Genomic DNA, 43,270 nt, shown 5'->3' on the forward strand with positions numbered 1-43,270 from the left:
AGTATGGTTACCTACTTTATACTCAAAAACTTTTTGATCAAATCTAAATGTAGTGTTATTTTTAAGTTGTCTCATTGGATTAGAGACTAAAGAATGGGGTTCGAGTTCTGCATTTTTGTTAAGATTAAAAAAGAAATCGCTCTCTGGAAAAGTAAATTTCATCTCTGAAAAATCTTTATCAAAAATTGCTTCTTGAATATTATTTGTAACTACAATGAATATAGGATAAGTGCTTTTTTCTGCTTTATAATTTTTAAACAATACTGTTCTTATGGCTCGATCCAAGTAAAAACCTCCTTCAAATTCTTGCTTCATATAGGTCTTTTTCCAGTCATCTTGCAACGAAACTGTTTTAACATAAGTGTTCACAAAGGATACTTGTGAACTTTTAGCTAACATTGGATTACTTTTCAATAATTTATTTATTCTATCCTTAAATTGATTTGAAAACTTTTTTTTATTTAGAGAAACATCTACCAAAAAATGAAAGTAAGGTTTACGTTTAATTTGTTTTAAAGATTTCTTTTGATTTGCTGATAAATAAATCACAGGGTCATTTGCTTTGAATACTAAATCATTAGCTATTTCATTATTACCGAGTTGTACAGTTTTACTATCAATTGTAAAAGGGAAGGGTTCTTTATGTAAAATTTCAATTCCCATTTTTCTAACTTCATTTTTAGCGAAAGGAAAAACCTTAACTGCCACTTTATTTCCATTGAGATAATACAGAATACCTGGATCTTTGTTTTCATTTTTGATATTTGAAAAAACCCACAAAGCAGATTTTTTCTCAGCCAAAATTCCCATTTCTTTTTTATTTCCTACATACAAATAATAGTCGGATATCCAAGAACCTTCTGGTAAATCAATAGTTGTTGCAAATTCTGAGAACCAATTACTATCACTATAATTGGTAATTTCTAAATCAATCCAGCTTTTCCAAGCATTCTGTTTTTTATCAAAAGTGCTTTTGGATATAATATTGGTAATCTTTACGTTTTCATCCTTACTATTATCAACTCTCCCTTGAGTTGAAACTGTTCCAAAAAACACATTTTCAATAGCATTAATTTTCGAATCAGATATGGTTAGATTATCTAAAACCAACCAATTAAAATATGTTGACAAATAGGGTGTTTGCGTCCCAAAAATAAAATTATCGTTTCTGTCTTTTTGTTGCTTAATAGTACGAAGTGTTTGTTTTAATGCAACTTTATCAATTGAATAGGATTGTGAATAATTGGGACTATACAGATAATTAAGTGTTTCGTTTATAACTCTTTTATCCTTAAGGTATGAGATACTTATTAAAAAAGGTAGCACTAAACAACTCAAAAAGAATATTGTTAAAATTTTACGTTTAGAAAAGTAGCTCTTTAAATAAATAAAATCTTTAAATAGTTCCTTACTATGTAATACAAAAAGTAACAATGGTGTTAACATTAAAAAACCTGCTCCAAACGCTATTACTGCTACCACTGAAATAGGCAAAAAAGGAAGAAAAACAAGAAAAAAGTAGAACGTATATACAAAAGTTAGGCTTCTTGCAATGAAAAGAAATACTCTATATTTTTTACTTTCTAAATTGGGCAAACAAATAAAGACACCATTCAATATCGCTATTATATAAAACCAATAATTAGAAAAGTCTCCAAAAATTCCCAATTTGTCTGATTCCAACTTACAAAATAGACATCCGTTATTCACTACTAAGCCTATAAAGGGTAGTAAAATCGAAATTGGTATTTTCCATATTAATTGATATTTCTGCCAACTACTTCCTCTTTTGGTTACAAGAACATACACAGCTCGTGTAATAAAAAAAAGAAAAACTAATGTGCAAACAATAATTAAAATTAGCAAAGCGTGTAATTCAAAATTATCGTCTATTGGTTTCCAAAAGGGTAAAACAATTTGAGAAAATAAATAACCCGTTATTGGGACAATCAAGGCTATTACAAAATTCACTAAAGGACTGTGTTCTTTAGCATCAGACGTAAAATGATATACTAAAATGAATAAAGAATAAGCTAGTGTAGGCATCAAAAAAGTACCAACATATACCATAATACTATTTCCTGGAAACATCCATTGTGGAATACTAAGAGGAAAAATTTTATCAATATGATAACTATATAGGTAAAGAAAAGGGATATAAAGTAACAAAGCAATTAATCCATACCATAATGACACGCTTTGTTTGCTTATTGTTAGATACAAAGCGTATCCAAAATTAAGCAACCCTAAAATACCCAAAGTAGAACCAAACACTGTCCATAGATAGAGGCTTTCGTCATTTAATAAACTTTTAAAAATAGTAAATTCTCCTGCAAAAAAAACAAATAACACAACGATGGGCAGTGTGTTAATAACAAAAATCAATTTGGGATTAAGCAAGTTTTTCATAGATAATTTTGTTTTTTAAGTAATCGTTCCAAAAGGATATAAATCACAATCAAAAACGATAAATTGGTAACTATTCCGATAGTTTCATGCACTATTACAATACTTTTTTGTGGTAAAAAATGTTTAGCTTGATTTTGCAATATAATAGAAACAAATATTCTAGAAGCATTAACAAAAATTGTTATAACATAGGCCAACATTAATGCAGCTGGAATGATTACTATTATTTGCTTGATCAAGTTTATATTATTAAAAGCAACGATAGAAAACATTGAAAAACACAAAAGCAAAAAATTAAAACCAGAACATGATTTATTGATAACAATATTTAAATCATTATAATAAAACCCTTTATTAGCGAAATAAACTGATTTTGAACTTATTAATAATCCAACCAATCTATCGGTTGGTTGAAGCAAAAAAATCAAATCATTAGTGTCAGCAATTGTATAACCGAATTTTAATACTAGAAAAAGACCTATAGCAGTCAAATAGTAAAAGATATTTTTGGGGACTATCATGTCATTATGATTAGGTTTTAAATTAAGCCAACTAAGTTTAGTCGGTTTGAAACAAAAAATAGCTACTTTCAAAAGATAGATTTTACTTCTGTTCTGCCAGTAACTCATAATACAAAACCTTAGATAAAAAGGATTCCTTTTTTTGTTGATAAATAAAACCTTGTCTATAGGAATATTGCTCAGGAGCACTGATTTTGTTGGCTAAAAAATAGTTTTCCCTCGCTTCATCATTAAAATTCAAGCTACATAAAAAAGCAGGCTCCACTCCTTTCCCTACCGAAATATTGTAGACTGTAATTACATTTCCCCAATTGACACAAGCACACACTAGAATGGTTCCATAAAAATACCATGCCATTTGATTAAAAATATAAGCATTGGTCTTTTGACGAATAATCTTTATGAAAGTATACCCCAAGCCTATAAAAGCCAAAATCAAGAAGGCATAAACGCCCAATCGTTTGTATGTCAAACCAAAAAAGGCAACATATTCAGAATTCTTGATAAACGTACTTATGATTAACACACTATTTAAAACAATCCAAATTTTAGCCAAACGCTTCAGATTAATAGCTTTTCTATCAAAATTAAAACCTCCTTTGAAGTAAAAAAGTAAAACACCAACCGCCATAATCGTTGAAAAAATAACGGCATTCACTCTTTCGTGCGTCGCTTTACTCAATGAGCTACTTGCTGTTACTTCAAAAAATTGCTCGTAGTTGTAGGTAACTATAAAAACCAAAAGCATAACGTTAAGCAACCACAAAGTAATTTCACCACTTTTTCTTTCAAAATCTAAATCCAAAAAAGAAAAGGTGGGTTGATTGATCTTGTCGGCTATAACGAAGTCATTAGCTAACTTCTCATTAAGTTCAATAGACATTTCAGGAACCCAATAGTTCCAGAAAGTAAAGGAAACATAAAACCCAATCAAGACCATTAAAAGCAATTCAAAAATATCCAAATCTAAAGTGTAGTCTGTAAAAAGTGCCGAAAAATGGTCACTACCAAAAGAATATACGACAAAAAACAGCAACAAAAACACTAGTGGAATCACTACATAGGCAATCATTTTTTTGACAAAATCATTTTTTAATTCTCGTTTTGGCAGCCATTGTCCAAACAAAAAAGGGCGACCTAAAGAAGTAAATCCATTAATAATAATCAATGGAACTAATTGAATCAATTTCAACTCGACCAATTGTGTCCTAAATTGTAAAATAGCAATGGATAAAAAAAGTGCTAAAAAAGAAGCAAAATCACCATACCTAGCAAACGACAAACAAGATAAGACTGAAGTAAACACTAGCAACCAATGTGATTTGTTTACGAACTGATTTTTAAAGAAATAAACAATCATTACCGTCAGAAACAAACCAAAAATAGCAAGGTTTAAACCAACAGACTGATTGTAAAAAAGCAAGGTAAAAACGAAGCTTGAGGCGAAAATGAAATGGTGTTTTTTCATAATTTAAAATTTAAAAGTACTTTGTATTTCAAAGTAATTAGACAAAAAAAATAGTTATTTAGTTTTCAATAATTTTTCAAGACTTTTGAGGTGTTGTTCAAAGGTAACACGTCCTTTATTCGTTACTCGATACGAAGTTTTGGGTTTCTTACCAACAAATTCTTTTTTAACTTCTATGTATTCTCCCTTTTCTAAAGCACTAGAATGACTGGCTAAATTTCCATCGGTTATATCCAATAGTGATTTCATTTCAGTAAAATCTACCCAATCGTTAACCATCAAAATAGACATAATGCCCAATCTGACGCGACTCTCGAAATCTTTATTTAGTTTATCTATAATTCCCATTGATGGTTATTTATATTTTTTGAATAATAATAAACCATAGAAAATGTGCAATATACCGAAACCGAGAATCCAAAACACTAAACCGTAACCTACAAAAAACAAAGCAATACTTCCTAAAACCACCTCTGAAAATCCGAGGTATTTAATATCTGAGTAAGTATATTTCTCAGCATTTATCAAGGCTAAACCATAAAAAATCAAGGTGCTAGGCGCTACCAAAATAAACATCTGATGATAAACAAGTGCGAAACAAAAGATAGCACCAGCAATTAGAGGAATTGCTAAATTGAAAAGCATATTTTTGGTAACTGAAGTCCAGATTGGCAACTTTAACCTTTTACTTTTTCTAACTGTAAAAAAAATACCAAAAGCTAATGCAAAGAACAAGATAACAAAAGCCGTAAGAATTAATTCGGTTATTAAACTAGTAGAATACAATTGATGATTATCTTCAAAATACTCGATACCATTGGCTTTAAACAATTGATAAACATATAAACCTCCCAATAAGGCAGACAAACCAGCAAAAACGCCAGACAAACCGCTTAAAGAAATGAAACGTGAAGAACGCTCCATCATGGAACGGATATGCAATAAATCTTCTTGATGCTTTTCATTCATAACAAAAGTACTTTGAAGTACAAAGTTATCTAAATAAATGAAATATAAAAGAAAAAGTTGACTTTTTTAAAACCATCTTTTTTTCTTGAATAAAAACACACCAAACATGGATAAAATGATAGAAACAAGAATAACTATTGGCAAACCATAAGCATTACCTTCAAGATTATTAGGTACATTCATTCCATACAAACTAGCAATCACCGTAGGAATCATTAATATAATAGAAATAGACGTCATTTGTTTCATGATCGCATTCAAATTATTCGAAATCACTGAAGCATAAGCATCCATCATTCCGGTCAAGATATCGCTATAAATGTTTGTAGTTTCTTGTGCTTGACGCAACTCAATCTCAACATCCTCTAACAATTCAGGGTCATAAAAATCTCTTTGGGATTTTAAATTTTTTATTCTGTGTAGTAAAATATCATTGCCTTTTAAAGAAGTCATAAAGAATACCAAACATTTTTCAATTTGAAGTAGCGCTTGCAATTCCTCGTTTTTGATAGATTCTTCCAAATTGTCTTCGGCTAGCTTGATTTTTTGATTGACTTGTTTTAAATACTTTAAGTACCAAACACTAGAGGACAATAGTAATTTCAAAACTAAGTCAAAGTTATCTTTAATGTTTTGGCCTTTACGCTGAGTATAAACCACAAAATCCGTCAACATTTCTGTTTTATGAAAACTGATCGTCACACAAATGTCACCTTTAAAAACGATTCCAACAGGAATTGTATTGAAAGGTAATTTTACATTATTGGTATTTACTGGAATTCTGATGATAATCAATGTCCAACCGTTTTCTATCTCGATACGTGGTCTTTCGTCAATATCTTCGATATCATTATAGAATTCTTCGGGAACTTTTAGGTCTTCTAGGAGGTAATTCTTTTCTTCTTTTGTTGGACATTCAATATTAATCCAACAATTAGGAGTCCATTCTTTTGACTCAAACAATCCGTTATTGTTTTTGTAAAACGCTTTCATTTCAAAAATCTACAGGTTAAGTTATAGCTTCTTGAAATGATTTTCAAGAGCTTTATTTTTTCAATTTTTCCGAATAATAATCGTCCATTGGGGCTGCTTATTTTAAGTGTTGCAAAAGTATTGTTTAAATTCCGAATAACCCTTTGATGCCTACTATTTATGCAAATCTTAAGACAAAAAAAAGCCCAAACTTATGTTTGAGCTTTATCACTTCTATAAAGAATATTACTTCATTCTCATTTTTCTCGCTAATAATGTATTTTGTAACAGCATCGCTATGGTCATTGGCCCAACACCACCAGGTACTGGAGTGATGAATGAGGATTTTTTACTTACCCCATCAAAATCAACATCTCCGGTAATTACATATCCTTTTGGGTGAGAAGCGTCTTCGACTCTAGTGATTCCAACGTCGATAACAACAACGCCGTCTTTTACCATATCGGCTTTCAAATAATTTGGAACACCCAAAGCGGTGATGATTATATCAGCATTTTTAGTAAATTCTTCAATGTTTTTGGTTCTACTATGGGTTAAGGTAACGGTTGAATCACCTGGATTCCCTTTACGACTCATCAAGATACTCATCGGACGGCCAACAATATGACTTCTTCCAATTACAACCGTATGTTTTCCTACTGTATCAACTTTATAACGTTCTAACAATTGCATAATTCCAAATGGAGTCGCTGGAATAAAAGTATCCATATCTAATGCCATTTTTCCGAAATTAGCTGGATGGAAACCATCTACATCTTTGTCAGGGTCAATTGCCATTAATATTTTTTGTTCATCAATATGTTTTGGCAATGGCAATTGCACGATGTAACCGTCTAAGTCATCATCTTCATTCAATTCTTTTATTTTCAACAACAACTCAGTTTCTGTAATACTTTCTGGCAAACTCACCAAAGTAGATTCAAAACCAATTTGTTGACAAGAACGCACTTTACTACCAACGTAAGTTAAACTAGCACCATCTGTACCCACAATTACTGCAGCCAAATGAGGCACTTTCTCCCCATTGTCTTTCATTTGTTGCACTTCAATGGCAATTTCTTTCTTAATATCTTCTGATGTTTTTTTTCCGTCTAGTAGTTGCATTTCTAAAAAAGGTTTCAGGTTTATTGTTTAAAATTTCAAGTAATTGAGACTTCTATTTTATTAAAGTAAAAAAGTTTCAAGTTTAAGTATCAATTACTTGAAACCTGAAACTTGAAACTATTAGTATTATCTAGGCATTCCTCCAGGCATTCCTTTCATTCCGCCCATCATTTTCATCAAATTCTTTCCGCCTGGCCCTTGCATCATTTTCATCATTTTGCTCATTTGGTCGAATTGCTTCATCAATTGATTGACTTGCTCCACTTTTGTACCAGAACCTTTTGCGATTCTAATCTTACGTTTGGCGTCGATTAGTGCTGGTTTGCTTCTTTCGCCAGGTGTCATAGAATGGATAATGGCTTCAATATGTTTGAACGCATCGTCTTCAATTTCGATATCTTTCATTGCTTTGGAAGCACCTGGTATCATTCCAACCAAATCCTTCATATTACCCATTTTCTTTACTTGCTGAATTTGAGTCAAGAAATCATCAAAACCAAATTCATTTTTAGCAATTTTCTTTTGTAATTTTCTAGCTTCTTCTTCGTTGAACTGCTCTTGAGCACGCTCTACCAAAGAAACAACGTCTCCCATACCAAGGATACGTTCAGCCATACGAATAGGATAGAATACATCAATGGCATCCATTTTTTCTCCTGTTCCTACAAACTTAATTGGTTTATTAACAACAGTCTTGATAGACAATGCAGCTCCACCACGAGTATCACCATCTAATTTAGTCAAGATAACTCCATCAAAGTTTAGACGGTCGTTGAAGGTTTTTGCAGTATTTACTGCGTCTTGTCCTGTCATTGAATCTACGACAAACAAGGTTTCTTGTGGCTGGATTGCTTTGTGAACGCGTTCGATTTCGTTCATCATTTCTTCATCCACAGCCAAACGACCTGCGGTATCGACGATTACCACATTGAATCCGTTGGATTTGGCGTGTTTAATCGCATTTTGTGCAATCTCAACAGGATTTTTGTTTTCTGGTTCAGAATACACCTCAACGGCTATAGAATCTCCAACAACATATAATTGTTGAATCGCTGCTGGACGATAAATATCACAAGCAACTAAAAGGACTTTTTTATTTTTTTTGGTTTGAAGATAATTGGCTAATTTACCAGAGAAGGTAGTTTTACCAGAACCTTGCAAACCTGACATCAAAATTACGGATGGATTACCAGACAAATTAATTCCAGCAACATCGCCTCCCATTAATTCTGTCAATTCATCTTTGACTAGTTTTACCAAAAGTTGTCCTGGTTGCAACGTAGTCAATACGTCTTGACCAATGGCTTTTTCTTTAACTTTGGCTGTAAAATCTTTAGCAATCTTAAAGTTAACATCGGCATCTAACAAAGCACGACGAACTTCTTTTAAAGTATCGGCTACATTGACTTCGGTGATTTTTCCATGACCTTTAAGAATATGGAACGCTTTATCTAACTTATCGCTTAAATTATCGAACATAATTTTCTATTTTTTTGAAATGCAAATATAGTATAAAGGTTTAGAGGCACAAAGATTTGAACTTTAAACTTTGGAGAATTTAGGCGTTTTTGAAAACTAAAAAAAGGTAATTGCAAGTTCTTCTATTTTGTTTTTTGGTATGAATCCAAAAAAGCTTTATGCTTACTTTCTAGCCCCGATGGGAACGGCATCCTCCTGACTTGTGACCAAACAAGGCAGGAGATATAGTGGACAGCGGGAAACTTGTGTACAAAAGGACCTTTTGCCTCCGCTCCTAAAAAATTGTGTGTTCTAAAACTGGAAATAAATAAAAGGCACCCATTCGCTTGAAGCCATTGCAACAAACAACCAGAAAGTAAGCGCAAGAATTAAGGCTTTGAAAAATAAGTAATCTTAAATAGAAACCTAATCAAAAACAAGAAGTTAAAAACAAATCTTATGAATTTACTAAAAAATACCTAAGATATTCTTAAATAGCAAACCACATTATGGAATTCGTATATATTTGTAGTTCAAAATGGAAAAAAGATCTCTTCATATGCGCTCAGTATTGATATGGCTTATTACGCTATTACTCTTTGTTGACACTACTGCACTTGCTAGTAGAGGAGCATATTCCTCTTTTTCATTAAACTATAAAAAGAGTAAGCAATCTGTTTTGTTTTATTTATCGGCTTCAACTAAAGATACGAACTCAGACTCACCATTTGAAACAACAGATGATAGCGAACAAAACTCTGTAAACGAAATTGAGGATAGTTTCGAGACTTCCTTATTTCCCATTACCTTTCATTATCAGTTACCGTTGGCTTTCAATTATAGAAAAATATCTGATAATTATATCCATATAGAGCCACGTCAGTGTCACCAAGATATTGTTCCTCCTCCTCCAAAAAATTAAATAATTATTACACTAAGTTGCTGTTTTGTTGTGCATCCTAAGCAAAAGGATTGTCGATAAAGCAGAAAAACACTGTACTTACTATTATTTAATTTTCATAAAAATGAACAAAATTATTTTGATTTTTGTCCTAGTTCTTGCTATTGGGACTACTTTCTCTTGCAACTCAAACAAAAGCGAAAAAATCGCTTTAGAAAAATACCCTACCACTAATCCTATTTTGGTAGATACTACTTTTACGATAGACCATGTAGCAGAAATACAATCCCTGCAAAATGTTGAGATTAGAACAAAAATTAATGGCTACATCGAAAAAATATATGTTGATGAAGGTAAACCTGTAAAAGCAGGCCAATTACTTTTCACCATAAGTAGCCAAACTTTACAAAAAGATGTTCTTAAAGCAAAAGCAATGGTCAAAAATGCTTTAGCTGAGGCAAAAACTGCAGAACTTGATTTGCAAAACATTAAAACACTAGCCAACAAAAACATTGTATCCAAAACTGAATTAGAGAAAGCACAAGCGGCTTATACTGCCTCTTTAGCTCGCATTGATGAATATCGAGCGAATCAATCTAGTGCAGAAATTCAAGTTTCATTGACAAAAATAAAAGCTCCTTTTGACGGCGTCATCAATCGAATTCCTTTCAAAATTGGAAGTTTAATCAATGAGGGAACACTCCTTACCACAATATCAAACAACAGCTCTGTCTATGCTTATTTTAATGTATCCGAAAAGGAATACCTGCAATTTAAAGAGCAAAAAAAAGAGAATAACGCTGCAGATATTACTTTACTCTTAGCCAATAACAAAGCACATGCTTACAAAGGAAGCATTGAAACAATTGAAGGAGAATTTGACAAAACAACTGGAAACATAGCTTTTAGAGCCAAATTTCCAAATCCAGATTTACTATTAAAACATGGGTCAAGCGGGAAAATTCAGTTAACCAATACTATAAAAAAGGCTTTACTTATTCCTCAAAAAGCATCCTTTGAAATACAAGATAAAGTATACGTTTATGTAGTAGATGACAACAACATTGTACGCGCAAGAAATATTGAAATCAAACAACGCATTCAACACTTGTATATAATTGAATCGGGATTAAAAACATCCGACAGAATTATATATGAAGGCATTCAGAACTTGAAAGAAGGAGATAAAATATTCCCTGAAACCAAACGAATGCAAGAATTAATTTCAAAACTATAAAGTCTGTAGACTTTAAAAAAACAAAACAATGTACTCAAAATTTATACATAGACCTGTACTATCAATAGTTATCTCATTAATTATTGTTCTTTTAGGGGTATTGTCATTGACGCAATTACCCATGACCCAATTCCCAGATATTGCTCCACCAGAAGTGACGGTTACCACTAAATATACAGGAGCAAATGCTGAAGCCTGCGTAAAAGCAGTGGTAACAACTTTGGAACGTGCTGTGAATGGCGTACCCGGAATGGCTTATATGTCGTCTGTATCAGGAAACGACGGAACCAGTGTCATCAACATCATCTTTAAAGCGGGGACAGATCCAGAAATTGCCGCTGTCAACGTGCAAAATAGAGTTTCTTCTGTTCTTGATGAATTACCAGAAGAAGTAATTAAATCCGGAGTAATTGTTGAAAAGGTACAAAACAGTATGCTATTGTATCTTAACATATTAAGTTCAGACACCAATCTTGATGAAAAATTCTTGTTCAATTTTGCTGATATCAATATTATACCTGAACTAAAACGAATTGAAGGAGTGGGTTATGCCGATATAATGGGGCAACGAGAATATGCAATGCGTGTTTGGCTCAACCCAGTAAAAATGGCTGCTTACAATATTTCGACCGAAGAAGTAATTCAGAATCTTAAACAGCAAAATATAGAAGCAGCCCCTGGAAAAGTAGGCGAAAGCTCCGGAAAAATAGAACAATCCCTACAATATGTAGTAAAATATACAGGAAAATACAATACCAAAGAACAATATGAAAATGTAATCATAAAACGTGATTTTCAAGGAGAACTTTTGCGATTGAAAGACATTGCCGATGTAGAATTTGGATCACTAGATTATGATGTTTTGTCGAAAGAAAACGGAAAACCATCTGCTGCAATTGTTTTAAAACAACGTCCAGGAAGTAATGCAAGTGATGTAATTGAAAACATCAAAAATAAAATGGACGAGCTAAAGTCCTCTTTTCCCGCAGGAATATCATACACCTATAGTTATGATGTTTCCAATTTTTTGAATGCGTCTGTTGAGGGTGTCCTATATACACTGATAGAAGCTTTTCTATTGGTTGCTTTAGTCGTTTTTATCTTCTTGGGAGACTTTAGGTCTACTTTGATTCCTGCTATTGCAGTTCCTGTATCACTAATCGGTACATTTTTCTTTATGCAACTCTTTGGATTTAGTATCAATCTAATCACGCTTTTTGCATTGGTTTTAGCCATTGGAATTGTGGTTGACAATGCCATTGTTGTTGTGGAAGCCGTACACGCCAAAATGGAAGAAGAACATCTCAATCCAAAAGAAGCAACGGAAAGTACTATGAAAGAGATTGGTGGAGCCATTATAGCGATTACTTTAGTGATGTCTGCTGTGTTTATTCCAGTAGCCTTTTTACCGGGACCCTCGGGAGTTTTTTTTAGACAGTTTTCTGTCACAATGGCTATCGCAATTGTACTTTCAGGTGTTATCGCATTAACATTGACACCCGCTTTGTGTGCTCTTATGCTAAAGAATACTCACAATCAAGAACGCAAAAATACCATTATCAATCGCTTTATTGATGCTTTCAACGCTCGCTATAATACCATAGCAGCAAAGTATCGAAAAATACTAGAATACATTGTAAACAGACGTGTGGTAACGGCTCTAACGCTTGTCCTGTTTTGTGTTGGAACTTTTGGAATTGGACAATTCTTACCAACTGGTTTTATTCCAAATGAAGACCAAGGAACCATTTATGCAAGTATCACAACTCCTTCAGGCGCCACATTAGAACGGTCTGAAAAAGTAGTAGATGAGATACAACAAGCTGCTTTAAAAATAGAAGGTGTTGCCTCTGTTTCTACCTTAGCAGGCTATAACTTCCTTACCGATGGAACTGGTGCTTCATTCGGGATGAACTTAATTAGCTTAAAAAGCTGGAAGGAAAGAAAAGGAACGACAGACCAGGAAATAATCCAGAAGCTAAAAGAAGACACTAAAAACATCAAAGATGGTAAAATTGAATTTTTTACCCCTCCCCCTGTTCCTGGGTATGGAAACTCAAGTGGATTTGAATTGCGAATTCTAGATAAAACAGGCAAAAGTGATTTGAAAAAACTAGAAGAAGTAGCACGAAATTTCGCCTTAGAATTGAACAAAAATGAAGCAATAAAAAACACCTTTTCATCTTTTGATGCAAGCTTTCCTCAATTTCTTGTAAACATTGACAATACCAAAGCTGCGCAAAAAGGGGTGGTAATAAGCGAAATTCTGAATACGCTACAAACCTATTTAGGAAGTGAATATGCCACTAATTTTATCAGATTTAATCAGATGTATAAAGTTATGGTGCAGTCTTCTCCTGAGTTCAGAACAAAGCCAGAAGATATTTTAAAGCTTTACACCAAGAACTCTCAAGGTGAAATGGTTGCTATGTCCTCCTTTTTATCTATAGAAAAAGTATATGGCCCTGAACAAATTACTCGCTACAATATGTATCCCGCAGCGATGTTAAATGGTGAACCAAAAGAAGGATTCAGTAGTGGGCAAGCCATTGCTGCTGTCAAAGCTGTTGCTAGCGAAAAACTTCCAAAAGGATACGGCTTTGACTGGGGAGGCTCTTCGCGAGAACAAGCGAATGCTGGGAATGAAGCAATTTACATTTTCCTTATTTGTTTACTTTTTATTTACTTCTTGTTAGCGGCTCAATACGAAAGCTTTCTTTTACCATTGCCTGTGATTTTATCTTTGCCAACTGGAGTATTTGGAGCATTTTTCCTCTTGGTCGCATTGGGTTTAGAAAACAATATTTATGCTCAGGTCGCTATGGTAATGCTTATTGGACTACTAGGAAAGAATGCGGTATTAATTATTGAGTTTGCCATTCTCAAACAAAAAGAAGGATTAACTCCATTTCAGGCTGCCATCGAAGGAGCTTTAGCACGTTTGCGTCCTATTCTGATGACTTCGTTTGCATTTATTGCAGGCTTGCTCCCACTTATGCTTGCTTCGGGTGCTGGTGCCATCGGAAATAGAACTATTGGTACAGCAGCTGCAGGAGGAATGTTGTTTGGTACCATTTTCGGTGTACTAATTATTCCTGGGCTTTACTACATTTTCGCGAGTTTGACTTATAAAAATACAGAGGCAAAATAAATTTTATTCATTAAAGAATCAACTTCAAACAATTATGTTACAATTCAAAAGAATCGTTTTTTTCCTCATTATAACCCTTGGTCTTTTTGGATGCAAGACAACAAATAATGTAGCGGAACAACAACTTACGCCTTTACCCGCTACCTATTTAGAATCAAAAGACACGCTTAATAGTGCGAAGGTAAAATGGGAGCTATTTTACAAAGATGATAACCTAAAAAAATTGATTACCACGGCCATCAACAATAATTATGATTTGCAGATTGCGATTCAAAAAATTGAAATTGCCCGTGCTGGAGTACAATTCACTAAAGGAGCACAACTTCCTATTTTAAGCGCAGGATTGTCTGCCGCACAACGCAAATTTGGGTTATTTACAATGGATGGCGCTGGAAACGCCAGTACAGATATTCAACCTGGAAGAGTCGTTCCAGAAAACCTACCTGACTACTTTGCGGGCTTCAATGCGAGCTGGGAAGTGGATGTTTGGGGGAAACTTGGATCTAATAAAAAAGCCGCAGTTGCCCGCTTTAGTAGTTCTATAGAAGGTAGAAATGCCATTCAAACAGCTTTAATTGCCGAAGTCACTACGACCTACTTTGATTTACTTGCCTTAGACAATGAACTCGATATCATTCGAGAAACCATTGCGCTGCAACAAGCTGCTCTTGAAATCATCAAGATAAAAAAACAAACGGGCATACTAAACGAATTGGCTGTAAAACAATTTGAAGGACAGGTCAACAATTCCAAAGGATTTGAGTTTAAAATACTACAACAAATTACCGTTGTAGAAAATAAACTTAACTTCCTCTGTGGTCAATTTCCGCAAACTATAATTCGAGACAAAACTAAATTCAACACCTTAGACCCTTCCATTGTTAACTTAGGTATCCCTTCGCAATTACTAACCAATAGACCCGATATTCGACAAGCAGAACTTACGCTACTTGCTACTAAATGTGATGTAAAAGCAGCAAAGGCAGCGTTTTACCCTAGCTTTACAATTACAGGAGCAGCGGGATTCCAAGCCTTTACTACAGGTTTGCTTTTTCAATCTCCACAGTCAATAGCATACACTATTCTTGGAGGAATGACAGCACCTCTCTTAAACAGAAGTGCTATTAAATCACAATTTAATACGACTAAAGCTAATCAAACTGAAGCGCTAATCAATTATCAAAAGACAATTTTAAACGGCTATATCGAAGTGTCCAATGAAGTGTCCAATGTAAAAAACTTGAAAGAACTTTATGAACTAAAAAACAAAGAGGTTTCTTCGTATACTCAATCAACTGAAATTGCCAACGATTTGTTTAAATCCGGAAGAGCCACTTACTTAGAAGTATTATTAGTACAAAGAACTGCTTTAGACTCAAAAATTGAACTCATCATTACCAAAAAACTACAACATCAAGCCATTATCAATTTATATAAAGCATTAGGCGGTGGAGTAAACTAGTAAAACTTTTGAGGCAAGTCTTCAATAATTTGTATAATACTTATAACTACGAGGGCTTAAAGCCCTTGTAGTTTTTATACTAAAACCCTTTGGATAAGAGTTCCGTTGTTAAGAGATTCAACTCCAAATCTAGAAATACATTAGAGTAAAATGAAGTGCGCTTTAAGAAAGTTGATAAAAAACAAAATTTTTACAGCAGCTTCGTGTTCCTCTATCTAGTTATGAAACTGATAACATCATAAAAATTAAAACTGGAAATAAATAAAAGGCACCAATTCGCTTGACGCCATCGCAGCAACCAACCAAAAGGTAAGCGCAAGAATTAGGGCTTTGAAAAGCATCGGTAGCTTGTCGAAAATCATTTTTAGTCCTTGGGTGATTTTGGCTGGAACAAAATGGAGCGCATACCCAATAGCAATCATTATAAACACGTTTTCATAGCCAGAAATGATTATCGCCCATTGTTCCCAATTGAATTGTAATTCCCCGATTGAAGTAATCATATCTAAAGCAACAGAGGAATTTAAAGAAATGTAAATTCATGAGACTTTACAAAGCATGAATGACAAATTTATGTTTAAACTGAACACTTTGTAGTGCATTTTTATACAAATCTAAACTTTATTTAAATTAAGGATAAGTTAGTCAAAAACACTTTTGAATCACTATCGTATTAAGTTTATTATGAAAAGTGTTTAATATTTAAATTAGTAATAAAAACAGGTATTTCTGCGCTAAAAAACTTCAGTCTATAGATATAAGTTTGTTGTTATAACTAAATTTTATAAATATGAATACTGATGCAACAATTCCAAATGGTTGGATAGGAGGCTTTCCACCGGCCAATTCCCCTATGCTATATCCAAATCCTGATCTTTCTTCTTTACCGATGCTTGGCAATATGGACAATATTAACTTTTTACAACGACAATTAGGTATAAAATGGCCAGAGTTTAGTTGGGAAACCCAAAAAGATAAACCCGATAAGAAGCGATGTTTTCAGCAATTTGCTCCTTATATCTCTAGAATTGGGTATACCAATGAAGGCAGAATTTACTCCATAATTTGTCCACAACAAGGCATTTGGTTAGGCAACGAACTTTGCATGAATGCAGAAATAACCGTTACAGGAAATAGAGGTTGGGTAAATGAAACCACAAAAGAACTTGCAGCAGATATGACCGTGGAAGCCAAAATATGGTTTTCACCAAGTGAGAAACAAGGCGATAAAATTAACGAGATTTGGCCTTTACTGCAATACAGTATGCCAAAATTTCCTTTGAATAAAGAGAATGCTATTCGAGTAACAACACATTTGCCAGGAAATGAAAATCAGCCAATTTTTCCAATAAGAAAAGGAGAAACAACCCTATTTGAAAGTCCGAGTTTTGCAAAACATCCCGACGCTTTTACTATTGGTAATATTGCCGTAGAAATAGGAGCTATTCGACCAATAGGCATTAAAATTGTTGATGAATTCAATGCATTAGTAATGAATGCTTTTAATTTAGCATCTGGTAATATGTTACAAGAAGGAAATATACTGTCGTGGAATCTTTGGTTTATCGAACCTACTTTAGTTTCTATTCCAGAATGGAAAAATCATGCTGAATTTTGGAGAAGTTCAATAGATGCACATCATGGTTCACCAACAGGAGAAGGAACAAGTCCTCGTTATTTTGATGGTACTTATTTTAATGTAGAGCAACATCTAATAGATGAGGTTTTACAAGATATAATAACATATATAAAGAAGCATATTTAAAGAGAAAAAAAGAGGCTTTGAATAATATCATAGACTGCAACTCTAAATTTAAACGAATTTATAATTAATTTTGGTAAAAATGAGCTCAATATTATATTGGGCTCGTTTTGTTAAAATTTGACTTAATTCTCATGTTATTGTAATAGTTAACATACTCCTAAATCTCTTGTTTTTAGTTCTCTATTGTTGTGGAAGATGAAATTTTAAAATTAGAGTCAATAGTATTTTGGAAAGTGATTTCATTTTTAGCACTATTGAAGGATGCACTACTTAGATTTTCCCGATTACTATCTCCCGACTTTATTGTAACTATTTTTAAACCCAGAATCTGTATTAGACTTCGTAGCGAAACTGAATTATTCAATAAACTTTCGGGAACATCATATTTTATAATACCTCACAGTATTTTTACCAACCATTTTTGACCACAATACCTTATTTAAAATGGGTGCGTTTCGATTTATAAGCAAACGTTTTGAATTTCTAAGATATTTACGGAAAAGACGGGAGGCTTATCACTTTTACGACCTGCAAGAACTTGTAAAGAAACGTAAAGTTATAAGATTTTACGAAGGATCGATTACAAATTTATTTTTTAAACAGAACACTTTGCGGAGTGGAGGACAAGGAGGAAGTTGTCAGACAATTTTTTTGTGTTTTAGTAATAAAAAAACATCTTTCATAACAACAAATCTTTCTTCAGCAGCATCGCATTGCTCAATCTAAATATGAAAACTAACAATATAGCATAAAGTTAAAACTGGAAATAAATAAAAGGCACCAATTCGCTTGAAGCCATCGCAGCAACCAACCAAAAGGTAAGTGCAAGAATTAAGGCTTTGAAAAGCATCGGTAGCCTGTCGAAAATCGTTTTTAGTCCTTGAGTGATTTTGGCTGGAACAAAATGGAGCGCGTACCCAATAGCAATCATTATAAACACGTTTTCATAGCCAGAAATGACTATCGCCCATTGTTCCCAATTGAATTGTAATTCCCCGATTGAAGCAATCATATCTAAGGCCACAGAGAAATCTTTGGCTCTAAAAAAGATCCAACAGAAAACCACAAAATGAAAGGTAACTAACACAGAAATAGCTGTAGTGATGGCTTTCCAAAACGTGATTTTTTTGTCTTTGGAAGAGGGGAAATAATCCGAAAACAATTTATTAACTGCCAAAGCAATGCCGTGCAAAGCACCCCAAATAATAAATTTCAAACTTGCGCCGTGCCAAAATCCACCTAGTAACATCGTAGTCATTAAGTTCACATTGGTAAACATAGTTCTTTTCTTGTCTTTGGCTAATAAGAAAGTCAAACAGAAAACTAACAGTGAAGCAATAGCAATCACCAACGGAATTGGACTCACTGGATAATACCAAGTTGCCCAAGCAATTAATCCAGCAAAGAATAATGAAGGAAATAAAAAACCTCCAAAACTCCCTCTACGGTTTCCCCCTACTGAAATATATAAATAATCACGCAACCAAGTGGATAATGAAATATGCCATCTTCTCCAGAACTCAGTAATAGAAGCCGATTGGTAAGGGGTTCTAAAGTTGAGAGACAATTTAAATCCCATTAGTAAAGCAATCCCGATAGCCATATCGGAATAGCCTGAAAAGTCACAATAAATCTGAATCGTATAGCCATACGATGCTATAAGATTTTCGAAAGCAGTATAACTTTTGGGTGCATCGAATACGCGATCGACAAAGTTCAAAGAGATATAATCTGAAATGACGGTCTTCTTGATTAAACCGCCAATGATTAAGAAAATTGCCGAGTCAAAATCGGCACGAGACAATTGAATCTTACTATAAATTTGCGGAATAAACTCCGAAGCACGTACGATAGGCCCTGCCACCAACTGTGGAAAAAAGGATACAAAAAACATATAATCCAACATGTTCTTGGTAGGCTCTAATTCTCTTCTATAAATATCGATGATATAACTCATCGATTGAAAGGTATAGAACGAAATTCCGACAGGTAAAATCACATCGATAAAATGAATCTGACCTTCGAATAGCTGATTGTAGTTGTCAATTAAAAAATTAGAATATTTGAAATAGCCTAAAAAAGACAAATTGAAAATGATACTAAGAATCAAAAAGAATTTACGATAGCCTTCTTTAGTTTCTTCATAAAGAAATTTAGCCAACGTATAATCGACCAAACCAGAAAATAACAAGAGGCAAAAATAGATTCCGCTGGATTTATAATAAAAGAATAACGAGAAGGCAAAAACATAAATGTGTCTGTACACCCTAGTTTTGGCTTTTGTCGTAAGAATATAAATAGGATAGAACAATAAAAAAAGTCCTAAGAAAAAAGCGGTATTAAAAAGAATTGGCTCTTTTGGATTGAACGTAATCCATTCATTCACTTGAGCTGCATCTATAGTGCCAAAAGTGGTTTTTAACCAATTTGTTATATCTGTAATAGTAATCACAATCTAGTTTATTTATTAAATTCTTTAAAAGCGTTGAGCAATACATTGGACAGCATATTTCCTTGTAGCTGATAGCCGTTTGTGGTATAGTGTACGCGGTCTGGATTCATTAATCCTTTGCCATAAATCTTACTAACGCCATGCATTCCTCCTAAAGTTTGAAACAAATCCCACACCGCATATTGTCCTAACGTTGCGTAACTCACCAAACTCTTAGCATATTCATCTACATAAGTATTAAGACGATGATGAGGTAAAAATGATGGCGGTGGCGTAATGATCAAAACATCGGCATCTGGATTTTGTGTTCTAACTTTCAACAAAAATTCCTGTACCTGTTTGAGGTAATCCAATGGTGCAATTTTCCCATAGGATTCATTGGTCCCCAAAGACACAATAATCAAATCGGGCTGCAAGGCTTTTAACTGATTAAAAAACAGAGGATATTTATTGTAATCAGAATATTTAGCACCATTTACACCAATATTATGATAGATAATCCCGGGAGTATTACTTTCTAAAACCACTCCATTCAAAGCATACAAAGGAGCTTCGTTATTTGGCAATAGAACAAAACGATCCAATGGTTTTTCGGACTCAAAGAAATGGTAATTCATATCTTCTTCAAAAGTTTCAGAATGATATTTCGTATTTACTACCGATTTCTCACTGGTTTGATTGGTTGGAATTTTTAATGTCTTACCCGCTGTAATTTTAGTACTTGTGAGTTTGTTTTCTTTTTTAAGTTTCGCCGTACTTACGTTGTAATGATCCGCAATGGTCGAAAGCGTTTCGCCTTTCTTAATGGTATGAACGACCTTTTTGGGAACTGTTTTTATAGTAACCGTTTTTTCAACCTCACCCGCTCTTTCAAAAAGGGATTCGTTGTTGGGGGTAATTATTTTTAGGGTATTAAAAAAATAATCTTTGTTTTTAACTTGCAACGTAAGACGTAAACTTTTTGACTTACTAGTCAACGAAATACCGCTTATACCGACTGGGCTTCCGTTTAAGGGCAAAATATTACGGTGATTCGTCCATTTTACATTTGATGAAAAACGAACATCTGGAGAGCCATTGGTATGTGCGAGTGTATAAGGAAACACCAAACCACGACCAGCATTCCCAAAATTCTTTTGCAAATTGTACCTACAAACAGCCGTCATCACATCGCCTTGAATATGCGAATCACCAATATGAACAATATTTAATTTTCCTTTTTGAGTATTTTGTAGCACCTTCAATTTGGTAAAAAATGAAGTCAGCCTCTCGGTATTCTGAATCCCTCTTGGATAAAATTCAGGATCAATAATTTCGTTAACAGATGATATAGACATAAGCACTGGTAAAAACGCGTTTTGAGAAAACATTTTAAAGCATACAAAACAAAAGAAAAAAAGGAATTTAGTTTTCATCGGTTTCTTCTGTTTTAGGAACAACGGGTTGGGCAATGACACTATCCTCTGTAGCTACCGGTTTTGCGGTTTTTATAGTTCTTCGTAATCTTTTGTACTCCTGATAACCGTTTATAATTTGGTCATACAACATGCCTGCTACTTTTTTAGAACCTCTCATGTTGAAATGCGTATAATCTTTATTAGCCATTGCAGGTTCTTGTTCTACCCATTTTACCATCGAACCATCTCCTCCCATAAGCGTGTATAAATTCACAAATCCAGATTGAGTTTTGAGCGCATAGTTTCGTTGAGCATGAGTCAAAGGTACAACTGCTGAATCTGTCTTCATTTCGGTTTTGTATTTCGAAGCTTTATCAGCAGTCGAAACAATCAAAATCGAAGCTCCTGGAAAACCTTCTCTTAAACGATTTACTGTTTTGGTCATACTTCTGGCGTACCAATTGTAATCTTTTGTACCATAATTCAACACGTTCGTACCATAATGTAAAACAATTAAATTATAGTTCAATTTCTTTTGAAAAGCTTGCATCAAAGCAGGATCGAACTTTGAAATAGGGATTCCAGAATTACCACGTTGTGAAAAATTATCCACATGAACGCCTTTTCCGTCATCAAAATTAACGCCATATACCGGTACCGATTGTGCGTTTTTGAAATTCAGTTTGATTGTTTTCAGACTACCATTTTTCAAAACAATTGTATTGAGTAAATGGTTAGGGGTTAAATTTTTATAAATGCTATCTTTATCTAATTGATAACTTATTTGCCCTGATGCATTGTCTGAACTTCCGTAAAACAAGGTAGGATTATCTAAGGATGCCGTATTTCTAGCTCTACCCGCACCAAATTTCACCCAAATATCTTTATTGGGATCGTTGGCAAAAAACACATGTCCATTAACCCCAAAAGCACGAATTGGATTTTTTACATTCAAATACGATTGCATTTTCCAATTTTCAGAAAATTGGTGCAAAACAGAACCTCTAGAAGCCGCAGACTCTGATGTAATTGACACAAAACCAACGCCTTTCCCTCCAAAAGTATTTTGAAATGCAGCACGAATATCTTGTACAATCATATCGCCATCGGTCATAGAATCACCAAAATAAGCGATACGAACTTTACCATTTTGACTGGTTTCTAATTGATACAATCGCTCATAAAAAGGAATCAAATACTGATACCCTTTGTAACTATCCATAGATTCTTCAGGAAAAGTTACCCCAAAGGACTCCTCAAAAACAATTTTTTGATCGGCCATTGTATCATTGGGAGTAATCGCCACACTGTCAGGCTCCGACTCAAAAGCATCAATCAACATACTGTCGATCAATACATTTTTAGAAGGACCTTTGGCCGCTGCAAATATTTTCTTTGGCAATACTTCCTTTAATCCTAAAAAAAAGCAAGCTGCCATCAGGATAATCAGAAAAGAGCGAAAAAAATACGATTTAGGTGTATTCACAAGAATGTCTTTTGATTTTAAACATTTAAAATTACATACGTTCAGGAACATTAATTCCCAACAAACTAAAAGCTGCCGCAATCGTATCGGCTACTTTTTTAGATAATTGTACTCTAAAAATTTTCTTTTGTTGGTCTTCTTCTCCTAAAATAGAAACCGCTTGGTAAAACGAATTATACTCTCTAACCAACTCATAAGTGTAATTGGCAATCAAAGCAGGGCTATGATATTGAGCTCCATTCTGAATCACTTCTGGGAACAATTCTAATTGTTTGATGAGTTCTTTTTCTTTTTCATTCAATTCGTTTAGAGCACTTGGCGCTGAAAAATCGAAAGCCGCTTTACGAATAATCGACTGAATTCTGGCATAAGTATATTGAATGAAAGGCCCAGTATTTCCTGCAAAATCAACCGATTCTTCAGGATTAAACAAGATGCGTTTTTTAGGATCAACTTTTAGAATGTAATATTTCAAAGCCCCTAACCCAATGGTGCTATATAAAGCAGCCTTTTCTTCGGCTGAATATTCGTCTAATTTCCCTAAATCTTCAGCAATTTTTTGAGCAGTATCGGTCATTTCTTGCATCAAGTCATCGGCATCTACAACAGTTCCTTCACGGCTTTTCATTTTTCCTGAAGGCAAATCTACCATTCCGTACGAAAGGTGATACAAGCTAGAAGCCCAGTCAAAACCTAGTTTTTTCAATATCAAAAACAATACTTTGAAGTGGTAATCTTGTTCGTTTCCTACTGTGTATACCATTCCTCCTACATCAGACATATCTTTTACACGCTGAATTGCTGTTCCAATGTCTTGCGTCATATAAACCGCTGTCCCATCTGAACGCAAAACAATCTTACGGTCCAAACCTTCATCAGTCAAGTCAATCCAAACGGAACCATCAGGATCTCTTTCGAAAATACCTTTATCTAATCCTACTTGCACGACATCTTTTCCTAGCAAATAGGTATTGCTTTCGTAATAATAACTATCAAAATCAACGCCCAAATTCTTGTAGGTAGTCGCAAAACCATCATACACCCATTGGTTCATTGTGCTCCAAAGCGCTTTTACGGCAGCATCACCAGCTTCCCATTTCAACAGCATTTCTTGGGCTTCCAAAAGAATTGGCGCTTGTTTTTTCGCTTCTTCTTCCGTTTTACCTTCAGCCATTAATTGATTGATTTCTTCTTTATAGGCCTTATCAAAAGCTACGTAATAATTCCCCACCAATTTATCTCCTTTCAAGCCTGTGCTTTCTGGAGTGGCTCCGTTTCCGAATTTTTGCCAAGCCAACATCGACTTACAAATATGGATTCCTCTATCGTTGATGATTTGTGTTTTGTATACTTTTTTTCCAGAAGCTTTAATGATTTCCGCCACTGAATACCCCAAAAGATTGTTTCTAACGTGCCCTAAATGCAAAGGTTTGTTGGTATTGGGAGAAGAATATTCTACCATTACCGCTTTAGCATCTGGACTTGGTGTTACAAAACCATAACGAGTATCGTCTTTGATTCCGTTGAAAAAATTCAAATAATAGGCATCGGCAATAACAATATTCAAAAAACCAGATACTACGTTAAAACGAGCCACTTCGGCTACGTTTTCTACCAAATAGGTTCCTATTTTGTTTCCTAACTCTACTGGATTGCTTTTAATTACTTTCAATAAAGGAAAAATAACTAAGGTAATATCTCCTTCGAATTCTTTTCGAGTCGCTTGAAATTCAACTTTATCAAGAGTTACGTCAAACAAGGTTTGAACGGCTTTGTGAATCGACGGAGTAAGAATATGTTGTAATGACATGTATACTGTATTTTAAAAGTGCGCAAAGATACTGCTTATTTAGCAATTAGAAAACCGCTTGTTCAATGAATTTGTTTGATTTTTCCTAAAGCTCTCCAAAAAAAATAGGGTGATTTTTATTTTTTTTACAACTGAGATTAAAAAAAATTATTAAGCATCATTTTATAGCGATAAACCACTGACTAAAAATCAATTAAAACCAAATATTGTTTACCCAAAACAAGCCTAAAAAAGCTTAAAAAAGGAAATCATCACCTCTCCAATTAAACGTTTGTTAATTTTTTGTGTAACATATCGCAAACTTTTCAGTCTAAATAAAACATCAATCAAAATCAATCAATCATGAAAATCAAACTAATCGCCTTTCTACTACTATGCGTAGTCGGAATAGGAACGGCACAAAATTCTGGAAAAATCACTGGAAAAATCACCGAAAAAACTTCAAACGCTCCGATATCTTATGCTATCGTTTCAATCAAAGATAACGGAAAAGTTATCTCGGGCGCAAACACTGATGACAAGGGTGAATTCACCATCAAGAATTTGGCTTTAAAAAGCTATACTATCGAAATTCAATATATCGGATTTAGAAAATATATCGGGTCAGCCATTTTAAGCGAAAACAAAAAAGAAGCCTCGTTCAAAGTTAGTTTAGAAGAAGAAGCGACGCAGCTGAAAGGCGTAAACATTGTTAGCGAACGCTCTACTATTGAACAAAAAATCGACCGAAAAGTAATTACTGTCGGAAAAGATTTGACCACGGCAGGTGCTTCGGCTTCTGACATTATGAACAATATCCCATCAGTAAATGTGGATCAAGACGGAAAATTATCGTTACGTGGCAATGAAAATGTACGTGTCTTAATTGACGGTAGACCAACCAACATTGACCCAGCGCAATTGCTAAAACAAATTCCATCGACTTCTATCAAAAAAATAGAATTGATTACCAATCCGAGTGCCAAATACAATCCTGAAGGAATGTCGGGCATCATCAATATCATCTTACACAAAAATGCCAATACCGGTTTTAACGGAAGTTTTAGCGGTGGAATTACCTTTGGTGAAACTGCCAAATACAACCAATCTTTAGATATGAATTACAAAGTAGGCAAAGTGAATTTCTTTGGTAACGGAGGACGCAACTTTGGTACTTATTTCAACGATGGAAAAATCGCGAGATTGGACCAAGACCTAGTGCAAAGATTAGATATTTCGAATGAAAATGATTCGTATTTATACAAAGTAGGAATGGATTATTTGATCAACGACAACAACACCTTGTCTTTTTACACCAACCAAAACAAAGCGGATGGAACTGGAAATGTAAACACCAATATTGACTACAATAACTTTGGAACGATTGACAAAATTCTGCAAAAATCCACTTACGAAGGACCCAATCAAACCGGAACTTACAACTTGGCGTACAAACATATTTTCAAAAAAGAAGGCCACACGCTTGATGTAGAAGCCAATTTTAACGATTACAAAGAAACCCAAAGAGCGAGTTTTGATACCGAAACGACTACGACTAACAATTCAAACAGCACTGTTTTTTTCAAAGACAATATCAAAGATGCTCAAAAACTAAGCACTTTCAATATTGATTATGTTAATCCAATCGACGAAAAATCAACACTTGAAGCAGGTGCCGAAGCCAGAATCACAAGAACAGAGAACAATTATAGCACAGGAAACCCATTGGTGGCTACAGCCGATCAACAATCGAATTACACGTACGATATTGACATTTATTCTACCTATGCCACTTTTGGTCAAAAATTCAAAAAAATCAGCTACCAAATAGGCGCTAGATTTGAAAGTTATAAAGTAGCCGCCAACTTGAACAGAGGGAAAACCACCTTTGATGACGATTACCTTACCGTTTATCCTTCTGCTTATTTGACTTATAATTTGAATGAGAAAAATACGCTGCAATTGAGCTATAGCCGTCGTGTAGACCGACCAGGTTTAGAGCAAACCAAACCTATCCGTGAATTTGCAACTCCTTTGGTGACTTCTTTTGGAAATCCAGAATTACGTCCACAATTTACCAATTCGGTTGAATTGAATTATACCAAAGTTTTAGAAAAAGGTAGCATTACCGCAGGCGTATTCGTAAGAAGCATCAACGACCAAATCAGCCGTATCTTGTACCCTGACGAAAATGATCCAAGTGGACAAAGACAGATTTTGACCTACACCAACTTCGATAACAATACGGCTTCTGGATTTGAAGTGTCTGCCAATTATAAAATCACCAAATGGTGGGACATACAGCCAGCTATTGATTTTTCGAGCATCAAACAACAAGGTGTGGTTTTCCAATTCGACCCAACTAGCAACACCAGCAAACCTTTGGAAAGAAATGTGACTGTTTCAGCTTTCAACGGACGATTGAACTCTAACTTTAAAGCCAACAAACGCTTAAGCTTTTTGCTTTTCGGATTCTACAGAGGAAGTGTTGATGGATTGCAAAACAACAGCAAGGAAATGTACAAAATTGATAGTGGTGCGCGCTATACTTTGCTAGACAAAAAAATGAACATTAGTGTGCGTTTCAATGATATGTTCAACACTATGCGTTATGCCTTTGATGCTGAATATCCTTACCCACAAACGGGAGAATTTACTTGGGAAAGCCGAACGGTATACTTGGGTATAACCTACAGTTTTGGTGGTGGAAAAAACAAAAGTTTACAACGCAAACAAAGAGACGACAATACGAATAAAGGAGGCGGAGGTATGTTTTAATCCCACTTCTATTTTATTTTTTTATACCGATTATGTCTTCAATATAGTCCAATAAAAATTGAACTATTTTCATACTATATCGGCATTATACCAGATTTTTTTTGAGTTTATATCTTTTCGTTAGGTATAACTTGTAGAAAAAGAACCCCTAGAGACTGCCAACTCTAGGGGTTCTTTGTTTTGAAATGTGAGGCATAAAACAATAGTTACAATCTCATTTACTATTTAGTTCTCTTGATTTTGATTGGATTTTGTCTAGTATCAAAAACATCAACTACTTCAATTGTATTCAGTTGACTATTGACGAAATAAATGATTTTATAATTTTTAAAAACTATATACCTAAACTCCTTATCACTATTTTTCAACAATTCTTCCTCTTGTCCAATTGTCGGTTGAAGCTTTAACCTCAACGTTTCATTTACAATTCCCGTGACGAGTTTTCTAGCAATAGCAACACTGGCTTTGTCTTTGTAGTATTCAAAAATATTTTTCAACTCATTCTTAGAAAAATCGGTCCACTTGACTTTTAACTCCATTTTTCAATTTCTGTTAAAAGGTCATTAGCATCCGTTACTTTACCATTTTTAACATCTTCCAAAGACTGATTAATTCTTTTATGAAATTCATCTATCGTCATTGGATTCAGCTCTTCCTCATTCGCAGCTGTGTTCCTAAGTAACTTTTCAAATTGAGCAATCGTTTTCTCACTCTCTAATTTAAGAAAGTCTTGGATGAAATTTAATTTTCGTGTTTGTAAATCCATTTTCCAATCTTTTTTTCAAAATTACAAATTATAATAACTCCTGTAGTGCTTTATGACTATTTAAAAAAAATAAAGATTCTCTAATCTAATGAAATAAAAGACATTTTCTTAGATATTTTTTTACTCTAAAAACGAACAATAAAAGGCTACCTTAAGTAAGGAAAATACAACCATTATTCTTCACCCAACAACTCCACCAACTTAGTCAATGTTTTTTGAAACGCTTGAAGTTCCTCTTTGCTCATGGAAGTATTCGCAAAAGATTCCATAATTTTTTGCGGAATGCAAACGGCTTGTTCTTTGAGTGCTTGTCCACTTGCTGTTAAAGTAACCAAAACCGCTCTCTCGTCTTTCGAAGAACGTGACCTAGTGAGCAACTCCTTTTGTTCCAATCGTTTTAAAAGAGGCGTCAATGTATTTGATTCTAAAGCCAAACGAGTGCCTATTTCTGTTACGGTCTGTGAGTTCTTTTCCCATAAAACCAGTAACACTAAATACTGTGGATACGTAATCCCCAAGTCTTCCAAAAAAGGAGTATACAGCTTTGTGGTCAAACGCGAAGCCGCATACAACGGAAAACAAAGTTGGTTCTCGAGATATAACGTGCTAAAATCTTTTTCCATAGTTACAGGATTTCTTGAAGGTATTTTTCTATGGCTTCAGGTGTAGTGATGGGCGCAAAACGTTGTATAGGACGTCCGTTTTTATCGATGACAAATTTAGTGAAATTCCATTTTATGGTACTTCCAAAAACACCTCCTAAACTTGCTTTCAAATACACAAACAAAGGATGCGCTTGGCTTCCATTGACCTCAACTTTCGAAAACATTGAAAAACTAACACCGTAATTGACTTGACAAAAGGTTTCAATTTCTGTCGCGCTTCCTTTTTCTTGCTTCCCGAATTGGTTGCAAGGAAATCCCAGAATTACCAACCCTTGGCTTTCATATTTTTGATACAACTTTTCAAGACCTTCGTATTGTGGCGTCAATCCGCATTGACTGGCGGTGTTGACAACGAGTACTGTTTTTCCTTTATAAGCACTCATTGGAATTCGTTTGCCTTGAATGGATTCAGCTTCAAAATCATAAAAGGACTGTTGCGAAATAACTTTTCTTTTTTTCAATAAATAAGCCAAAGCTCCAGTGGACCAAAGTGCCCAAAGCACTAAAACAGGTTGAAAAAACAAACGAATCAAACGCTTGTTATCGGTATTCAAACCAAAAGAATCAATGCCGTAATAGTATTGTGAAAGATTCCCAGGAAAAATCAAAATAAAGAATATCCCAAGCGCTATTCCAACATATATTTTTTGGCTCACCCAAAAAATAAGTGCTAAGCCCAATGCCATTTCGACTATCCCTGAAGACAACACCACAAAATCCATAAAACTAGGGTCTGTTGTAAGCCATTTAGGAACTTGTGCTAAAAATGCCGTTCTGTTGAATGTTAAGTGACTTATTCCCGCGTAAGTCATAAATGCGCCCAAAAGAATGCGCATACTGTTTTGAAAGAATGTTGTTTTCATTATTTTATCTTTTACGATTAAATCGTGTACGATACAAATGTAAACATTTTTTGAATAAACACAATCGCTTTAGAAATGAAACAACATCAAACTTTTATTGGGGGTTTACTTTTATTGGACAACCTTTTACTGAAAACCGGTTTGAAAATGGAACGCAGATGACGCAGATTTAAACAGATTTAATATAAAACAAACTAGCGAAAATCTGTACCATCCGTGTCATCAGCGTTCTAGTTTTGAATCGTTAGTTCACTGAGCTAAAAAACAAAGCATATAAAGTAGCGAAGATTCGAAAAGCAAGCCAAAATCTTACTGCTTTTTCCGTTTGAGTATTCGGCCACGCGGTTCATCCGATTCATAAAGTACAATATCCGAATGCAAAAATTCAGCGGCGGCGGCGGAGTCTTTGACTTTTATGGCGCTACGAGCAATCATTTCCGCTTCAAATGGGAGTAAAACACTTTTTCTCAATCCTACTATTCGCCATTGAGACGAGGGTTTACAACCTTTGGTAATACCTCGAGCCAATGCCAAAGCATCCAACAAGGCTTGATTGGCTCCTTGCCCTTTGAACGGACTCATAGGATGTGCAGCATCGCCGATCAAAGTGCTATTTCCTGCGTTTTCAAACTGGGCTGTGGTCAACAAAGTTCTATCATATACGGGATAACCCGATACCTGAGCAGCCGCTGTGGCATCGACTATTTGTGGAATAGGAGAATGCCATTGCGTTCTTCGAGACGCTTCTTCCTTCAAAGCTTGTGCACCTTGTGCGCTTAGTTTTTTGGCTTCGGCTTCTTCCATCGGGAAACTCAATTGCCACATCACCGAATTTGCTGTAAAAGGCATAATATAGATACGTTCGTGACCATTGGCCGTCTGAAAAACAGTAGCCGAATCCAACAACTCTGAAGTAACTGTTGGCAGAGCATCCAAAGGACAAATTCCTAAAATCACAAGACAACCCAAATAGCGCAAAGGAGTAAGCGACTCTCCAATCAATTGCTGACGGACGACACTTCGAATCCCATCGGCACCCACCACCAAATCGGTTGCAATTGTTTTAATTTGCGCACCGACTTGAAAACGCAACTGGATTTTACCCGAAGCTTCCTCTTGAAAATCGAGCAATTGATGTCCCCATTGTATGTTGTCCTTCCCTCCGAGTTGCTCCACGAGTGCCAAACGCAACGCTTGTCGCGCAATATGAATGTTGGAACGTTTGGTGTATTTTTTTTCGGTGGGCTGCACCCATTTTCTCATCCCCCACTCGCCTATTACTGTTCCGTCTGTTTTGTGCACCAAATGCCGTGTAGAAACCACGCCTTCGGTCAAAGAAAAAATTCCAAATCCTTCTATGGCTTTGCTCGCTTGCTGCAAGGTCAGTCCATAGCCTTGCGAACGGGCCTCAAAGTGCGTGTCTCTTTCAAAAAGCGTAAACGGAATGCCGCGATGCAAACAAGCTACAGCCAAAGCCACGCCACCAATTCCGCCACCAATAATGGCGATATGGGGATAGTTTTCATAATCTACTACAGGAAAATTTTCTGATGGAAGCAATCCCGAACCTCCGCATAGGGAACACGACACCAAAGGCGCTTTGGGCGCTTCAGGCAAAGCCACTTCACCAGCAGAAGAAAGGCTGGCTACCAACTGCTGATACTGCAACCGCACTTTTTTACGAAGTCTTTGACTTTTCTTGCCTTGCCCCTGACAGTCTGGACAACTGCTCCAGCAAGGCGTATTCTTTTTATCCATATCCGATGTACTACCCAACTCTATTGGGTGCAAAAATAGCGATAAAATACGAGTCTGCTTTTTGGAGTTGATGTACTAATCTAAAGGGACAAATAAAAATCTGGAATAGCAAAGTGCGGTAAGGATAATGCCTCTGAGGTTTAGCTGAGGGAGCATTGGCGACCACGGTGATTTTTTCTAGAAGCACCACTTCTTTGCGCACCACACGAGTCGTCCCGCTTTCCGCTACAATCTCTTATGCCGAACCCCGGCACAAGAGGATTTCCACTATAATCGGGGCTAAGCGAGTACATTTTGTTTTCAGAACCCAATACCAAATTATATAAAAACAAAAACTACAAAATAGCCCAACGGTAATTTTGTAGTTTTCTTTACCCTTTTGAAGAGGTAATCATTCTAAAGATAGTTATCGTAAAAAAGTCGTCAGACTTTTATCGTGTTTACGGATGACAACACTATGTATAATAGCTCGAAGTTAGAGACGTTTGAGCAGGGTCATTTATAAAGCAATCACTACAATTAGCACTTCTTTTCAATAATAAATACTCATTACTATCTTCTTTTCTGAATTATCAATTATCTTTTCGATTCTTTTAAAAAATTTTTCATTTACCATAGGACAACCATAACTATTACAAATATTTTCTACTTGTTCATTGTATGGGACATCAAAATATTTATGCAAAACAATATTTCTATCAAAAGCATTATTATTTGTTTTGTCCAAACCGTATAATTTATATGCTTTTCCAAATCTTCCATCATAAGAATTTCCAATAGAATATTTACCTAAAGATGTAGAAAGCGAATTATTAGTGTTACTAAATTTAAGCTTCCCATTAATTCCTGTTTCTGAACCTGAACCGTGAGCAACGATTCCTTTATCAATAATCTTTTTAGTTTGAAAGTTATAAATGAAAAAGCGATTCTTTCCAGACGGAATTTTCATGTCAATAAAAAATCCAATTTCTGTATCATACTTAGAATCTTTTTTAATTAGCTTTTTTACTTCTATTATTTCTTTGTCAATTCTATCTTTAGTTGAAGTATTTAATTCGGATGTTTGGGTTATCGTCAATTCATCACTTCTATTTGAGAATACTAAAATTAAATATACTACTCCAATAGCCAATATTAGTAATATTATTTTTCTCATGTCACTTTTCAATCTATAGATTTTTAAACTCTTTTTTTTACTAATTCAGATTGTAATATTTTTTCTCAAAAGCCAAAAAAGAACTCCAAAAAATTCAAATTTAAAGTTTATCTCGCTAAAGGAGTCTGCGTTCAAAAACTCAAAAGGAAGCTTTTGAGACAAATGATTTGCTGTGCAAACTAAAGAAAGCTACTTTCTTAGTAATGCATTTCCTCGAAATGTTTTATGCTCTGAAAAAATGGTGATTCCCAGAATTTTCCAATCCATTTTTCCTCTGACTAAGTAGGAACAGTAATTTTTATCTTTTTGTTTGTCGATATCTACGTGTTCAACATCCCAATTTGTACCACTTATAAAACCAGTTCTATAACAGTTGGCATTTAAGATTGTTAATTCAGCCCTTTTTTCGCCAACCAAAATTGACAATCCAATCTTTGAAGTTAAATTATCTTCTAATAGAACTTCATGAAAAAATGAATTCCCATTAAAAGCTTTTTTAGGATTTGTCTGGTTCAAAAAATCAATATTCTTATCGGCTAAATTTTTGTCATTTGATTTTGACATAAATGACAACAAACCTAAAACAAAAATTAAGGATGCCAAAAATCCTATTTTCTCTTTAATAAGCTTTACTGATTTAAAACAAATAACAAACAAGTAGATAAGTAGTACTCCATTAAATATCCCCCAAATTAATTCCAACATAATTATATTTTTAAAGTTATTTAGTTTCTATTTTCTTTTCTCTCTCCTACTAAATCAGCATTACTCTTTAAATTCCTTAGTTTCATTTTCATAGCTGTTCGCGGTCGAATAAATGAAAATCCAAGTTAATATCTAGGAATCTACATTACTAAATTATTAATCTAAAGGAAAAGAATATCCAACAGCAAAAGCACCATTAAATTGCTTAGCAGCATCGTGAATATAATACGTAAATCCAACATCAAAATTATGCTTACGACCAAGAGCCAAACCAATACTGAAAGGCACGTGCATCAAAACGCCGCTTTTTTTAATATTGAATTCTGGTGTAATTGTCTTGAATGAACCAATCGAAGCTCCAATACCCACTTCAAAATAAGGAGCCACCCACGGAATTGGTGCTGCAACACGGGCTTTTCCACCTAGAAAAAAGGCCTTTGTAGTAACCTGAAAATCTTCTGGGAATTGTTGGTTTTTGTTGTCATCTGGAGAGGTAATCACAAGACCTGCATAAGGACGTATTCCGAACCATTTGGTTATATTGTGCACATACTCACCTTGAGCATAAAACCCCGAACCGCTAACATCGATATCTGAATTTGGAAAGCTATACCCAATACCCATCGCAGCAGTAAGATAGTTCCCAGGCTGTAATTGCGCTTGGGACGAAAAAGAAAAAAGAATAAAAACGAATACAACAATAGCACGTAAAGGGAAAAACAAATACTTCATTTTGAATTGAAAACTAAATAAAAGGATTATTGTAATTATGTAAACTTGTTTTTAGAATGAAACTTCGTTATAGAGACGAGAGGGACGCTCGCGCTCGCGGGGCTTTTTTATGAATTTAGTTTATCGATAAAGATTTTATTTCTTCTCCTTGCTCTTTCTAGTAAAGTAGAATATTTAATTACTTCTGTATAAATAGAACCGTCAGTTTTTCCATCAAAACCTTTAACTTTTTCAGATGGTTTAAATAAATAATCCAAGTGATATGAATATTCAAAACTACTAACTCTGCCCATAACATCATTTGGTTCAATACTTTCCCCAATCAAATAGCCATAAAAAGTAGTGATTTGAAAATCATCTTCTGAATAATTTCTGATTAAACTTGCATACAAATTTATTTGAGTTAAATGATCAGCTACGTTAGCATCAGGTGTTTTAAATTCAATAATTATGCATTTACCTTCTTCTGGAAATAGAAGAACATCGGGACGTTTTATTTTTCTGTTTTCGCCTAGAGATAAAAGGTATTTATCTTCCTCTTCAGTAAATTTTGCTTTAAAAACTCTCTTTCCATTTATTTCAAGCTTACTTAATTGCTTTTCAGAAGAACCTTTAAAATAGATAAAATCCTCATTTATTATCCATAAATCAGAACTCTCAGAATCTTTTGATTGCTGTTGAAATAATAAATTATGAATTAAGGCTTCATCATAATTTGATGCATTATTTATTTGAGTTTTTAGTTTTCTTTTAAGAATTTTTTCAAATAAATCTAAAACTAACTTACGTCTAGCGACATAATGAGTTAAAGTTGTTTTATTTTGTAAAGGAATTGTTTTGACTAGCTTATCTACTTCCTGTTTTAACAATTCATTATAATTTTCACTTCTTGTATCTAAACTATCAAGTTTATCAATTGATGCCTTTATAGATGCGTCAATATTAGCTGTTTTTTTTGCTTCTGCTTCATAAAATTTTTCTAGAATTTTACTTTCAGTATCATTTATAGATATTTTTATATCATTAGCAGTTTCCTCGTCAAGAAGAAACATTTCTTTTAATTTAGCAAATTGCTCATCGTGCTTTTGTTTAACTTCCTCAATTTCAGGATACATTGTTTTTATCTTTTCATTTACTCCTTCTTGAATATCTTCAAGTACAATTTCTTCATTTGAGAAAATATCATTATTTTTCAAAAATGATTCTGTGTCAGGAATATTTAAAACGCCTCTGATGTTTGTATCTCTTTCGTCGATATAATTACTTGAAATTAAAAATAAATATTTAAAACCTTTTATATTGTCATTTTCAGCTAAACTAGATAAAGATACATTTGAATCTTCAATAATTTCTCCTTTTGAAACTAGTTTTAAATCATTCGATTTTAGAAGCTCTTTTCTTATTTTAAATGAATCAATTGTAAATCTTTCGCTTTTATCTGTTTTTTCAATTTTACTGCCAATCGCTGGTATTTTTGAATATGCTAAATCTAAAAAATCTGTTTTTTCAATTTTTGGAATATCATTTTTAGTAATATTTGCTTCTCCTTTTAATTCAGATTGTTCGTAATATTTAATATGAATTTTAGGTAATGAATCTTTATTATAACAAAAATAATGAACATATCTCTCTATTAAAACTTCTTTGAATTGTTCTGCATTTAAATTATTATAAATATTACTATGGTCTAGTAAAGTATTAAAAGTAATCCTCGTGCCTGTTTCTTTTTGATTAATTTTTTTACAATATCTATGAAAAACAATTGCATTTTTTGCAAGATATTTTGAGTCTTTTGAAACAATAAAGTTTCTTTCAAAATAATCATTCCCTTCTTTGAAAACACTAACAAATTCAGTATTGTTAAAATAATGAGCATACTGAATTCTTCCTGAACCTAAATTTTTATATCCTTTAGTAAAATCTTTGAATGTATTAAATCTTTTAAATTCTTCATCATTAAATCCAATACCATTATCTTCAATAACTAAGTTTTGAAACTCAATACTTTCTGCTAAATTCATTGAAGAATTTAATTTTATAGTTATTTCGCCTTTAAAACTTGAATCGAGTTTTGTTCTAATTTTAATTGCTTCTATTGCATTAGTGAATGCTTCAAAAACAGGTTGTAATGATGTCTTTGACTTTTTAATATCATTTAGAACTCCAACAAACATTAAGTCTTGTGTAGTTATGAATGTTTCGTCTAAATGTTTCATTTGTCAAATTAAATTTAAAATGCTAATTTAATATAATGTTTTAAAAAAATCAGATTGTTTTATTTATTATTTTGCGCAATTTTCGCAAAACATTACAGCCAACTAGCATATAGGTTTGACTCTAGTTAGCCTTTTTTGTTCGTCAAATATATTCTTTTCCTTCTAGTAACATAACGATTCTCTAAAGTACAATGTTCTAATTTTTGGTTTTTAAATCTGTCTTCTGAGCACTAAAAACTGCCGACTTGCCCGCATGAGGGATGGGAGCGGCATCCTCTTGGGGCGGGGTTCGCCCCAAGAGATATAGCGTACAGCCCGACCCCGAGGAGCAGGGATTTGTGGTTGTGCAGGGTCGTGTGCCTCGGGGTCATGCCCAAAATACGATTCAAAAGCATTGGTGGTGGTGAACTTTAGGGATATACTGTTGTGAAAAGTCAATGTAAAGTATTGAGAATACCTACAAGGTTTTGGAAACCTTGCAGGAATAAGAGAAGCTATTCTGATTGGATATACCTATAAGTTTTTGGAAACCTTGCTGGAGTACTTGTGGAATTTATGGACGTATGTCTGTTGTAGACAATAGTGAGATTCCGTTTAAAAGGTATTCAATTGTTGTTTTAGTAGGGCGACTTCGGTAGGGTTGGGAAGTTCGCTATCGTCGGTAATCGCGGCGGAGTGGTAGTACACGGCTCGGGTGGTTTGGCTCAGCCAGTGGGCATTGCTCGAGCGCAATCCGCCTCCAGGCATCACCGTAATACGGTCACTAGCGTGTGCGACCAATTGTTGTAGGAGGTCAGCGCCTTCGGTCACATTGGTGCGCACTCCAGAAGTGAGGACGGTTTTGAAGCCACAAGCCTCTAACGTTTCTAACCCTTGCAGCGGATTAGCAATGCCATCGAAAGCGCGGTGAAAGGTGCAAGGCAACGGATGCGCCAAGTGCACCAAAGCCGCATTGGCCTCGGAATGAATGATGCCGTCGGGATGAAGTATCCCAAACACAAAACCATCGACCCCAAGATTTTTGAAAGCGGTAATGCTGTTTTTCATCGCTTGGAACTCGGTTTCGGTGTAGACAAAATCGCCTTCGCGTGGGCGAATCATCACATGGAGCGCTACGGTGGTCAGAGCACGTGCGGCTTGTACCATTTCGGCGGGAGGTGTAATGCCACCAGCGGCTCGGTCGAGACACAATTCGATTCTGTCAGCGCCATTTTCTTGGGCGATGGCAATGGCGTCTAAGCTAAAACAGGCGATTTCTAATTGGTTCATTTGATGTTGCATTTTTTTTTACCATTAAGACATTAAGGCTCATTACCGTTTCATTTGGCACGACTAATTTACCACTACTTTTATAACTAGGTGATTTAACTTTTTTTAAATATGACACTTTCAAAGTAGACTAGCAGTCGAAAAAGTTATTATTTCAAAAAGCAAAAAAACACACCCCTAACCCCTCTCAAGAGGGGAATTTGTAGCTACAAACATTTAACTATCCTTTGTTCATCAAATATCTCATTCTCTTAATGGTTTCGTTTACTGTATCATTCTAAACTATTTTAAAAAGTAGTTCGCATCGATGAGTTGGTTGCCCGAAGCATCGTGCACCGCATAATTGAATCCCCCTTGAATGCAATACGAGCCATACTCACCTTGCTTGTTCAATGCAATAAATCCAACTTGGATGTCTTTGAGGCTTTTGCTACGGTTTTGGGTGAGTTTTACAATGCGCGCCACGGCTTCTTCACAGGCTTTTTGAGGAGATTTTCCTTGTCGCATCAACTCGACCACCAAATGACAACCCGAAATACGCACAACTTCTTCGCCATGTCCGGTGGCGGTAGCGGCTCCAATTTCGTTATCGACATACAAACCTGCTCCAATAATGGGAGAATCGCCCAAACGGCCGTGCATCTTAAAGGCCATACCACTAGTGGTACAAGCGCCAGACAAATCGCCATGACTGTCTAAGGCAATCATTCCAATGGTATCGTGGTTTTCGATATTCGCAATGGGTTTGTACTCGCTGGTTTTGAGCCATTCTTTCCACTCTTTTTCGCTGGCTTCGACCAATAAATTTTCTTTGGTAAATCCTTGTGAAAGGGCAAACTGCAAAGCGCCATCACCTACCAACATCACATGAGGCGTTTTTTCCATCACGGCACGCGCCACCGAAATAGGATGCTTGATGTGTTCCAAACAACCCACGGCACCAATATTGGCTTTTTCGTCCATAATACAAGCGTCGAGCGTAACACGTCCGTCGCGATCAGGTCGCCCACCGTAACCTACACTGCGTTCGTTGGGGTCGCCTTCGGGAATTTTCACCCCTGCTTCTACTGCGTCTAAGGCTTTGCCATTATTTTTGAGGACTTCCCAAGCGGCATCATTGGCTTGAAGCCCAAAACGCCAAGTGGACAGTACAATAGGTTTTCGGATTTTGGAAGGGGTTGGAATAGGTGTTTCTTCTGAAGCGTTAGCAAACGAAGGTAAAACTACAGCGGCTGAGGCTATGGTAGCGGTTTTTAGAAAATGGCGACGATTGGTCATAATGGTATTTTTTTTGATTGCGACCAAATTAGGAAAATAAATGCAATCCCAAACATATAACAAAACACCAATAATCAAAAAAATTAAAAAAAGAAAAAACTTAGTAACTTTCAAGAATAGTACTTTAACTATCTTATAATTTTATCTTCACTATTTTATTGTCTCTAATAATTACAAGCTCACTTTTACGCTCTTTTTTAAAATCAAGCATTTTCTCATAGGCTTTTTCAAGTCCCTTTAGAATTTTATTTCTTCGCTCTATTTTAGTTTCAGTGGTCATACTATTTTTTTTAATTCAGTAAACTTTTTTTCATCAAGAATCATAAGTTGATTACTGCAATAATGTATAAGTTTCTTTCTTCCATACTTCCAAATATAGAAAAAATCAATCACTAACCATTCATAAACCATTAAAGTCTTTTGAATTCACTAAAAACAATAAAAACTCTCGAACTTACAGGAGTCAATGCTAATTAACAAAAAAAGGTCTAGAACATTTGCTCTAGACCTTTTCGTTTGGTTTGTATGCTATTTAATTTACCATTTGATAATTGCACTTGCCCAAGTAAAACCACTACCAAAAGCAGCTAAAACCACAGTGTCGCCCGACTTGATTTTTCCTTGTTCCCAAGCTTCGGTCAAGGCAATTGGAATAGAAGCTGCGGTTGTGTTACCGTATTTCTGAATATTGTTATATACTTGATCATCATTCAACTTGAATTTGTTCTGGATGAACTGAGAAATTCTCAAATTCGCTTGATGTGGAATCAACATGTCAATATCTGAAACTTCTAAATTGTTGGCTTGTAATCCTTCATTGATTACCTCTGCAAAACGAACTACTGCATTTTTGAATACAAATTGCCCGTTCATATAAGGGAAATAACTTTCGTCATTCGGGTCATTATCTGCCAAAATATCATTTACCCAACGACCACCCATTCCTGGTGCAATAAGTGATAATTCTTCAGCATGTTGCCCTTCTGAATGCAAATGTGTAGATAAAATTCCTTTGGTCAAATCTTCTTCTCTTGACAAAATAGCCGCTCCTGCTCCATCACCAAAAATTACAGATACACCACGACCACGAGTTGTCATGTCTAATCCTGAAGAATGTACCTCAGATCCAATTACCAAAACGTTTTTGTACATTCCAGTTTTGATGTATTGATCAGCAACTGACAGTCCGTACACAAAACCCGAACATTGATTTCTAATATCAATTGCCCCTACGGTTTTTAAACCTAAATCACGTTGCACCAAAACTCCTGGCCCTGGGAAATAATAATCAGGACTTAAAGTGGCAAAAACAACAAAATCAATATCTTCTTTGGCAATACCAGCACGCTCAATCGCAATTTCGGCTGCTTTTACCCCCATCGTTGTTGTTGTGTCTTCTCCTTTGATGATGTGTCGGCGCTCCTTAATTCCGGTGCGTTCTTGAATCCATTCATCATTGGTCTCCATTATTTTGGATAAATCATCATTTGTTACCACATTCGAAGGAACATAAAATCCTAATCCTGCTATTTTAGAGTGATACATAAGTATTTGTTTTTCATTAAAAATTGATTGACAAAATTAAACATCTTTTAAAAAGACAACCCACAATTTAGGCATTTTTTTGTTATAATCATTTTTAATATAGAAAATAAGCCCTTCGTCTTCTTTAATCTTCTCCAATTTCTAATAAAAACAAGAGTATAAATAGAAGTAACTCACCACTTATTATCGAGGCATCAACTGACTTATTCGCCTTTTTTGGTTAAAAAAATGCTTGTTCAATTTAAATCCATTGGTAAATCAACTCTTAACTAATCCAACTCGATTAAACTGACTTTAGGTTTTCAGAAAAAAATAATTTAACATAGAACATATGTAACATTTTGTTAGGAAATCAGTCTAATTTTAACACATACAAATTTTAATAAATAAATCAATACTTCATGAAGTTAAAACTCACACTCCTATTGCTAGGATTTGGTTTTTCGGTGTTGGCACAAGAAAACCTGACTTACCAAAAACCATCTAAATCAATTTTGGATTTAGCCGATTATGAAAGAGCTCCTTCGGTTTCGATGGATACCAAAAAAGAGTACCTTTTGCTTTCCTACAGAAACACTTATAAAACGCTTGACGACCTCAACCAAGAAGAATTGCGTTTGGGTGGATTGCGCATCAATCCAATTACCAACATTTCGAGTACGGTTACCTACATCAACAACTTAAAACTTCGAAAAATAAAAGACAAAAACGAAGTTCAAGTGGCGGGATTACCAGCAAATGCAAAAATCAGTAATTTGTCTTGGTCACCTAATGATACTAAAATTTTGTTCACACATACCGCTACCAATGGTGTAGAACTTTGGGTAATTGATGTGGCTTCGGCTCAAGCAAAAAAACTAACCGAGGCAAACTTGAATGCCAATTTAGGGGCTCCGTTTAGTTGGTTTAACGACAACGAAACGATATTGGTAAAACTATTGCCTAGCAACAGAAAACCTATATTGGATGCGAAAAAGGACTTGCCTACTGGACCAATCATTTCGAATGCTAGTGGTGCAAAATCACAAAACAGAACGTATCCAGATATGTTGAAAAACAAAAATGACGAGATCAATTTTGAAAATATCATCACTTCTGAATTATACAAAATTACCTTAAACGGAAACAAAACCCTATTCAAATCTGCCGATATGTATGCAGGCCAGAGTTTTTCTCCTGATGGGAATTATATTATGCTTACTACGATTCAAAAACCGTTTTCTTATATCGTTCCTTTGAATCGTTTCCCAATGAAATCCGTAGTGTATGACAAAAGTGGAAGGGAAATAAAAACTGTAAACGAAACCCCATTGACCGAAATCATGCCTAAAGGATTTATGGCGGTGCAAAAAGGGAAAAGATCCCTGATGTGGAGAAACGATAAACCAGCTACTTTGGCTTTTGCACAAGCGTTAGACGAAGGTGATCCAGCGAATAAAGTAGCATTTAGAGACGAAGTGTTTTTATGGGAAGCTCCATTTACTGCCAACCCAACTTCATTAGTTAAAACACCTCAACGTTTTAACGATATTACTTGGGGAAATGACAATATTGCCATCGTTTCGGATGAATGGTATGACACCAGAAATACCAAAACATACTTGATCAATCCATCGAATCCATTACAACAACCAAAAGTGATTACCGACAGAAACTCACAAGATGTTTACGCTGATCCAGGTAATTTTGAAACTAGAAAAAACCAATTCAACCGCTATGTTTTGGCTATCGAAAATGACAAAGCTTTCCGTATTGGAGATGGCTACACCAAAGAAGGTCAATTTCCGTTCATTGACGAATTGAACTTAAAAACGTTACAAAGCAAACGTTTGTATACCTCAACTTATAAAGACAAAAAAGAAGATTTGATCGAAGTAGAGGATTTCAAAAAAGGAACGGTTTTGGTACAAATTCAGTCCAAAAACGATTACCCAAATTACTACTTCAGAAACATCAACCAAAAAGACAAACTCACCCCTATCACTGATTTCAAGAATCCATTTGAAAGCATCAAAAATGTGAGCAAGGAAGTAATTAAATACAAACGTAAAGATGGTGTAGAATTATCTGGAACCTTATACTTACCTGTAGGGTATGACAAAGCCAAAAAAGAAAAATTACCGTTATTGATTTGGGCTTATCCTGCCGAATACAAAGACAAAAATAGCGCAGGACAGAGCACACAAAACCCGAACGAATTTACATTTCCTTCATATGGTTCATTTGTATACTGGGTGACTAAAGGCTATGCGGTATTAGACGACGCCTCATTCCCAATTATTGGAGAAGGCAAAACCGAACCTAATGACAACTTTATTTCTCAACTAGTAGACAATGCTGAAGCTGCAATCAATGCGGTAGACGCTTTGGGCTATATCAACAGAAAAAAAGTAGCCGTTGGTGGGCATTCTTATGGTGCATTTATGACGGCTAATTTGTTAACACATTCTAACCTTTTTGCTTGTGGCATTGCACGAAGCGGTGCTTACAATAGAACTTTAACTCCATTTGGTTTCCAAAGTGAGCAACGTAATTATTGGGAAACCCCTGAGGTGTACAATACCATGTCGCCTTTTATGCATGCGGATAAAATGAAAACTCCTTTATTACTAGTTCACGGAGAAGCTGACAACAATCCCGGTACTTTTACTTTGCAAACAGAACGCTATTTTCAAGCTATAAAAGGATTGGGTGGCCCTGCACGTATGGTAATTTTACCTAAAGAAAGTCATGGCTATGCCGCCAAAGAGAACATCTTGCACTTACTTTGGGAACAAGATCAATTCTTAGAAAAGTATTTGAAAAACTAAGGCAAATTAGTTCCAACAAAAAAGAGACAACCCGAAAAAGGAGGCCACTGAAAAAGTCTTTTTCCGAGTAAATTGACAAATAAAAGGAGTAGAAATCTTAGGATTTTTACTCCTTTTTTGGTATGTTTAGTTGTAATTATAAGGTTTTTTAGATGTTAGTACAACAG

At 34.9% G+C, this 43,270-nt stretch carries 33 protein-coding genes (1 of these 33 running past the window's edge); 7 read left to right on the plus strand and 26 right to left on the minus strand.

Annotated elements, in window-relative coordinates; genetic code table 11:
• The 8 genes from WFZ86_RS16070 to ffh form a co-directional block, all read right to left on the minus strand.
• On the minus strand, positions 1–2,409 hold the 5' portion of the coding sequence (locus tag WFZ86_RS16070) for an MSEP-CTERM sorting domain-containing protein (RefSeq protein WP_342692873.1). 402 nt of this gene lie to the left of the window's left edge; the window shows 2,409 of its 2,811 coding nt (coding positions 1–2,409); the start codon lies at positions 2,407–2,409; its stop codon lies off the left edge, out of view.
• Complete coding sequence (xrtK, locus tag WFZ86_RS16075; RefSeq protein WP_342692874.1) at positions 2,406–3,002, minus strand: exosortase K; 597 nt, start codon at positions 3,000–3,002, stop codon at positions 2,406–2,408. Before xrtK ends, WFZ86_RS16070 begins: the two co-directional genes overlap by 4 nt.
• A 10-nt stretch (positions 3,003–3,012) precedes the next feature.
• Positions 3,013–4,398, minus strand: coding sequence for a DUF4153 domain-containing protein (locus tag WFZ86_RS16080; RefSeq protein WP_342692875.1), 1,386 nt, complete (start codon positions 4,396–4,398; stop codon positions 3,013–3,015).
• Between the two features lie 54 nt (positions 4,399–4,452).
• Entirely contained in the window at positions 4,453–4,746 is a 294-nt protein-coding gene (locus WFZ86_RS16085) for a winged helix-turn-helix domain-containing protein (protein ID WP_159686814.1), read from the minus strand.
• A 6-nt stretch (positions 4,747–4,752) separates the two neighbouring features.
• Positions 4,753–5,367 (minus strand): hypothetical protein, encoded by a 615-nt coding sequence (locus WFZ86_RS16090; protein ID WP_342692876.1) that lies wholly within the window; start codon positions 5,365–5,367, stop codon positions 4,753–4,755.
• A gap of 66 nt (positions 5,368–5,433) precedes the next feature.
• Positions 5,434–6,360, minus strand: a complete 927-nt coding sequence (locus tag WFZ86_RS16095; RefSeq protein WP_342692877.1) for a magnesium transporter CorA family protein — start codon at positions 6,358–6,360, stop codon at positions 5,434–5,436.
• A 225-nt stretch (positions 6,361–6,585) separates the two neighbouring features.
• Positions 6,586–7,464: a bifunctional 5,10-methylenetetrahydrofolate dehydrogenase/5,10-methenyltetrahydrofolate cyclohydrolase gene (locus WFZ86_RS16100; RefSeq protein WP_342692878.1), complete on the minus strand. Its 879-nt coding sequence runs from the start codon at positions 7,462–7,464 to the stop codon at positions 6,586–6,588.
• A 126-nt stretch (positions 7,465–7,590) separates the two neighbouring features.
• Positions 7,591–8,943 (minus strand): signal recognition particle protein, encoded by a 1,353-nt coding sequence (ffh, locus tag WFZ86_RS16105; protein WP_315171239.1) that lies wholly within the window; start codon positions 8,941–8,943, stop codon positions 7,591–7,593.
• Between the two features lie 517 nt (positions 8,944–9,460).
• On the opposite strand from ffh, the gene WFZ86_RS16110 reads away from it, so the two are divergent.
• From WFZ86_RS16110 to WFZ86_RS16125, 4 genes are all read left to right on the plus strand, one after another.
• On the plus strand, positions 9,461–9,844 hold the full coding sequence (locus WFZ86_RS16110) for a hypothetical protein (protein WP_342692879.1): 384 nt from the start codon (positions 9,461–9,463) through the stop codon (positions 9,842–9,844).
• 103 nt (positions 9,845–9,947) lie between these two features.
• Positions 9,948–11,060, plus strand: coding sequence for an efflux RND transporter periplasmic adaptor subunit (locus WFZ86_RS16115; protein WP_342692880.1), 1,113 nt, complete (start codon positions 9,948–9,950; stop codon positions 11,058–11,060).
• Between the two features lie 28 nt (positions 11,061–11,088).
• Positions 11,089–14,211, plus strand: coding sequence for an efflux RND transporter permease subunit (locus WFZ86_RS16120; protein ID WP_342692881.1), 3,123 nt, complete (start codon positions 11,089–11,091; stop codon positions 14,209–14,211).
• Between the two features lie 34 nt (positions 14,212–14,245).
• On the plus strand, positions 14,246–15,673 hold the full coding sequence (locus tag WFZ86_RS16125) for a TolC family protein (RefSeq protein ID WP_342692882.1): 1,428 nt from the start codon (positions 14,246–14,248) through the stop codon (positions 15,671–15,673).
• A 245-nt stretch (positions 15,674–15,918) separates the two neighbouring features.
• On the opposite strand, the gene WFZ86_RS16130 is transcribed toward WFZ86_RS16125, so the two are convergent.
• Positions 15,919–16,176, minus strand: a complete 258-nt coding sequence (locus WFZ86_RS16130; protein WP_342692883.1) for a hypothetical protein — start codon at positions 16,174–16,176, stop codon at positions 15,919–15,921.
• A 287-nt stretch (positions 16,177–16,463) separates the two neighbouring features.
• Between WFZ86_RS16130 and WFZ86_RS16135 the strand changes: the two genes are divergently transcribed.
• On the plus strand, positions 16,464–17,438 hold the full coding sequence (locus WFZ86_RS16135) for a hypothetical protein (protein ID WP_342692884.1): 975 nt from the start codon (positions 16,464–16,466) through the stop codon (positions 17,436–17,438).
• 754 nt (positions 17,439–18,192) lie between these two features.
• Here the strand turns inward: WFZ86_RS16135 and WFZ86_RS16140 are convergent.
• The 4 genes from WFZ86_RS16140 to argS all read right to left on the minus strand — a co-directional run bounded on the left by WFZ86_RS16140 (position 18,193) and on the right by argS (position 24,583).
• Positions 18,193–19,890: an MBOAT family O-acyltransferase gene (locus WFZ86_RS16140; protein ID WP_425402882.1), complete on the minus strand. Its 1,698-nt coding sequence runs from the start codon at positions 19,888–19,890 to the stop codon at positions 18,193–18,195.
• Between the two features lie 8 nt (positions 19,891–19,898).
• Positions 19,899–21,227, minus strand: coding sequence for a GDSL-type esterase/lipase family protein (locus WFZ86_RS16145; RefSeq protein ID WP_342692885.1), 1,329 nt, complete (start codon positions 21,225–21,227; stop codon positions 19,899–19,901).
• A 67-nt stretch (positions 21,228–21,294) separates the two neighbouring features.
• Positions 21,295–22,773, minus strand: a complete 1,479-nt coding sequence (locus WFZ86_RS16150; protein WP_342692886.1) for an SGNH/GDSL hydrolase family protein — start codon at positions 22,771–22,773, stop codon at positions 21,295–21,297.
• Between the two features lie 31 nt (positions 22,774–22,804).
• Positions 22,805–24,583: an arginine--tRNA ligase gene (gene argS / locus WFZ86_RS16155; protein ID WP_342692887.1), complete on the minus strand. Its 1,779-nt coding sequence runs from the start codon at positions 24,581–24,583 to the stop codon at positions 22,805–22,807.
• Between the two features lie 342 nt (positions 24,584–24,925).
• Here argS and WFZ86_RS16160 point away from each other — a divergent pair, with 342 nt between their 5' ends.
• Complete coding sequence (locus WFZ86_RS16160; RefSeq protein ID WP_342692888.1) at positions 24,926–27,340, plus strand: TonB-dependent receptor; 2,415 nt, start codon at positions 24,926–24,928, stop codon at positions 27,338–27,340.
• A 221-nt stretch (positions 27,341–27,561) separates the two neighbouring features.
• Here the strand turns inward: WFZ86_RS16160 and WFZ86_RS16165 are convergent, their stop codons facing one another.
• The 13 genes from WFZ86_RS16165 to WFZ86_RS16225 all read right to left on the minus strand — a co-directional run bounded on the left by WFZ86_RS16165 (position 27,562) and on the right by WFZ86_RS16225 (position 40,293).
• A complete protein-coding gene (locus WFZ86_RS16165; RefSeq protein ID WP_159686848.1) occupies positions 27,562–27,879 on the minus strand; it encodes a type II toxin-antitoxin system RelE/ParE family toxin in 318 nt (105 codons plus the stop codon).
• Positions 27,870–28,106 carry a hypothetical protein gene (locus WFZ86_RS16170; RefSeq protein WP_315156876.1) on the minus strand — a complete coding sequence of 79 codons (237 nt, stop codon included), beginning with the start codon at positions 28,104–28,106 and terminating at the stop codon, positions 27,870–27,872. Before WFZ86_RS16170 ends, WFZ86_RS16165 begins: the two co-directional genes overlap by 10 nt.
• Positions 28,107–28,279: 173 nt before the next feature.
• A complete protein-coding gene (locus tag WFZ86_RS16175) occupies positions 28,280–28,729 on the minus strand; it encodes a MarR family winged helix-turn-helix transcriptional regulator (protein ID WP_342692889.1) in 450 nt (149 codons plus the stop codon).
• 2 nt (positions 28,730–28,731) lie between these two features.
• A complete protein-coding gene (locus WFZ86_RS20495) occupies positions 28,732–29,634 on the minus strand; it encodes a hypothetical protein (protein WP_483788279.1) in 903 nt (300 codons plus the stop codon).
• Positions 29,635–29,943: 309 nt separating this feature from the next.
• Positions 29,944–31,392: an FAD-dependent oxidoreductase gene (locus WFZ86_RS16185; RefSeq protein WP_342692900.1), complete on the minus strand. Its 1,449-nt coding sequence runs from the start codon at positions 31,390–31,392 to the stop codon at positions 29,944–29,946.
• 532 nt (positions 31,393–31,924) lie between these two features.
• Positions 31,925–32,560, minus strand: a complete 636-nt coding sequence (locus WFZ86_RS16190; protein WP_342692890.1) for a murein L,D-transpeptidase catalytic domain-containing protein — start codon at positions 32,558–32,560, stop codon at positions 31,925–31,927.
• Between the two features lie 177 nt (positions 32,561–32,737).
• Positions 32,738–33,253, minus strand: a complete 516-nt coding sequence (locus WFZ86_RS16195; RefSeq protein WP_342692891.1) for a hypothetical protein — start codon at positions 33,251–33,253, stop codon at positions 32,738–32,740.
• Between the two features lie 156 nt (positions 33,254–33,409).
• Complete coding sequence (locus WFZ86_RS16200) at positions 33,410–33,985, minus strand: outer membrane beta-barrel protein (RefSeq protein WP_342692892.1); 576 nt, start codon at positions 33,983–33,985, stop codon at positions 33,410–33,412.
• A gap of 107 nt (positions 33,986–34,092) precedes the next feature.
• Complete coding sequence (locus WFZ86_RS16205; RefSeq protein WP_342692893.1) at positions 34,093–36,201, minus strand: ATP-binding protein; 2,109 nt, start codon at positions 36,199–36,201, stop codon at positions 34,093–34,095.
• A gap of 594 nt (positions 36,202–36,795) precedes the next feature.
• A complete protein-coding gene (locus WFZ86_RS16210; RefSeq protein ID WP_342692894.1) occupies positions 36,796–37,470 on the minus strand; it encodes a copper homeostasis protein CutC in 675 nt (224 codons plus the stop codon).
• A gap of 282 nt (positions 37,471–37,752) precedes the next feature.
• Positions 37,753–38,748: an isoaspartyl peptidase/L-asparaginase family protein gene (locus tag WFZ86_RS16215; RefSeq protein WP_342692895.1), complete on the minus strand. Its 996-nt coding sequence runs from the start codon at positions 38,746–38,748 to the stop codon at positions 37,753–37,755.
• Between the two features lie 133 nt (positions 38,749–38,881).
• Positions 38,882–39,028: a hypothetical protein gene (locus WFZ86_RS16220; protein WP_201296286.1), complete on the minus strand. Its 147-nt coding sequence runs from the start codon at positions 39,026–39,028 to the stop codon at positions 38,882–38,884.
• A 257-nt stretch (positions 39,029–39,285) separates the two neighbouring features.
• Positions 39,286–40,293: a 3-oxoacyl-ACP synthase III family protein gene (locus WFZ86_RS16225; protein ID WP_342692896.1), complete on the minus strand. Its 1,008-nt coding sequence runs from the start codon at positions 40,291–40,293 to the stop codon at positions 39,286–39,288.
• Positions 40,294–40,694: 401 nt separating this feature from the next.
• Between WFZ86_RS16225 and WFZ86_RS16230 the strand changes: the two genes are divergently transcribed.
• Entirely contained in the window at positions 40,695–43,103 is a 2,409-nt protein-coding gene (locus WFZ86_RS16230) for an alpha/beta hydrolase family protein (RefSeq protein WP_342692897.1), read from the plus strand.
• The last annotated feature ends 167 nt before the right edge of the window (positions 43,104–43,270 follow it).

The sequence above is a fragment of the Flavobacterium polysaccharolyticum genome (assembly GCF_038739875.1).
Taxonomy (GTDB): Bacteria; Bacteroidota; Bacteroidia; order Flavobacteriales; family Flavobacteriaceae; genus Flavobacterium; species Flavobacterium polysaccharolyticum.

Excerpts from the sequence above, each read along its gene's own strand:
- WFZ86_RS16135 (WP_342692884.1), top strand. The coding sequence starts at position 16,464 with ATGAATACTGATGCAACAATTCCAAATGGTTGGATAGGAGGCTTTCCA.
- WFZ86_RS16205 (WP_342692893.1), bottom strand. The coding sequence starts at position 36,201 with ATGAAACATTTAGACGAAACATTCATAACTACACAAGACTTAATGTTT.
- WFZ86_RS16080 (WP_342692875.1), bottom strand. The coding sequence starts at position 4,398 with ATGAAAAAACACCATTTCATTTTCGCCTCAAGCTTCGTTTTTACCTTG.
- WFZ86_RS16215 (WP_342692895.1), bottom strand. The coding sequence starts at position 38,748 with ATGACCAATCGTCGCCATTTTCTAAAAACCGCTACCATAGCCTCAGCC.
- WFZ86_RS16110 (WP_342692879.1), top strand. The coding sequence starts at position 9,461 with ATGGAAAAAAGATCTCTTCATATGCGCTCAGTATTGATATGGCTTATT.
- WFZ86_RS16115 (WP_342692880.1), top strand. The coding sequence starts at position 9,948 with ATGAACAAAATTATTTTGATTTTTGTCCTAGTTCTTGCTATTGGGACT.
- ffh (WP_315171239.1), bottom strand. The coding sequence starts at position 8,943 with ATGTTCGATAATTTAAGCGATAAGTTAGATAAAGCGTTCCATATTCTT.
- WFZ86_RS16210 (WP_342692894.1), bottom strand. The coding sequence starts at position 37,470 with ATGAACCAATTAGAAATCGCCTGTTTTAGCTTAGACGCCATTGCCATC.
- WFZ86_RS16220 (WP_201296286.1), bottom strand. The coding sequence starts at position 39,028 with ATGACCACTGAAACTAAAATAGAGCGAAGAAATAAAATTCTAAAGGGA.
- WFZ86_RS16165 (WP_159686848.1), bottom strand. The coding sequence starts at position 27,879 with ATGGAGTTAAAAGTCAAGTGGACCGATTTTTCTAAGAATGAGTTGAAA.
- WFZ86_RS16130 (WP_342692883.1), bottom strand. The coding sequence starts at position 16,176 with ATGATTACTTCAATCGGGGAATTACAATTCAATTGGGAACAATGGGCG.
- WFZ86_RS16185 (WP_342692900.1), bottom strand. The coding sequence starts at position 31,392 with ATGGATAAAAAGAATACGCCTTGCTGGAGCAGTTGTCCAGACTGTCAG.
- WFZ86_RS16170 (WP_315156876.1), bottom strand. The coding sequence starts at position 28,106 with ATGGATTTACAAACACGAAAATTAAATTTCATCCAAGACTTTCTTAAA.
- WFZ86_RS16125 (WP_342692882.1), top strand. The coding sequence starts at position 14,246 with ATGTTACAATTCAAAAGAATCGTTTTTTTCCTCATTATAACCCTTGGT.
- WFZ86_RS16230 (WP_342692897.1), top strand. The coding sequence starts at position 40,695 with ATGAAGTTAAAACTCACACTCCTATTGCTAGGATTTGGTTTTTCGGTG.
- WFZ86_RS16090 (WP_342692876.1), bottom strand. The coding sequence starts at position 5,367 with ATGAATGAAAAGCATCAAGAAGATTTATTGCATATCCGTTCCATGATG.
- WFZ86_RS16145 (WP_342692885.1), bottom strand. The coding sequence starts at position 21,227 with ATGTCTATATCATCTGTTAACGAAATTATTGATCCTGAATTTTATCCA.
- WFZ86_RS16200 (WP_342692892.1), bottom strand. The coding sequence starts at position 33,985 with ATGAAGTATTTGTTTTTCCCTTTACGTGCTATTGTTGTATTCGTTTTT.
- WFZ86_RS16160 (WP_342692888.1), top strand. The coding sequence starts at position 24,926 with ATGAAAATCAAACTAATCGCCTTTCTACTACTATGCGTAGTCGGAATA.
- WFZ86_RS16175 (WP_342692889.1), bottom strand. The coding sequence starts at position 28,729 with ATGGAAAAAGATTTTAGCACGTTATATCTCGAGAACCAACTTTGTTTT.
- WFZ86_RS20495 (WP_483788279.1), bottom strand. The coding sequence starts at position 29,634 with ATGAAAACAACATTCTTTCAAAACAGTATGCGCATTCTTTTGGGCGCA.
- WFZ86_RS16085 (WP_159686814.1), bottom strand. The coding sequence starts at position 4,746 with ATGGGAATTATAGATAAACTAAATAAAGATTTCGAGAGTCGCGTCAGA.
- WFZ86_RS16100 (WP_342692878.1), bottom strand. The coding sequence starts at position 7,464 with ATGCAACTACTAGACGGAAAAAAAACATCAGAAGATATTAAGAAAGAA.
- WFZ86_RS16095 (WP_342692877.1), bottom strand. The coding sequence starts at position 6,360 with ATGAAAGCGTTTTACAAAAACAATAACGGATTGTTTGAGTCAAAAGAA.
- argS (WP_342692887.1), bottom strand. The coding sequence starts at position 24,583 with ATGTCATTACAACATATTCTTACTCCGTCGATTCACAAAGCCGTTCAA.
- WFZ86_RS16225 (WP_342692896.1), bottom strand. The coding sequence starts at position 40,293 with ATGTATCACTCTAAAATAGCAGGATTAGGATTTTATGTTCCTTCGAAT.
- WFZ86_RS16120 (WP_342692881.1), top strand. The coding sequence starts at position 11,089 with ATGTACTCAAAATTTATACATAGACCTGTACTATCAATAGTTATCTCA.
- WFZ86_RS16195 (WP_342692891.1), bottom strand. The coding sequence starts at position 33,253 with ATGTTGGAATTAATTTGGGGGATATTTAATGGAGTACTACTTATCTAC.